The organism is Rhodococcus sp. 05-339-2 (assembly GCF_002258965.1).
Lineage (GTDB): Bacteria > Actinomycetota > Actinomycetes > Mycobacteriales > Mycobacteriaceae > Rhodococcoides.
The window spans coordinates 689206-745322 of the sequence record NZ_NOYW01000004.1 but is presented as its reverse complement, the minus strand read 5'-3'; the positions used below and the strand labels follow the sequence as shown (position 1 = coordinate 745322).

The window sequence follows — 56117 nt, the reverse complement described above, 5'->3', positions numbered from 1 at the left end:
AATGGTCCATTCACCGGCCCTGACGGGGGTGAATGGACCATTCACGCAGACGCGGGGGCCTACTACGAATACGTGTAGAAACCCTTACCGGTTTTGCGACCCAGCATTCCGGCGTCCACCATGCGCTGCAGCAGCGGCGGCGGAGCGTAGTGCGGCTCGCGGAATTCCGCGTAGAGCGACTCGGCGACCGCGAGGGTGACGTCGAGGCCGACGGTGTCCGTCAGGCGCAACGGGCCCATGGGGTGTGCACAACCGTTGACCATGCCCTCGTCGATATCCTCGGCACTGGCGAAGCCGGACTCGAGCATGCGGATGGCCGAGACCATGTACGGGATGAGCAATGCGTTGACGATGAATCCGGCGCGGTCGCCTGCGCGAATCGTCTTCTTGCCTAACGTGTTGCCCGCGTAATCCGTCACCGCGGACACTGTCTCTTCGCTGGTGAGCAGGCTGACGACGATCTCGACCAACGGCAGTACCGGCACCGGGTTGAAGAAGTGCACTCCGACGACCTTGTCGGGACGCTTGGTCGCGTTGGCCATCTTGATGACCGGGATCGACGAGGTGTTGGTCGCCAGGATTCCCTCGGGCTTGACGATGGAATCGAGCTTGCCGAACAGATCGAGCTTGAGCGATTCGATCTCCGGTGCCGCCTCCACCACGAGGTCGCGGTCGGCGAAGTCGTTTATGTCGAGCGTCAACGTGATTGCGGCCCGGGCCTTCTCGGCTGCGTCGGCTTCGATGCGACCGGATTTGACGGCGCGGGCGAAGGACTTGTCGAGGCGGGCTTCGGCGGCGTCGGCCGTCGCCTGGCTCGTCTCCAGAATCAGTACCGAACTGCCGGAGCGAGCGCACATCTCGGCGATGCCGGCTCCCATGGTGCCGCCGCCGATGACGCCTACGAGGTCGATGTCGCTCATTTGAGCAGCGCCCGCGACATGACGACACGCTGAATCTGGTTGGTGCCCTCGTAGATCTGGGTGATCTTGGCGTCGCGCATCATGCGCTCGACCGGGAAGTCGGTGGTGTAACCGGCGCCGCCGAAGAGCTGCACGGCGTCGGTGGTGACCTCCATGGCCACGTCCGAGGCGAAGCACTTCGCTGCCGCGGAGATGAACCCGAGGTTCTTCTCGCCGCGCTCGGCGCGGGCTGCGGAGCTGTAGACCATCAGTCGAGCCGCTTCGACCTTCATCGCCATGTCGGCGAGCATGAACTGCACTGCCTGGAAGCTCGAGATCGAGGTACCGAACTGCTTGCGGTCCTTTGTGTATGCGATGGCTGCGTCGAGGGCGCCCTGTGCCAGGCCGACGGCCTGCGCGCCGATGGTGGGGCGAGTGTGGTCGAGCGTTTCCAGCGCGGTCTTGAAGCCGGTACCTGGCTCGCCGATGATGCGATCGCCGGGAATCTTGCAGTTCTCGAAGTACAGCTCGGCGGTGGGTGAGCCCTTGATTCCGAGCTTCTTCTCCTTGGGTCCGACGACGAATCCCTCGTCGTCCTTGTGCACGATGAACGACGAGATGCCGTTGGCACCCTTGTCGGGATCGGTCACGGCCATCACGGTGTACCACTCGGACTTGCCGCCGTTGGTGATCCAACACTTGGAGCCGTTGAGGATCCAGTCGTCACCGTCGGCCTTGGCGCGGGTGCGCATGCTGGCCGCGTCGGATCCCGCTTCGCGCTCGGACAGGGCGTACGACGCCATCGCGCCGCCGGCCAGGGACGGCAGAACCTGCTTCTTGAGTTCCTCGGAGCCCTTGAGGATCAGCCCCATCGTGCCGAGCTTGTTGACCGCGGGGATCAGTGAGGACGAGCCGCAGACGCGGGCGACCTCTTCGATGACGATGCAGGCGGCGACGGAATCGGCACCCTGGCCGTCGTATTCCTCGGGAACGTGGATGGCGTTGAAGCCCGAGGCGTTCAGCGCTTTGAGTGCTTCCTCGGGGAAGCGGGAGTCCTCGTCGACCTCTTTGGCGTACGGAGCGATCTCCTTCTCCGAGAGGGCCCGAATGGCCGCGCGCAGTTCGTCGTGCTCTTCGGGCGATTGATACAGATCGAAGTCGGGATTTCCGGCCATGTCGGCCACGCTCCTCGGTGTGTCGGGGGTAGCACTGCCCTGAGGGGGCACTCAGTGCCAAGGATTGCACCAGTGTACGACCGAATACGGACCTGATCAAGGCCGGGTCTTCGGCATCCGGCACTCAGTGCCATTCGGTCCGGATCGATCAGGCGCTTGTGTGATCGGCCAACGCGTCGACGACTTTGGTGACGGACGTGCCTCGGGGGAACGACGCGACGACGATCTCACCCGAGAACTGCGCGCGTACCTGCGCGAGTGCCGAACGCAGATCCTCGACCGACGTCGGCAGGCCGTCGCGAATCATCCGACGAAGGATGTAGTTGTGCGTTGCGGTCACCGTGGCCGAGAACTGCAGGATCTCCAGGTGCGGGTGATCGGGCAGAACGCGCTGCAGATATTCGACGAAGAGTCTGTCGTAGCGAAACACGGTGACGATTTCTCGGTCACGCAGAGCGGGGATCTTGTGGACCACCTGGTAACGCAGGCGCGACATGTCCCGCCACTCGGAAAACCGCTCGTACACCAACTGCGCGGCATCGCACACGGCCCGCCACGGATCGCCCTCGTTCGATTCGAGAAACGCACCGGCCTGCTCCAGCAGAATTTCGTGGTCGGCGAAGACGACGTCTTCCTTGGCGCGGAACTGGCGAAAGAATGTCCGACGCGAGATTCCGGCGGCACCGGCTATGTCGTCCACCGTCGTCGACTCGTAGCCCTTGACGGAGAACAGGTCGAGGGCCGCGGTGGCCACGGTGAGCCTGAAGTCGGTGGATTCTTCGGGTTCTCCGCTCATGGGAGAGAAGGTAGCCGAGTTTCGGGACGAGCAGGGAGGACGTTCTCTTCCGTGCGTTGGTTGCTAGTGTTCGCAAGTAGCCTGCTGCGCGGCGGCGGGTGCCACGGGAGGACTTCATGGCCACGGAATCGAGCCGGCCGCTGTACAGAATGAAAGCCGACTTCTTCAAGACATTGGCGCATCCTGCGCGCATTCGGGTACTGGAGTTGCTGAGCGAGCGCGAGCATGCCGTCTCCGAGCTGCTTCCGGAAATCGGCATCGAGCCGGCCAATCTGTCTCAGCAGTTGTCCATCCTGCGGCGCGCCGGTCTCATCGAAGGCACTCGGGAAGGCCTGTCGGTGTCCTACACGCTGACGTCGCCCAAGGTGGCCGACCTGTTGCTCGTTGCGCGGGAGATACTCACGGGAGTGGTGGCCAATCAGGCCGAGTTGCTGGAGGGCGAGTCCGGAGCACGCACCTGACCCGACGGTCTCGGATGGTCTGGCTCACGTTGCTGTTCACCTGGTTCATTACTTGCTAAACTTAGCAATCAACTGGACCAGGATCGATGAGTTCTCAGAGAGCGTCACATGTCCGAACCGACGAAATCCGACCGTAAGACCGACGCCTCCAGGGCTCTGACGGCCCTCTTGCCCAGATGGAGTGAGTGGAAACCCGCCTTCCGCGCGCCCGGTGCGGATCTGCTGGCGGGTCTGATCGTGGCCCTGGTCGCGCTGCCTTTGGCGCTCGGCTTCGGCGTCAGTACCGGGCTGGGGGCCGCGGCCGGCCTGACCACGGCGATCATCGCGGGAGTCGTCGCCGCGGTGTTCGGCGGATCCCGGTTCCAGGTGTCCGGACCGACCGGTGCCATGACGGTGGTGCTCGTCCCGATCGTCGCCGAGTACGGTCCGACCGGCGTACTCGCCGTCGGGCTGATGGCCGGGGTCATCCTGCTCGTGCTCGCCGCGGCCGGCGTCGGTCGAGCCGTCCGGTACATGCCGGCACCCGTCATCGAAGGGTTCACCGCAGGCATCGCCGTCGTCATTGCGCTGCAACAGGTTCCGTCGGCCCTCGGTATCACCGACGCCGAGGGTGAGAAGGTGTGGCAATCCGCGTTCGACGCGGTGCGCTCGTTCGTCTCGCACGCGAGCGTCCTGACACCCGCCGTGGCCGTCACCGTCGCGATCGTCATGCTCGTCGGAGGCCGACTGGCTCCGAAGATACCGTTCTCTCTGGTCGCGGTCGCCGGAGCAACGGTCGTCACCCGATTGTTCGACCTCGACATCGCACGCATCGGCACCATCCCGTCGTCGCTGTCTGCTCCGAACCTGAGCTTCTTCCACCTCGGTGACGTGACGGCGTTGTTGGCTCCGGCGCTGGCCGTCGCAGCGCTGGCGGCCCTGGAATCGCTGCTGTCCGCGACCGCGGCGGACTCGATGGGCGTCGGTGCCCGGCACAACCCGGACCGTGAACTGTTCGGGCAAGGCCTGGCGAACATCGCCGCGCCGTTGTTCGGCGGGATCCCGGCCACCGGTGCCATCGCCCGCACCGCCGTCAACGTCCGATCCGGAGCGCGCACCAGGCTCGCCGCGCTCACTCACGCCGTGATTCTCGCCGCGATCATGTACTCCGCCGCGGGGTTGGTGGCCGACATTCCACTCGCGGCTCTGGCCGGGGTGCTCCTGGCGACGACGGTACGCATGGTCGAAACTGCCTCCATCCGAGCAATTTCCCGCGCCGGTCGTGGGGACACCGTGGTGATGGCGTCGACCTTTCTCGTCACGGTCGTCTTCGACCTGGTGACGGCCGTGGCGGTCGGCGTCGGGTTCGCTGCGGTGCTCGCATTGCGCGCGGTCGCGCGATCGGCCACGGTCGAGCAGGTGCCTCTGGATGCACTCGACGCGGTCTCGGAGGAAGAAGGCAATCTGCTTCGCGAACACATCGTCGCCTACCGAATCGACGGCGCGTTGTTCTTTGGAGCCGCGCACAGCTTTCTGCTCGAGCTCGCCGACGTGTCGGACGTGAAAGTGGTGATCCTGCGCATGTCACGAGTGACCACGATCGATGCCACCGGAGCCATCGTGCTCAAGGACACGATCACCGAACTCGAACACCGCCACATCACCGTCTTGATCTCCGCGGCCAAACCCGAACACCTGCGACCGCTGACTGCGCTGGGTGTGTTCACCACCAAGGACGACGAGGCGCGCCGTGTTTTCGAGACCACCCCGCAGGCCATCGCCTATGCACGCACCGTCGTGACCGAGGCAGCCGAACACCGCGGGTAGGGTCCAAGTCACACTTGCGTAGGAAAGGACCGCTCATCGTGGCTCTCGTTGCAGGAATCGACTCCTCCACCCAATCGTGCAAAGTATTCGTTCGTGATGCCGAATCGGGAGAGTTGGTGCGCCAGGGGCGAGCCTCCCATCCCGACGGCACCGAGATCGACCCGCAGCGCTGGAACGATGCGCTCGACGAGGCGGTGGCGGCAGCAGGCGGACTCGACGATGTGGACGCAGTATCGGTCGGTGCGCAACAACACGGCATGGTATGTCTCGACGAGACGGGAACTGTGGTCCGTAAAGCTCTGCTGTGGAACGACACTCGGTCGGCGCAGGCCGCAACCGACTTGGTGTCGGAGTTGGGGAAGGAGACCGGCGTCGACGGCGGGCAGGCGTGGGCCGACGCCGTCGGAGTGGTTCCGTTGGCCTCGATCACCGTCGCCAAGCTGCGTTGGCTCGCCGACCACGAGCCGGAGAACGCCGATCGCACTGCGGCTGTGTGTCTTCCGCACGATTGGCTCAGCTGGCAGCTCGGCGGCGCATCCGGGCTCGATTTCCTGGCCACGGATCGGGGCGACGCCAGCGGCACCGGGTACTTCTCCGCCGCCTCGAACGAGTATCGAACCGATCTGTTGCAGTTGGGTTTTCGTGGGCGCAACCCGCAGCTTCCGCGGGTCGCGGCACCGAACGAGACCATCGGCCGACTCCGCAGCGGTGCACTGATCGGGCCGGGTACCGGAGACAACGCCGCCGCGGCCCTCGCCCTCGATGCCCAGCCCGGTGACGTGGTGGTCTCGGTGGGTACTTCCGGTGTCGTATCGGCCGTGACATCGGTTGCGGCAGCCGATGGTTCGGGTCTGGTCGCGGGATTCGCCGACGCCACCGGCCGGCAGTTGCCGTTGGTGTGCACCCTCAACGCTGCCCGGGTGCTCGATGCGACGGCGCGTCTACTGGGCGTCGACCACGACGAACTGTCTCGGTTGGCGATGTCGACGACCAGCGATGGCCTGGTGTTGGTGCCGTACCTCGAGGGTGAGCGCACCCCCAACCGTCCCGATGCATCCGGCGCGATTCACGGCCTGCGACTGAACAATTCGACGCCCGGCCACCTGGCGCGCGCAGCAATCGAGGGACTGCTGTGCGGTTTGGCCGACGGTATCGACCACCTGCGTGCGCAGGGTGTGGAGACGAAACGGGTGCTACTCATCGGCGGCGGCGCGAAGTCCGCCGCGTTGCGGGCATTGGCTCCGGCGATCCTCGGAGTTCCGGTGACCGTGCCCGAGCCGGGTGAATACGTCGCCGATGGTGCCGCGCGTCAGGCCGCGTGGACGTTGGCCGGCACCACTGAGCCGCCGACCTGGGCACAGGCACCGTCGCAGACCTACGAGGCCGACCCGACCCCGGCGGTGCGGGAGCGCTACGCCGAGTATGCGGCGGAGCCGCAGTGGCGCGGTTGAGTGCCGCAGAGAGCACTTAACCGCACCACTGCCGCAGGCACTCAGGGAATCAGGCGCGCATCTCGGTAGCGCTGGATCACCGAGGCGATGGCATCCGGGGTGGATCGGAAGCCCAGGAACCCTGCCTTCTTGGACTTGTTCATGTCGGTCAGGCATTCCATGTCGCGGCCGAGGTCACCGTCGGTGTGCCACCACGACGCCAACCGGGAGACGTCGCTTTCGGCCAGATCGTGCTTGTCGGCGATGCGCTTCCACGCGGCGGCCGCGTCGGACATGCGGGGTTCGAGGGGGCGCGGCTCGGTGTCGAAGCCCTCGGGCTCGACGCCGAAGTGCGCGGCGAACTGCGGCCACAGCCAGCGCCAGCGGAAGACGTCACCGTTGGCGATGTTGAACGCCTCGTTGTGCGCGTTGTCATCGGTTGCGGCCCAGATCATCTGCTCGGCGAGCAGGTCGGCGTCGGTGAGGTCGGTCAGCCCGTTCCACTGTGTCTCGGAGCCGGGGAAGACGAACTTCTCGCCGAGTTCTTTGCAGATCGACGCGTACACGGACAGCGTGAGCATCATGTTCATCGCGTTGCCGACGGCGAAGCCGGAGATGGTGTGGGCGCGGTGCACACTCCAGCCGAATCCGAACTTCTCGGCACCGGCGAACAGTTCGTCCTCCTGCGCGTAGTAGAAGTTGGGGGTGTCGAGTCGATCCTCGGTCTCGTGGAACGGGGTCTCGGCCATCACGGACTCGCCGTAGGCGTCGAACGGTCCGAGGTAGTGCTTGAGTCCGGTCATCAACGCGACGTGCTTCACCGAGTCGAGGGGGCCGAGCACGTTCAGCACATTGCGCAGAGTTGCCGAGTTGACCTCGATGTTCTCCTGCTCCGAGTCCTTCTTCATCCAGGCGGTGAAGAACACGACCTCGGGGCGGACGTCCTTCAGTGCTTCCTCGAGCGAGGCCGGGTCGAGCAGATCGGCCGCCACGGGGACGACGCCGTCGATGGGGACACTGCCGCTGCGGCTCAGTCCGTAGGTGGTCCAGCCTGCATCGAGTGCGGCGCGGCACAGGGCCTGCCCGGAAATACCGGTGGCACCGACGATCAGCGCGCGCGTGTTGTTCGTAGTCATTCGGACCGACTACCCAATGGAGCCGATGCGACACGTGACGCGTCGAGTCTCACAACAGGGTGAGAACTTGCTGGGCGACGAGCACGAGCGCTCCGACGGCGGAGACGGTGATCGCGACGATCCGCAGGCGTCGGCGATCGAGAACTCGATTGACCACCCGTGACAGCAGAAAGCCGAGAATCGTCGCCGGGGCCAGGAACACGAACAGCGTCGCTGTGTGGGTGTCCACTGCCCCGGCCACTGCCAGCACCGCCAGCGAGATGAGTGAGCCGACGAGGAAGAAGCAGCTCATGGTGCTGCGCAGTTCGGCTCCGGTGTTGCGTTGCCACACCAGCGCCATCGGCGGCCCGCCGATGGAGGTGGCCGTTCCCAGAATTCCCGACGCGGCCCCGGCCACCATCAGATTTCGTCTGTGCGGCAGGGGGACCCAGCCGAACGACGTCAGTGCGACGCCGCCCAGCACCACCAGTGCCAGCAGAATCGCCAGTCCGCGTTCGGGCAGCAGGACGAGCAGCAAAGCACCCACCGCCGAACCGGGGAGGCGACCGGCGAGCGCCCACCCGGCACCCGAGAGGTCGAGGGCAGTGCGGTCGCGAACCAGAACGAGCACACTGACGACAACGGCGAGCATGATCAGCGTTGCCGGGATGAGGCCGGGGTCGACGATCGCCACGATCGGCGCGGCGAGCATGCCCATGCCGAATCCGATCGACGCCTGCATCGCCGATGCGAAGAAGATCGCCAGGGCGACGACGACGAAGCCGGTGATGCTCAGCTGCGTCGACATCACGTCCCGGCAGCGACGAGGCCGAGGTTGCCTGCTGCGAGCGGGTAATGGCATTCGGCGATGTGATCGGCCTCGTCGGCGTCGAGCGCCACCGGGGGTGCCTCACTGGCGCACAAGTCGGTCGCCTTCCAGCAGCGCGTGCGGAATCGGCATCCCGACGGCGGGTTCAGCGGCGACGGTACCTCGCCCTTCAGCAGGATCTTCGTCCCGCGCGTCGACGCGTCGAGTGTGGGTGCGGCCGACATCAATGCCGCTGTGTACGGGTGAGCCGGACGGTCGAACACTGCTTCGGTGGCCCCGGATTCGACGATGCGGCCGAGGTACATCACTGCGACGCGGTCGGCGACGTGTCGGACGACCGACAGGTCGTGCGAGATGAACACGTACGAGATGCCGAGTTGCTTCTGCAGGTCGTTGAGCAGGTTGAGCACCTGTGCCTGTACCGAGAGGTCGAGTGCGGAGACCGGCTCGTCGCAGATGATCACGTCGGGATTCAGTGCCAGAGCGCGCGCGATACCGAGGCGTTGGCGTTGACCGCCGGAGAATTCCTGCGGGAAGCGGTTCTCGTCGCTCGGCCGAAGACCCACCAGATGCAGCAGCTCACGTACGCGCGCGGAGCGGTCGCGTCGAGTCCTGTACAGGCTCTTGTGGGTTCGCCACGGCTCGCCGATGATGTCCCCGGCGGTCATTCGTGAGTTGAGCGAACCGTACGGGTCCTGGAAGACCATCTGTACCCGCCGACGCCACGCGAGCAGTTCCTTGCCGCGCAGCGCGAACGGATCCGTGCCGTCGAACGCGACGGTGCCCGAGTCGGGTCGTTCGAGCATCATCAGGGTGCGCGCGAGAGTGGACTTGCCGCAGCCGGATTCGCCGACGAGGCCGAGGGTTTCACCGCGGCGCAGGTCCAGGTCGATGGCGTCGAGGGCGCGGAGCTTGCCGCGGCCGACGTCGAAGGTCTTGTTCAGGCCGCGGACGGTCAACAGTTGCTCAGACATGGCTGGATACCTCGTTCGGGAAGTGGCATGCCGACATCCGGCCGCTGCCGACGGATTCGAGCGGGGGACGAGTACTGATGCAGATCTCGCGGGCCAACGGGCAGCGGGCCTGATAGACGCACCCGTCGGGAATGGAGTGCAGGTCCGGTGGGGTGCCGCCGATCGACTTCAGATCCTCACCGCGGACTGCGTGGACGGGTACCGAGTCCAGCAGGCCCTTGGTGTACGGGTGTCGCGGTGCGCCGAACACCTCGGACACCGGTCCGGTCTCGACGACGTTGCCCGCGTACATGATCGCGACTCGGTCGGCCTCCTCGGCCACCAGGGCGAGATCATGGGTGATGAGTACGACGGCCATGTCGTGTTCGGTGCGTAGTTCCTTGAGCAGCGCCATGATCTGTGCCTGCACCGTCACGTCGAGGGCGGTGGTCGGTTCGTCGGCGAGCAGTACCGACGGACTCAGGGCGACGGCCATCGCGATCAGTAGGCGTTGACGCATGCCGCCGGAGAACTGGTGGGGATAGGAGTCGGCACGGGATTCGGGCTCGGGGATACCCACGCGGGCCATCAGCGCGATGGCCTCTGCTCGTGCCTGCTTGCCGGACATGCCGCGATGGATCCGAAACGGTTCGGCCAGTTGGGTTCCCACGGTGTAGACCGGATTGAGGGCGGTCAGTGCGTCCTGGAAGACGATGGCCAGTTCGGTGGCCGCGACCGTGCGTCGCACCTTGGTCTTGGCCGTCACCAGGTCGATCTCGCCCATCTCGACCGAACCGCCGGTGATGTCTGCGATCGGTTCGAGCAACCCGACGATGGCCTGTGCCGTCATGGACTTGCCGCAGCCGGATTCACCCAGCAGGGCCAGGGTTTCGCCGCGGCGGGCGGTGAAGGTGACGTCGTCCACGGCGCGGATGACGCCGGACGGGGTCCGCAGATCGACGGTCAGTCCGCGCACGTCCAGGGCCACGCTGCCGGTATCGGCGCGTCGAGGTGCGGTTGCCGGTGCGCTCATGAGACGACCTTTCGTACGGGGAGCAGGCGAGATCGCTTGGAGCGGGGCACATTGAGTCGCCAGCGCTGCGCTGGATCGGTGGCGATGCGCGCCCACGCGGCGAGCACGGTGGCCGAGACGGTGGTCAGCACGATGGCCAGACCGGGGAAGAACGAGAGCCACCACGCGGTCTGCAGGTAGGTGCGGCCCTGCGAGACCATCAGGCCCCACGAGACGTCCGGCGGCTGAATGCCGATGCCGAGGAAGCTCAGTGACGACTCGGCGAGAATGACGAAGCAGAAGTCCAGGGTCGCGACGGTGAGCAGGGTCGGTAGCAGGATGGGGGCCACGTGGCGTCTGATCACCGATCCGCTCTTCGCGCCGAATGTTCGTGCGGCATCGACGAACAACCGACTCTGCAGCTCGGCCGACTCCGCGCGGGCGGTGCGCAGGTAGATCGGGATGCGGGTGACCGTCAGGACCAGAACGATGTTGGCGGCGCTGGGGGAGAACACGTAGAGCACGACGACCGCCATCAGCAGGGACGGGAAGCTCAGGATCACGTCGGCAACGCGCATCGCTGCGGTCTCGCGCCAGCCTCGATGGAAGCCGGCCCACATACCGATGAACGAGCCGATGATCGCCGAGAGGATGACGGCCGGAACGGCAACCGAGAGTGTGGTTCTACTGGCCACGATCAACCGGGCGAGCATGCTGCGGCCCAATGGATCGGTGCCGAGTATGTTCATCCACCCGGTGTCGAGGGTGAACGGTGGCAGGTTGGAGCGGTCGAGGTCCTGATCGGTCGCCGAGTCGCCGACCAGCATCGGGCCGAAGACCGCGGTGAGGAAGACCAGCACCAGGATCGCGGCGGCGACGGTGGCGACCCTGTCGCGTAGCAGCAGCTTCCACAGCGGGGCTGACGCCTTGCGGGCTTCCACCGGACTCTGGGGTGGAACATCCTCGGGCTCGGACGTTTTCGGTGCTTCGAAGTCGAGTGACATCAGTTTCTCCTAGACCTTCACCTTGTCGCGAACCCGGGCGTCGAGCAGTGCGTAGCAGGCGTCGATGACGATGTTGAGCACGAAGATGGACACCGCCGTCAACAGCACGGCCGCTTGGAGAACTGCGAAGTCGCGCTGCAGGATGGCGTCGATCATCAGTTTTCCGATGCCCGGCCAGCCGAAGATGGCCTCGACGACCACCGCTCCGTTGACGAGACCCACCATCAGGTCGCCTGCGACCGTGAGCGCCGGTGCGGCTGCGTTACGCAGGGCGTGGTGGGTGACGACCCGGAGATCGCCTGCCCCTTTGCTTCTCGCGAGTCGCACGTACGGTGCCGACAGTGCCGAGACCATTGCGCCGCGCACCACCTGGGTGAGGACTCCGAGGGGACGAATGAGCAGAGTCGCGATCGGCAGTATCCAGGAGAGCATTCCGTTGTCGACACCGGAGGTGGGCAGCCAGCCGAACAGGATCGCGAAGACGTAGACGCCCATGATGGCGAACCAGAAATCGGGAATGCTGGCTGCGGTCATCGACAGCAGGCTCGAGATGCGATCGGCAAGCGAGTTGGGCCGGTACGCGGCCCAGCAGCCGATGATCACGGCACCGAGGATCGCGAGGAACATCGTCGCGAACGCCAGCTGCAGTGTCGCCGGGAATGCGCGCAGTGCCATCGCCGACGCGTCCTCGCCGGTACGGAGCGACTGCCCGAAGTCGAGTTGCACGACGCCCTTGAAGTAGTCCAGCAGCTGCGTCAGCACCGGCTGATCGAATCCGTTGGTGGCGCGGAACGCCTCGCGCTGGGCCTGAGTTGCCGACTCGGGTAGGTACAGGCTGGTGGGGTCGCCGGTGAGCCGAGCGAGGAAGAACACGCCGAGCAGGACGACGAACAGCGGAACGAGGCTGGTGTAGATCCGTCTGCGGAGAAATCTGAACATGTCAGGGCCTCTCGGTATCGGCGCGAGTCATCGCGGCGAGATGCATTTCGTCGACCGTGGCCGAGTTGGGGGTGTAGTCGACCGACGACGCCTTGGCGAGCACACCGTTCATGTGCGCGATGTAGGCCATCTGCATGATGTCCTTCGGTTCGTCGGCGAACACCTGCGCGTACGCGTCCTGCCTGTCCTCTCCGGTCAATGCGCCCGCCGCGGCGATCTCTTTGTCGAATTCCGCTGTGCCGTAGGCGCTCTGGAATCCGTCGCTGGTGAAGTACTGGTCGACGGTGAAGGCCGAGTCGCCGGCCTGGTTACCGTGCTGAATGACCAGCAGGTAGGGTCCGACGTCCGGAAACGGGCGTTCCTGATATTCGGCAGTGCCGGCGGCGTCCATCATTTCGATCTTGACGTTCATGCCGATCTTGGACAGCGAGTTCTGGATCACCTCGACTGTTTCGTTGATCTTGGGGAACTGTCCGGTGCGCCCGATGAGTCGAATCTCGGTGTCCACGGGTACGCCGTCGGCGCGGGCCTCGTCGATCAGCGTGCGGGCCCGGTCCATGTCGTAGGGCCACGGCGTCAAGTCCTCGTTGAATCCCACGACACCCTCGGAGATGAGTTGCGCTGCAGGCGAGCCGAGTCCGCGGAACAGTGCTTTGACGATGCCGCCGCGGTTGATCGCGTAGTTGATCGCCTGCCGCACCCGCATGTCGTCCAGCGGCGGCTGCGCTGCCTGGATGCGGAGCGCCGTGGTCTCGTTGTTGGGGTAAGCGACTCCCAGGTCACCTGCCCCGTCCTCCGGGCCGACCGATGTTGCGATCTCGGCCTCGCCGTTGGTCACCATCGAGGCGCGGACGCTTCCCTCGCTGCGCCACTGGTATTCGGCCCTGGCGTACTCGGGCTTCGGACCCCAGTAGGTCTCGTTGCGTACGAGCGAGAGCTTCTGTCCGTAGTCCCAGCGTTCGATCGCGAACGGTCCCGTTCCGATCGGTTCACGCACGCGCTCGGTGTAGCTGGCTGTGCGTGGGACCATCTCGACGAACGACAGACGTAGCGGCAGGATGGGGTCGGGTTCCGGGGACTGCACAGTCAGTGTCATCGGATCGACCGCGTTCACCACCAGGTTCGCGTCACCGAACACATAACCTTCGACGTTGCAGCCCAGTTCCGAATTGACCGTGCGGTCGATGGAGAACGCGGCGTCCTCGGCTTCGAAGGGACTGCCGTCGCTGAAGGTCACGCCGGGGTGGATCGTGAACGTCCACTCCGTGTCGGAGGTCTGTTCCCACGAGTCGGCGAGCTTGGGCTCGAGATCGCCGGTGCTGGGGTTGCGTTCCATGAGGGGCTCGGTGATGTTCGAGCGGGTGACGACCCCGACCGACGTGAGCGAGACATCGCACGCCTCGAGGGTCGGTGGTTCCTGCGGCAGAACGATGCGCAGGGTGTCGGCGCGAGCGGCTCCACCGTTGTTGGAGTTGGCGACTGTGCAGCCGCTCACGATCAACGAAAGTGACAGTGCGCCAACGGCTGATGCGATGACGCGATGGTTCCGTCCCTGCTGCACGAAGAGTGCAGGGCTCATGGTGGCCTCCAGTGGGAAAAAGGATCCGCGTCTGCATGTCGCAGCCGAATCTGTGACGGTAGACACACGGTAGGAGCGTGCGATCTTCATCGTCAACCGGACGAGAACCGGTTTTCGAGCAGTTTCGTGGGTCACACCGGACGCTTCGATGGGGTTTGGGTAACAGGCATGGGGGACTGACCAGGCCCGATGCAGGTCGGGGTGGTCGAGGCGGCATCGGCAATGCGTCGTTCATGCCGTTTGGGTATCGGTCCATGTTATTTCCGTGTTGGACAGGTATTCGAGAAGCGGCATACCGTACAGGAAACGCGCACGTTCCACCATCTCGCGAGGAGAACAATGGTCACCGTCAGCTCAGAGAAAACCTCTGTGTCGCAGCAGGATTCGCATCAGGGCGGTCGAGTGCTCCGAGTGGGACCACTCAAACCGTCGTTGATGGACACCTTGGTTTCCGAGTACGACGCGCTGGTTCTTCCCGAGGGCGACGAGCGCGAGGACTTTCTGGCCGCACACGGCAGTTCGATCACCGCGGTCGTCACCTCCGGCCGGACCGGAGTCGATGCTGCGCTGATGGACCGGTTGCCCCAGCTCGGAGCCGTCGTCAACTTCGGTGTCGGCTACGACACCACCGACGTCGACGCCGCAGCCGAACGCGGAATCGCCGTGAGCAACACCCCCGACGTGCTGACCGATTGCGTGGCGGACCTGGCTGTCGGCTTGCTGATCGATACCGTGCGCGGGCTCTCGTCCGCCGAGCGATTCGTGCGTGCCGGCCGCTGGCCCGCCGAGGGCAACACGCCACTGACGCGTCAGGTCACCGGCACGCGCGTCGGAATCATCGGACTCGGCCGCATCGGTTCGGCAATTGCCGATCGGCTCAGAGGGTTTCGCTGCGAGATCTCGTACCACAATCGTAACGAGATCGACGGTTCGCCGTATGTCTACGCTGCCGGCCCGAGAGCGCTCGCAGAGAACGTCGACGTGCTGATCATCGCCGCGTCCGGCGGCTCGGGAACTGCGCATCTGGTCGACCGAGCTGTGCTCGAAGCGCTGGGGCCGCAGGGTTATTTGATCAACGTGGCGCGCGGAAGCGTCGTCGACGAGGAAGCGCTGATCGAGTTGCTTGCAGCGGGGCAGCTCGCCGGTGCCGGCCTGGACGTCTTTGCCCACGAACCGAACGTGCCCGACGCTCTGGTGGCGATGGACAACGTGGTGCTGCTGCCGCACGTGGGTAGCGCAACGGTGGAGACCCGCGCCGCGATGGAAGCGCTCACGCTCGAGAACCTCGATCGCTTCCTGGCCGACGGCACCCTCGTCACCCCGGTGACACGATGACCGTCGTCGTCGGCTACTCGCCGACCACCGAAGGAAAAGGCGCACTGCCCTTCGCGTTTCGTGAGGCACTCATGCGCGAAACGGACTTGCTCATCGTGGCCGAGAACGACAGCGCAGGGGAGGCGGACTTCGCTGCCACCGTCGAATCGGCTCGCGAGGAGGCGTCGGCGCTCGGTGTCACGACGAAGATTCACGACAACGAAGCAGGCCGCTCGCATGCCGACAATCTGATCGACCTCTCGTTCGACGAGCAGGCTCAGCTCGTCGTCATCGGCATCCGGCGTCGATCACCCGTCGGAAAATTGTTCATGGGCAGCATCTCTCAGCGCGTCCTCCTCGAGGCACACTGCCCGGTGACGGCCGTCAAGCCACCGGTGGGGTTGCCGCGCTGAGTGCGCGTCATCGGCGGGTCCTGCCGTGTCGAATCACATCGATCACGCAAACGGGGACCTCGCACCGCTTTTATCGACTGCGCGCCCCCGCTATGACCTGATCGGGGGCGCGCAGTCGGTGAAAAGGGCGCTCACTTGCGGTTTCGGGCACGCTCGGCAACTCGATCAGCGGCGCATCACGACCACTCACGCGTCGGCAGTACATCGGTCATGAAGCGGTGCAGTGCCGGGTTGTCGTTGTCCGGCCGCCAGGCTGCGTCGAGCTCGACAGGCCGTTCCTTGACGGTCCGAACCGGCCGAAACACAACACCTTTCGGACGCATGGTCGACGCGGACTCCGGCACCAGTGCCAATCCGATGCCCGAGCGGACGAGGACCAGCATGGTGTGGACCTGGGTCACGTACTGCACGTAGCGCGGGGTGACGCCGACGATGGTGAACGTGCTGATCAGCAGTTCGTGGAAGTACCGCGCATCGACGGGTGAGTACATGATGATCGGCTGCTCGTCGAAGTCCTCCACCGTCAGTTCGGCCTTCTCGGCAAGAGGGTGGTCGTGGGGCATGGCGGCGATCAACGACTCGTGCAGCACCGGCCGCGATGCGATACCCGGCCGCTTGAGTGGTGGCCGGGCCAATCCGAGATCCAGATCGCCGACGGCCAAGGATTCCATCTGCACCGACGAGACCATCTCGCGGAGAACCAGTTTCACGTCGGGGAGTTTGTCGCGTGCGGCGTCGAGCAACTGCGGCAGCACCGCGTGCGCCGATGCGCCGGTGAATCCGACGACGACGGTCCCCAGGTCTCCGGTGGGCACACGTCGCACCGTCAGCAATGCGCCCTCGGCGAGGTCGAGGATGCGTCGAGCCTCGGGAAGGAAGGCCAGGCCCGCGGCGGTCAGGGTGACCGACCGGCTCGTGCGGTCGATGAGCTGAACGCCGACTTCACTTTCGAGCTGTTGAATCTGTCTGCTCAGCGGCGGTTGTGTCATGTGCAGCCGCTCGGCAGCCCGGCCGAAATGCAACTCCTCGGCGACAGCGATGAAGCAGGACAGCCTGTTGAGCGAGAACATCCATTCATTCCTTGCATCGCGCTGGGGGGTTTCGGCGTGTTTCTCGTATGAATCTAGCGCACCTCGTCGAAACCTCGACGATTGACAACCTTCTCTCCGGTAAGAGTAGAGTTGCCGGCGGAGCGGACGCCGAACCTGTCGCAGTCCCTCGCACCCATCGAACGGAGTTGTCGTGTCTCGAGCTGCCCAGGTGCCTGCCACCGCCGTCGAAGACGTCTCGGTGCTGGGTGCGTTGCGCTCACCGAGGCGACTGAAAACCGAGGTTCTTGCTGGGCTGGTGGTGGCGCTGGCCTTGATCCCGGAAGCCATTTCGTTCTCGATCATCGCCGGTGTCGATCCGCGCGTCGGGCTGTTCGCGTCGTTCACGATGGCCGTCACCATCTCCATCGTCGGTGGCCGACCGGCGATGATCTCTGCGGCCACCGGAGCGATCGCCCTGGTTGTCGCCCCGTTGGCCCGTGAATACGGCCTCGACTACCTCATCGCCGCGGTGATCCTCGGCGGAGTCCTGCAGATCGTGTTGAGCGTCCTCGGTGTCGCCAAACTCATGCGGTTCATCCCACGCAGCGTCATGGTCGGATTCGTCAACGCGCTGGCGATCCTGATCTTCACCTCGCAGGTGCCGTACCTGATCGGGGTGCCGTGGTTGGTGTACCCGATGGTCGCGGCCGGACTGCTCGTCATGTTCTTCCTACCGAAGCTCACCACCGTCGTGCCTGCACCTCTGATCGCCATCGTGATACTCACCGCCGTCACTCTCGTCTTCGCGCTGGCCGTCCCGGACGTGGGCGACGAGGGCGAGCTACCGTCCTCGCTGCCGTCGTTCCTGATACCGGACGTGCCCTTCACGTTCGACACGCTGTCGATCATCGCGCCGTTCGCGCTCGCGATCGCTTTGGTCGGTCTGCTCGAATCACTGATGACGGCCAAGCTCGTCGACGACATCACCGATTCGCACTCCGACAAGACTCGTGAGGGATGGGGTCAGGGTGTGGCGAATCTGGTCACCGGGTTCACCGGCGGTATGGGCGGCTGCGCGATGATCGGCCAGACCATGATCAACGTCAAGGTCTCCGGTGCTCGAACCCGTATCTCGACGTTCCTCGCCGGCACCTTCCTGCTGATCCTGGTGGTCGGGCTCGGTGACATCGTCGCGCTCATTCCGATGGCCGCGTTGGTCGCCGTGATGATCATGGTGTCGGTCGGCACCTTCGACTGGCACAGCATTCATCCGAAGACGTTGCGGCGCATGCCCAAGAGCGAAACTCTCGTCATGGTTGTTACGGTCGCTGTCACCGTGGTCACCCACAACCTGGCCTACGGCGTCGTCGTCGGTGTCGTCACCGCGATGGTGCTGTTCGCCAGGAGGGTTGCGCACCTGACCGAGGTGGTCGATGTGGCTCATCCGGACGAGGACACGCGCGTCTACGCGGTGAAGGGTGAGCTGTTCTTCGCGTCGAGCAACGATCTGATCTATCAGTTCGACTACGTCGGAGATCCGAAGAACGTCGTCATCGACATGTCCGAGTCGCACATCTGGGACGCCTCGACCGTGGCGACTCTCGACGCCATCACCACCAAGTACGCGGCGAAGGGCAAGACGGTGAAGATCGTCGGTATGAACGCGCCGTCGGTCGAGCGGCACGATCGTCTCAGTGGAAACCTGGGCGGCGAGCACTGACTAGGGTGGACGCTCGGGCGAGGAGAGGCGGCACATGGCAGACGACGGCACACACATGCAGATCGGACAGGTGGCTCAACGCACCGAGCTGTCCATCCGCACGGTTCGTCATTACGACGACGTCGGCCTGGTCACCCCCTCTGCTCGCTCGGCCGGTGGTTTTCGGCTGTACACCGAGACCGACGTCGAGCGTCTGCTCGTCATCCGCCGGATGAAGCCGCTCGACTTCACCCTGGCCGAGATGAAACAGCTCCTGGAATCCCTCGACATCCTCGGAGACGAGAACGCGGCCGACGACGCGAGGTCGTCGGCCGCGGCCTTCGTTCGGGAATGTCATACCAAGGCCGAGGACAGCTGCCGCACGCTGCGGCGGCAGCTCGCCTACGCCGAGGAGCTGACCGAGGTGCTGTCGACTCGCGGAGCAGCAGTCCGGAGCGAGTAGGTTCGGCTCTAGCGGCCGAAGCTACTGCATCCGGGTCGAACCGGAATTCCCGCGAGGCGGTCGTCCAACCACGCGAACGCAGCGGGAGCTCCGGTGCCGGCCACGATGCTGTGTTCACCCAGGTATTCCTCGAGGCGGACGTCGGCTCCGCGTGAACACCACTTGTCGAACACGGTCTCCGGACCTTCCTTCGGAATCCAGAACTCCTGCTGTCCGTGATATATGAACACCGGTGCCGTCGGAGTTCCGCCGTCTCCCAACCGATTCCGATCGGCAACCGCGAGCGCCAGCGGTGAATTGAACGCATCGGGAGTGATGGACAGTGACTCGATACGGATCGGAGCAACAATCCCGAACGGAGCGATCCCGACGATGCACAGGTCCTTCGACGCCTGTGCGAGCCGCCACCCGTCGTCGTTGTAGAGCGAGAGCATCTCGGGGTACTCGCGCGCAACGCCCATCGCTGCCGCGAGGAACACCGCCGACGCGGCGTTGCCGTTCATGGACTGACGGAGCAGCGCGAAGTCGGTGGGCGTTCCGCCGAACGCTGCGCCGACGATGTTCAGTTCGGGGGCGTAGGCCGGAGCCTCCTGCACGGCCCAGCCCGATGCGATCGCCCCACCCGAATAGCCCGTGATGCCCAGGGGCGCAGTCGGATCGAGGCCGATCGCGGCGGTCGTGACCGCTCCGCGCAGACCGTCGAGTACGGCATGTGCCGCCATCGGTCCGACGGCGTACGCATGGCGCGGCCCCTGATGGTCGGTGACGACGACGGCGTAGCCCCGCGCCAGAAGCAGCTGCACGGGTGCCAATTCCGGAGCGATGCCGCGTTGCATGGTCCACGATGGCTCGCACGTGGCACCGAGCGAATCGATGGCCATGTTGTAGGCGACAACAGGGCGCGGACCGGGCGAGGTCCAGGGCGCGGTCGGGACGATGACGCTGGTGACGATGGCAGCGGGGCGGTCCTTCGCGTCGGTCGAGGCGACCAGCAGTTGGGTGGTGGTGACCGGGGTGACAAGTGGTCCGACGGTGACGCTGCGGGTCCGTAGAACTGTTCCGGGAGCAGTTGTTTCGTATCCGGGCGGCGGCACGACCCACGGATCGTCGAGTGGTGTCGCGGCGATCGATTCGGCGGTGCGCGGCGGATTCTGGAAATCGCCGAGTGGATCGGCAGCCGCCGACCATTGCCCGCCCGACACCACCAGTGACACCGCAGCGACCACCGCCGCATACCGACGGCCGAACTTCGCGTACTTCCCCATCGAGACCCCCCGGTCGACGTTCCGGATCGTTACCGGAGCTATTCACACGACTCTAGGGGCCGGAACCATCCACAGGGGCCGAACGCACAATTTGCTCGGATCGGGCGGGGGGACCGGCTACCCGGCACGACAGGCCGGCCTGGCGTACCGGGCAGCAGCCGTTCCACGCGCGACTTTGGTGCGGCTACGCCACCGCGTCACCGAGAAGACGCGCTCTAGCCGTCGACGACGACCGGAACGATGAGGGGCTGACGGCCCAGGGTCTGCTTGGCCCAGCGCGCCGACTCCTGCACGATGCGCTTTTCGATGTGCTCGCGGGAGGCCACGTTCACGTCGCTCTCGCGGGTGAGGGTCTTGCCGATCGCCTTGGCCAACGAGTCGAAAGCGTTGGCCTCGTGCGCGAATCCGCGTCCGATGAAGTCGACGTCGTCGACCAGCAGGCCGGTATCGGGATCGACGATGGCGATGACGGTCAGGACGCCCTCGTTGGCGAGCAGCCGGCGCTCGGCCAACGAATCCTCGGTCACCCCACCGACGGCACTGCCGTCGACGTAGATCAGTTCGATGGGGACACTTCCGGTGATCTGTGCGACGCCGTCGAACAGGTCGATGACGCTTCCGTTCTCGGCGATCAGCACACGATCACGCGGTACGCCGGTCCTGATCGCGAGATCGGCATTGGCGCGTAGGTGTCGCGCTTCACCGTGGACGGGAAGCACATTGGCGGGTTCGAGGATGTTGTAGCAGTAGACGAGCTCGCCTGCGCTGGCGTGGCCGGAGACGTGCACCTTGGCATTTCCCTTGTGCACCACGCGTGCACCCTTCTCGACGAGACCGTTGATGACCCGGTAGATCGCGTTCTCGTTACCGGGGATCAAGCTGCTGGCCATCAGTACGGTGTCGCCGTCGCCCACCTTGATCTGGTGTTCGCCCGACGCCATCCGCGAGAGGGCGGCAAGGGGCTCGCCCTGCGATCCGGTGCAGATCAGCGTGATCTTGTGCGCCGGAAGCCGGTTGAGCTTCGGCAGATCGACCACGAGCCCGTCGGGTACGTCGAGGTAGCTCAGATCGGTGGCGATCTTCATGTTGCGCACCATCGATCGCCCCACGAACGCAACCTTGCGGCCCTGCGCATGCGCGGCGTCGAGCACCTGCTGAATGCGGTGGACGTGACTGGCGAAGCTCGAGACGATCACGCGTCCCGACGTTTCGCGGAACACCTTCTCGATGGCCGGGACCAGATCGCGTTCGGAGACCATGAACCCGGGAACCTCGGCGTTGGTCGAGTCGACGAGGAGAAGATCGAGCCCTTCCTCGCCGAGGCGCGCGAAGCTACGCAGGTCGGTGATGCGACCGTCGAGCGGGAACTGATCCATCTTGAAATCGCCGGTGTGCAGCACCAGGCCTGCGTCGGTACGGATGGCGATGGCGAGGCCGTCGGGGATCGAATGGTTGACGGCGACGAACTCGAGCTCGAACGGGCCTTCCTGACGCGTCTGCCCCGCTTCGACCTCGATCAGCGTCGTCGAGACCTTGAACTCGTCGAACTTGGCGGCCAGGAAATGAAGCGTCAGCCGCGACGCGATGACGGGAATGTCACCGCGCTCGCGCAGCAGGTACGGGACGCCGCCGATGTGGTCCTCGTGCCCGTGCGTCAGGACGATCGCCACGACGTCGTCGAGGCGGTCCCGGATGCAACTCCAGTCGGGCAGGATGACGTCGACGCCGGGCTGGTGCTCCTCGGGGAACAACACACCACAGTCGACGATGAGCAGTTTTCCGTCGAACTCGAACACGGTCATGTTCCGACCGATCTCGCCCAGACCGCCGGTTGCGATCACGCGAAGGTGCCCGGCCTGGAGTGCGGAAGAGGCTCGCTTTCTCGGAGCGGCGGGGGATTTCCGGTTACGTGGTGATCGCGACATGCGTCCAACGCTACGGGTGGGTCTCGACCTGCGTCGACCCCGGTCCGCACACCAACGGTTGCGCACGCGCGGAGGCGCAGTCTTCGACCATTTTCGGGCGATCGTGATTCGGACGTGCGGTTGGGGTGGTAGACGTCGAGCATGCGCTCACTGGTGATCACACAGAACATCACTGTCGACGGAGTCATCGAGGCGACCGACGACTGGTTCGCTCGGGCAGGCGGGGACCCCGAGCTCGACGCGGCGCTGGCCGCGCAGAGAGACGAGTCGGATGGATTCTTGGTGGGGCGCTCGACCTTCGAGAGTATGCGCGACTACTGGGGTCCGAAAACCGATGACACAACCGGTGTGACCGATCACCTGAACCGCGTCGCGAAGTACGTCGTGTCCTCGACGCTGACAGACCCCGGGTGGGTGAACTCGACCGTGCTGTCCGGCCGACTGATCGACGAGGTCACGAGGATCAAGAATTCGAGCGGATCGGACATCGTCTGCACGGGGAGTATCACCCTGTGTCGGGAGTTGATCGCGTTGGACCTCGTGGACGAATACCGGTTGTTCCAGTTCCCTTACGTGCGCGGGCACGGCGAACGATTGTTCGACGGAACTCCGTCGCAGTGGTTGCGCCTCCTGGAGTGCAGAGCATTTCCGTCGGGGGCGTCCCTGGTGCGGTACGCGGCCCGTCGTTGACCTCTGGCGGGTCGACTCGATTCCATTGCGGAATCGCGCGTCATCACTTTAAAGTGATGACGCGCGTCATCGGATGCCGCGCCCGTGGGAGGGTCAGTCGATATGCAGATGCACAGTGTGGTCATCATCGGCAGCGGCTTCGGTGGCCAGTGCGCCGCCAAGGCCTTGCTCGATCGCGGGATCGACGACTTCGTCATTCTCGAGAGGCGTCCTTTCCTCGGCGGCACGTGGAAGCAGAACCGCTACCCGGGCGCGGCCGTCGACGTGCAGAGTCCGCTGTACTCGATCGCCTCCGAGCCGTTCGAGTGGTCGCGCATGTTCGCCGAACGCGAGGAACTGGAGCGATACACCGACCACGTGCTCGAATCGAACGGTCTGCCGGCTCGTACGCATGTCGACACCGACGTCCGGAAGATCGAATGGGCGGGAGACCACTGGACCATCACCACCTCGCGGGGTGACTACGCGGCGAAGTTCGTCGTCAACGCGTCGGGACCACTCAGTACACCCGTCGTACCGCCGTTCCCCGGGCGAGAGAAGTTCCAGGGCACCCAGTTCCACACCAACGACTGGCACACCGAGTGCGACCACGCCGGCAAGAGAGTGGCGATCGTAGGCAGCGGTGCCAGCGCCGCACAGGTGATCCCCGCGATCCAACCCGACGTGGAGCAGCTGCACGTCTTTCAGCGCACCCCGCATTGGGTGATGCCGCGCCACGATCGTGAATTCACGGCGATCCAGCGAAAGCTGTTGCGCATCGAACCGATTCGAAGGGCGGTTCGCGCCGGCATCTACTGGACGCTCGAGACCCGAATCATCGGGTTCAAGTACTCGCGGCGAATGCTCAAAGCCGTAGCCCAGCGAACTGCTCTGAAACACATCGAGTCTCAGGTTCCGGATACCGAACTTCGGGCCAAGGTCACCCCGGACTTCACCATCGGTTGCAAGCGAGTGCTGCTGTCCAACACGCTCTATCCGGCACTCGGGAAATCGAACGTCACTCTGCACGACAGGAACGACGGTATCGCCGAGATCACCGAAACCGGAATCGTCACCACCACCGGCGAACACGTCGACGTCGATCTGCTGGTGTGGTCCACCGGATACGACGCCACCGACGGCGTCATCTCGTACCCGGTGATCGGCCGCGACGGCCGGGCCCTGTCCGAGGTCTGGGATCCGTACCCGCGCGCCTACCTCGGCACCACGATTCCCGGCTTTCCCAATCTCTTCGTCGTCACCGGACCGAACACCGGTATCGGTCACACCTCCGCCATCTTCCTCATCGAGGCGCAGATGGAGTACATCGTGCGGGCGATCGACGCCGTCAGGCACAGTGGGGCACTGGCGATCGAGGTCACTGCAGATGCAGAACAGGCCTACACCGACAAGATTCACCGCGAGATGGAGGGCACCGTCTGGAAGGACGGCGGCTGCCACAGCTGGTATCAGTCCAAATCCGGGCACGTCGTGGCGATGTTCCCCGGCTTCAGCTTCACCTTCCGCCGGTGGGCCAAGCGATTTCGTCCGCAGGAACACCACATTCACTTCTCGCCCACCGAGGCGACTGCGAAAGACGAGGTGTCGGCATGAAGGATCACTCGGGCCAGGTAGCGCTGATCACGGGAGCGGCAGGCGGCATCGGTTCCGCCGTTGCGTCGGCGCTGCATCGACGCGGTGCGTCGATCGTCCTCGTCGACATGAAATCGACCGACCTCGAGTCCGTGGCGGCGAAACTGGGCAACCAGCGCGTGGCGATCGCCTACGCCGACGTCACCGTGCGGGAGCAGCTCGACGCGGCCGTCGCCACCGCGATCGAGACCTTCGGCACGCTCGACATCGTGATGGCCAACGCCGGAATCTCCAGCGGTGCACAGGCATCGACCATACGGTCCGTCGAAGACGGAGTTTTCGAGCGCGTCATCGGCGTCAACCTGATCGGCGTGTGGAACACGGTGCGTGCCGCCCTCCCACACATCGTCGAGTCCGGCGGCTACGTATTGATCACCTCGTCCACGTACGCGTACCTCAACGGCCTGGCGAATGCACCGTACGCGGCATCGAAGGCAGCGGTCGAACAGCTCGGGCGTGCTCTGCGCGCGGAACTTGCGGGCACGAAAGCGACAGCGGGAGTGCTGTATCCGGGATGGGTCGCGACGCCGATCGCCGAGGTCGCATTCGGCGGCGACGACGTCGCGACAGCCATGATCGACCGCGCCTTCCCCACGCCGCTGCTCCGCCCGATCACCCCGGACAAGCTCGCCCGGGTGGCCGTTCGAGGGATCGGACGAAGAGCTGCGCGCATCGCCGTACCCGGTCGCTGGATTCCGATCTCGATACTGCGCGGCATCGTGAACCCGATCATGGACGCCACGATGGAGCGGGACGCCGAATTGATCCGTCTGACTGCCGAACTGGATGCCCGACGGTCATGAGCTCGGTGTCCGAAGCGGCCGGTCGGGCCTACGGCGGTGAGAGTGCCGCCGACCGCGACGACCGACGGCGGCGGCAACTGCTGGACGCCGGACTGCGGGTGTTCGGCAGCGTCGGATACCGAGCGGCCACCGTGCGCGGACTGTGCCGCGAGGCCAAGATCGCCGACCGGCACTTCTATCAGTACTTCGACAAGACCGAGGATCTCCTGCTCGCCGTGTACGCGGAATGCATTGCACACCTGACCGACTCGGTGTCCGACACGATGGCGGATATCGATTCCGACGGCGACCTCAGAGCCGCCGCCGAACAGTTGCTCGATCCCTTCTTTCGGGTCGTCGAGGACCCACACCTGGCCCGGGTGGTGTGGATGGAGGTGCTCGGGGTCAGTCCTCGTGTGGAGCAGACGTATCTGACGGTGATGCAGCAATTCGGGACGCTGTTGCTCGGTTACCTCCGCACGTTCGCGGGCGACGTGGAGTCGGGGCCCGATGTGGATATCGACCTGCTCGCCACCGCCGCGATCGGCGGCATCAGCCACACCGCAATGACCTGGTACCAGAGCGGTTACGCCGCGGAACGACGCATCGTCGTCGCCACCATCGCGACCATGCTCGCCAATATCGTCGCCCCGTTGACGAACACCGACTCTGCCGAGCGGTAGCTCTACTGCACCGGCACAACTCTTTTCAGGAACGCGAGCTGCTCGTCGACGATGGTGGGGAACAACGGTTGCACATAGGGATCGAAGTGTCCGCCCTTGTGGATGTGCACGGTGGCGTCGGGAATTCTCGCTGCGACCTTCACGGTGACGTACGCCGGTGTGACCACGTCGTCGGACATGATCTGCAACAGCACCGGGCATCGGATGGACGACGCGGTGCGGCTGGGTGAGTACAGCCCGATGCGCAGGAGTATCCGTGCGGCAACGTTTTCCGGGTAGTCGCCCTCGCTCAGGCCTGATTCGAGGAGGAGTCGGTCGCGTCCGGGAACGGCGTCGGGTGAGGTCATGACAGCCAGGTCACCGGGATTGCCGACCGAGTCCACGTATCGGGGTGATCGTCCGCGCAGTGCGCGGATCCGGTCGATCACCGCTGACGGGGCCAGCTGGAGAGTGCGCCGAAGCCCGGTCGCGCGCACGGCCGCGATTCCGTCCACGTGTGGGATCTGGGCGATGACGGCCGCGAAGTTCTCGCCTGCGCCGGCCCGAGTGAGCACGTGTCCGCCTGCGAAGGAAGTACCCCAACCGACGATGCGATCCGAGTCGACGCCCTCGAGTGTTCGTGCGTAGGCGACGGCGTTGCGCCAGTCGACGAGTTGCTTGCCGATGTCGAGCAGCTGTCGCGGCTCCCCGTCGCTGTCACCGAAGTGCCGGTAGTCGAAGACGAGAACGGTGTAACCGGCGCGGGCGAAGACCTCTGCGTAGGCGAAGAGGCGAATGACGCGTGGGGTGCCGAAGCCGTGGGCCATGACGACGGCAGGGGTATCCCCGCTGGTTTCGGCGGGTCGGTACACCGCGACGGCGCAACGGACCCCTTCCGAGTCGAACCATTCGTCGGTTCGGGTGTATCGGCTCTGGTTGTCGGCACTCATGTCGGTCGTCCCTTTTTCGGATTCTTGATCGGCATTCAAGAAGCTAGCAGCCTCTTGAATGTCGATCAAGATAGGATCGTGGAATGCCGCGCAACCGTCGACCCGTCGATCGCGCCGAGAAGCGTTCCGAGATCGTGAACGCAGCTCGGTCGCTGTTCGTCGACGACGGTTACGAGCACACCCCGATGGGGCGGATCGCCACCGCTGCCGGAGTGACGACCAATACGATCTATTGGTACTTCGGTGACAAGGACGAGCTACTGGTCGGCGTGCTGGACGAGATCCATGCCGACGCACTGAGCCGGTTCGTTGCCCTCGCCGACAAGTCGGTGACCGAGCAGGTTCTCTGGGTCGTGGACGAGCTGGAGAAATATCACCGACTGGTCGACACGGTCCACTCGCGCACTTCGGTCTCGGCCTGTATAGAAAAGTGGCACAATGACTTCCATGCGCTGTGGGAGCAGTGGATAGCCGTCGAGCTGCGCAACGACGGGGTCGCCGACACCGACATCGAACCGGCGACCCGCATGATCGTCTTCGTCATCGAGGCCATGTTGACACACCCGCAGGACGAGGCATCGAAACGGACGATGATCGATCTGCTGTTCCGCAAGGTCGGTGCTTCGAGCTGACCTAGTCGTGGACGGTCGTGCGATTTCGGCCGAGGTTCTTCGATTCGTACAGCGCCCGATCGGCTCGGCCGAGAGTGGTGCGGGCGGACTCGGTGCCCTGCCTACCCGCCACTCCCACCGAGATCGTCAGATCCGACGGTAGCTCGGCCCGGACGCAGTCGACGGCGGCGCTCAACTCGGCGACCGAGCCCGACGTGCACAGCACCGTGAACTCGTCGCCGCCGGAGCGGCTGAGCAGGTACTGCCGAGGCAGGCACGTGCGGAGAGCGGACGAGACGAGCTCGAGTGCGTGATCGCCTGCCGCGTGCCCGAAGTCGTCGTTGATCACCTTGAACCGATCGATGTCCACGACAGCGATCGCATCGATTCTCGAACTGCCTCTGGTGCCGGGCCGCGCATCCAGTTCACGGCTGAGGCGTCGCTGATTCGAGAGCCCGGTGAGGTGGTCGATCTCGGAGTTCGACGCCACGCTCTGTACCCACGCCGCAGAAATGGCGATCGCGATCAACACGAGCTCGGCGTTGATCACCAGCGCAGGATCGATCTCTCCCACCACGATGCCCAGATACGCGATGTAGAGCGCATTGAGCACGGTCGTCCGACGTGCGACGCGATGAGGAAGCACGATGAAGGCGGGCGTCACCAGCAGCAGTTGCAGAAAGATTCCCGACAGTGCGACGGTGTGCCCGCCCGCTGCGGTGCAGAACAGCGCGATACTGGTCAGTCCCGACAGGTGCATCATCAGATACAGGCGACGGGAGAGCACCGGTGCCGCGGCGATCATGTACACGCCCAGTCCGCACCACGACACCGCAAGTGCGAGCAGGATCGGAGCGGCCCGAGGACCTTCTGTCGCGATCGAGGTGACACCGACAAGGCCGCTGACCAGACAGTTGACTCCGGACGTGCGAGCCACCGAGGCAGGGGAATACTGCCAGCCACTGTTCACAGGACTAACCTCTCGCACAGATCCCCACGACCTCGGGCGAGTTTAGCGCTGTGCGGGTGCAGGGACTCGCGTTACCAGCGCGGGCAGGTGTTCTGGAAGCTCGGATCGATGCTCTGCATGTATCCGGTGTCGTCGCGATCCCGGATTCCGCAATCGAGGTACTGCTGATGCAGCGCCGCCAGAGCATCCTCGTCGATCTCGACGCCCAGACCCGGGGCCGTGGGAACGGCCACTGCCCCGTCGACGAAGTTCAGGACACCCGGGACGATGACATCCTCGTCCTTCCACGGCCAGTGAGTGTCGCAGGCGTAGGTGAGGTTGGGCGTTGCCGCGGCGAGGTGCACCATCGCGGCCAGGCTGATGCCGAGGTGGCTGTTGGAGTGCATCGACAAGCCCATCTCGAAGGTCTCGCAGATTCCGGCGAGCAGCCTCGAACGCTGCAGACCTCCCCAGTAGTGGTGGTCGGACAGCACCACCTGAACCGAGTCCTTCTGTACGGCCGGCTTCAGGTGATCGAATGCGACGACGCACATGTTGGTCGCCAGTGGCATCTTCGCCTCCCGCGCGACTTCTGCCATACCCTCCAGCCCCGGAGTCGGGTCTTCCAGATATTGGACGATGCCGTCGAGTTCGGCCGCGACGCGGATGGACGTGTCGACCGTCCACGCCGCGTTGGGGTCGAGCCGAAGCGGCAGCTCGGGGAACGCTTCCCGTAGTGCCTTGATTCCGGCTATCTCTTCGTCGGGCGGAAAGACACCACCCTTGACCTTGATGGCCTCGAAGCCGTACTCGTCGATCATCTTTCGGGCCTGCCGTACCAGACCAGCAGGGTCGACGGCCTCACCCCACGAATCCGGTCGTCCACCGGGATGCGCTGCCCACTTGTAGAACAGATACGCACTGAACGGAACCGAATCGCGAACCTTCCCGCCGAGCAGATCCGACACCGGCCGACCGAGCACTTTCCCCTGCACGTCCAGGCAGGCGATCTCGAACGGTGAGAACACTCGGTCGGTGGTGCTGGCAGTGGTGATCATTCCTGCCACGCCGTCTCCGCCGGTGATCGACAGCGTCCCCAGCACGGTGTCGACAGCGTCTCGAACGGCGTTGAGTGCGAACACATCCAGGCCGGTGATGGCCTGCGCGGCCGCGTCGAGTCGGGCGAGATGCGCAGTGTCGGCGTAGGTCTCACCGAGGCCGACGACACCGGCATCGGTGTCGAGCTGAATGATCGCGCGCAGTGCGTAGGGCTGGTGCACGCCGACGGTGTTGAGCAACGGAGGATCGACGAAGGCGATCGGGGTGATCCGAGCGCCGGTGATCAGGACCGGATCCTGCATCAGTGCACCGCGAGCTCGTCGGCCAACACGGCCCGGCCGGCGGCGACGATCGCGGTCAGTTCCTCGAGGTGCGGGGCACTGATGTCCACCAGTGGCGGACGAACCGGTCCTGCCTCGATCCCTTCCATCGTCACGCCCGCCTTGATGAGAGAGACGGCGTAGCCGGGAACCTTGTCGCGCAGGCGAACCAGCGGGTGGAAGAACTCGCGAAGCAGTGCGGCAGTGAGCTCGTCGTTGCCGCTGTCGAGCGAACGATAGAACGCCAGGGCCAGTTCGGGTGCGAACGCGAACGTCGCGGACGAGTACAGCGTGACCCCGATCGCGCGGTACGCCTGCTGCGAGACCTCCGCGGTGGGCAGACCGTTGAAGAACTGGAAAGACTTGCCCGACGGTTCCAGGGCGTCCAACACCGCGCGGACGATGCGGCCGACCTGGTCGAGATCTCCTGTGCCGTCCTTGAATCCGACGACGGTGGGCAACTGCGCCACCTCGACTGCCGAGTCCTCGGTGAAGCGGGCGTTGCCGCGGTTGTAGACGATCAACGGCAGATCCGACGCGGCGGCAACGGCCTTGGTGTAGTTGACCAGGCCGGCCTGCGGCATCGTCACCAGGTAGGGCGGGAGCAGCAGGATGCCGTCAGCACCGTTCGACTTCGCGCTCGCCGCGAATGCTTTTGCCTGGGCGACGGATCCGCCTGCACCGGCGTAGACCGGCACGCGACCCGCGACGACGTCGACTGCGGTGCGCACGATCTTGCCGAACTCCTCGGTTTCGAGGGCGTGGAATTCGCCGGTGCCGCAGGCGATGAACACTCCACCGGGTCCGGCGTCGACACCCTTCGCGATATGAGCGGCCAGCAGGTCGTAATCGACCTCGCCGGAGGCGGTGAACGGGGTGACGGGGAAGAACAGGACTCCGTCGAGCATGGTGGTCTCCTCGAGAATTGGGTGGGGTGTGTCAGTCTTGGGTGAGCCGGCCGTCGATGCGGCGGAAGATCCCGTCGGGATTGCCGTCGGCAATTGCGCTGGGCAGCAGGGAAGTCGGTACGTCCTGGTAGGAGACAGGACGCAGGAAGCGTTCGATGGCGAGCGATCCGACCGATGTCGTGCGGGAGTTGGACGTGGCGGGGAAGGGGCCGCCGTGCACCATCGCGTGGCCGACCTCGACGCCGGTGGGCCATCCGTCGAACAGGATGCGCCCGGCCTTGAGTTCGAGAACCGAGAGGAGCTTGCCTGCCTCGGCATGATCGGACTCGTCGGCGTGCACGGTCGCGGTCAGCTGGCCTTCGAGCAGCGCGGCGACATCCCGGACCTGCTGTGCATCGGTGCAGCGAACGATGAGGCTCGACGCGCCGAAGACCTCGGCCTGCGCGGCCTCGGAGGTGAGGAACGTGTCGGCGTCGGTGTCGAACAGTGCTGCGCGGCAGGCATTCGGAGCGTCCGTTTCGGTACCACGGGCGATCTCGGTGACCGAACCGGACAGCGTGGCGACACCGTCCGCGTAACTCGACGCGATGTTCGGGGTCAACATCGTGGTGGGGGTCGATTCCTGCACCGCTGTGGTGGCCGCGTCGGTGAAGGACTGCAGGCCTGGGCCGTCGACGGCGATCACGAGGCCGGGGTTGGTGCAGAACTGCCCCGAGCCCATCGTGAGCGATGCGACGAAGGCGCGGCCGAGTTCGGCCCCGCGGGAGGCGAGTGCGCCGTCCATGACGAACACCGGGTTGATGGAACTCATCTCCGCGTACACCGGGATGGGCTCGCGACGACCGGCCGCTGCGGCCACGAGGGCCGTTCCACCCGAACGGGATCCGGTGAATCCGACGGCCTTGATGCGCGGATCGGTCACCAGAGCGGTACCGAGTCCGCGGCCGGAGCCGAACAGGAGTGAGAATGTGCCCGAGGGCATTCCGGTGGAGGCCACAGCGTCGGCGATTGCTCGACCGACCAGCTCGGACGTTCCGGGATGGGCATCGTGTGCCTTGACCACCACGGGGCATCCGGCCGCGAGGGCAGAAGCGGTGTCGCCGCCGGCGACGGAGAAGGCGAGCGGGAAGTTGCTGGCCCCGAACACTGCAACCGGGCCCAACGGAATCTGCCGCTGGCGGATGTCGGGGCGGGGCAGTGGCGTGCGCTCGGGCAGTGCCGGATCGATGCGGGCACCGTTCCAACTGCCCTCGCGCAGAACCGAAGCGAACAGGCGCAGCTGTCCGGTGGTGCGGCCGACCTCGCCGGTGATGCGCGCCAGCGGGAGTCCTGACTCGGCAACGGTGCGCTCGATCAGAGTGTCGCCGAGGGCGGCGATGTTGTCGGCGATGGTCTCGAGGAACTGAGCGCGGGTCTCCGAGGACGTGGCGCGGTAGTCGGCGAACGCCTCGGCGGCTGCGGCACAGGCCTTCTCGACGTCGGTGTCGTTGCCGTGACCGTAGGCGGGTTCGAGATCCTCGCCGGTGCTTGGGTCGACTCCGTGAATCTGCGTGCCGGCACCGAAGACCGGGACGCCGGCGATGAGCATCCGGCCGGTGAGGTTGGTGGACTGTGTCGTCGACGCTGTCATGGGGTGACTCCTAGGGCTGTGGTGCGGTACGTGCGCTGACACCAGGGCGTGACCTGGCTCATAGATCACCACGCTAGAAGGCCGATCGATACATGTCCAAGTCGAAAAAAGTCGCATTTGATTCAGTCTCGGTATCAATGTTGCTGCCAGGCCCGATGAGCACCGGCTGGAGTTGCCGATACCTCTACTGCATCGGTCGATGCGTAGATGGTCTTGGACATGCATCGATCCGCGGCCCTAGTGTTTCCTGTGAGCAGAGTCACCGGAAGTATGTGAGGAAAGGTCGGACATGAGCGTCCACACCAGCACCCCCGTCGTCAGCGAGATGCGCGTCATACCCATCGCGGGCCACGACGACATGCTGCTCAATCTCAGCGGTGCGCATGCACCGTACTTCACTCGCAATCTGGTGGTGCTCACCGACTCGGACGGGCGCACCGGCGTCGGCGAAGTGCCGGGAGGAGAGGCGATTCGGCAGACTCTCGAGGATGCGCGCGTGCTGGTCGAGGGCAAGGGCGTCGGCCACTACAACGCGATTCTCGCCGAGATGCGTCGCGCGTTCGCCGATCGGGATTCCGGTGGCCGCGGGGCGCAGACGTTCGATCTGCGGATTGCGATCCATGCGGTGACCGCAGTGGAATCGGCGCTGTTGGATCTGCTCGGACAGCACCTCGGTGTCAGTGTCGCAGCACTGTTGGGGGACGGGCAGCAGCGCGAGAAGGTGCAGGCTCTGGGCTACCTGTTCTTCGTCGCCGACCGGAACAAGACCGACCTCGCCTACCGCGGTGCGGACGACGAGGCCGCCGGAGCCGACGACTGGATGCGCATCCGGCACGAGGAGGCCATGGATCCCGAGTCGATCGTGCGCCTTGCCGAGGCCGCGCAGGCGCGGTACGGATTCCAGGACTTCAAGCTCAAGGGTGGAGCGCTGCCGGCGGCCGAGGAAGCCGCTGCGGTACGTGCCCTTGCCGAACGGTTCCCGGAGGCGCGAATCACGTTGGATCCCAACGGCGGGTGGTTGCTGAAGGATGCGATCGAGACCTGCCGCGGACTGCGCGATGTGCTCGCCTACGCCGAGGATCCCGTGGGACCCGAGGGCGGCTTCTCCGGACGCGAGGTGATGACGGAGTTCAAGCGCGCCACCGGGCTACAGACAGCGACCAACATGATCGCCACCGACTGGCGCGAGATGGGCCACACCATCCGGTCCGGTGCAGTGGACATTCCGTTGGCCGACCCGCACTTCTGGACGATGGCCGGTTCGGTGCGCGTAGCGCAGCTGTGCGACGCCTGGGGCCTGACGTGGGGTTCGCACTCCAACAATCACTTCGACGTCTCACTGGCCATGTTCACCCATGTCGCCGCAGCCGCTCCTGGCACGATCACCGCCATCGACACTCACTGGATCTGGCAGGACGGGCAACGAGTCACCAAGGAGCCGTTCACCATCGAGGACGGCTACCTCACCGTCCCCGACAAGCCCGGCCTCGGAGTGGAACTCGACTTCGAACGGATCGACGCGGCACACGAGCTGTACCAGAAGGAGGGGCTCGGTGCCCGCGACGACGCCATCGGCATGCAGTACCTGATCGAGGGATGGACGTTCGACAGCAAGCGACCGGCTCTGGTGCGATGAAGATCGTCGTCGGCGATCGAAATGTGCTGCCGCACCGCGAGCAGTTCGAGGCCGGGCTACCCGTCGGCACCGAGGTCGTCTGGTGTGTTCCGTTCGACGAGAGTCGCGTCGTCGAGGAGCTTGCCGATGCGGACGTGTACGTCGGCGGCAAGTTCAGTGCGGCCATGGGTGCCGCTGCGCCGAGGCTGCGGATGGTGCACGTTGCCGGCGCGGGAACGGACAATGTCGACCGCTCCGGATTGAGGCGCGATGCGCAGGTGTGCAACACCTTTCACCACGAGCAGTCGATCGCCGAGTACGTCGTGTCGGCGACGGTGATGCTGCGGCGACAGTTCCTGCAGCAGGACCGCGCACTCCGCTCGGGAGTGTTCGCCACCTCGGTCTACGACCCGAGAATCGCGCAACCACTCTCGCTGAGCGGTGCTCGTATCGGATTCGTCGGTTTCGGGCACATCGGTAGGCGGACGTGGCAGTTGTTCCGGACCTACGGGGCGGTGGGGGCAGCGGTCACCGGTAGTGGACACGCACCGGACGAGGGTCTCGAATGGCACTCCACGACAGATGATCTGGGGAAGCTGGCCGACTTCGCCGATGTCCTTGTGGTCTCTGCACCGCTGAACGAGCACACCCGCGGCATGATCGGTGCCGACGAACTGGGAAGGCTCGGCACCGACGGGGTACTCGTCAATGTCGGGCGCGGTCCCCTGGTGCAGGAACAGCCGCTGTTCGACGCGTTGTCACGCAAACGGATTGCCGCGGCCGCGATCGACGTCTGGTACCGCTACCCGGGTCCCGACGGGGTGGGAGAGCCGAGCTCGTTGCCCTTCCGCGATCTCGACAACGTGCTGATGACACCCCACTCGTCGGGCGTCACGCATCACACGTTCGTCGGCCGGGTTGCCGACATCGCGTCGAACATCGATGCACTGGCGGCATCGATCCGCCGGTAAACGGTGTTGGACGCGTATTGCGGGTCGAAATATGCTGTGAAGCAACGTAATCGACGATTTCAGGAGTTGCAGATGACCGTAGACGTCGACAAGCCCACCAGCGGACTCTCTGCCCCGAATGCAGCGATCACGGCGCTGGCCCCCGGGGCCGCGAGCATCGACCGCATCGCCGAGGTGACGCTGTCCTCGATCGTGCTACCACTGAAGAATCCGATCAGCGACGCCAAGGTGCTCACCGGTCGGCAGAAGGCGATGACCGAGGTGGTCTTCCTGTTCGCCGAGATTCGTACCGAACAGGGCCATGAGGGAATCGGTTTCGGATACTCCAAGCGCGCCGGCGGACCCGCCCAGTTCGCACATGCCCAGGAGATCGCCCCGGTTCTCATCGGAGAAGATCCGAACGACATCGGCAAGATCTGGACCAAGTTGGTGTGGGCCGGTGCCTCGGTGGGCCGCAGTGGCGTTGCCACGCAGGCGATTGCCGCGATCGACATCGCGCTGTGGGATCTCAAGGCCAAGCGCGCCGGGTTGCCGCTGGCCAAGCTGATCGGCTCGGCGCGTGATTCGGTGCAGACGTACAACACTTCCGGCGGATTTCTGCACACTCCGATCGAGGAGGTCATGGAGAACGCCGCTATCTCCCTCGCAAACGGAATCGGGGGTATCAAACTGAAGGTGGGACAGCCGGATTGGCGTACCGACATCGCCCGCGTCACTGCGGTGCGTGAGTTTCTCGGCGACGATGTTCCGCTGATGGTCGACGCCAACCAGCAGTGGGATCGGCCGACAGCGCAACGTATGGGGCGAATCCTGGAGCAGTTCGACCTCGTCTGGATCGAGGAGCCCCTCGATGCCTACGACGCCGAGGGGCATGCGCAGCTCGCCCGCAGCCTCGACACCTCGATCGCGACGGGCGAGATGCTGGCCAGCGTCGGCGAGCACGTCCGCCTCATCGAGGCCGGTTCGGTGGACATCCTGCAGCCCGACGCACCCCGCATCGGCGGAATCACTCAGTTCCTGAAATTGGCCTCGCTGGCCGAGCACCACAACCTGCAACTGGCGCCGCACTTCGCGATGGAGATCCACCTGCACCTCGCGGCGGTGTACCCCCTGCAGACCTGGGTGGAGCACTTCGACTGGCTCGATCCACTGTTCGACGAGCACCTCGAGACCCGGGACGGACGCATGCATCTGTCCGCACGCCCGGGTCTGGGCTTCACGCTCAGCGAGCAGGGTCGTGCGTGGACCGTCGCGAAGGCAGTGGTGCGCTGACGCGTCGAGCGCTGACGCGCAGGTGAGCGGAACCTCGTAGCCCACCACGAGTTTCCGCGCACGTGCCGCGAAGCGGCTCTACCGCACTCCCTCGGCACGCAGTTCTCGGGCCCAGGCGGCGGCGTGGTCGGTGAGCACCCCGGCGATACGTTCCAGTTCGCCCGGGTACGAGGCGACTTCCGCGGGCATCGAGACGCTGAGCGCATCGGTGGCCGGGATCCGATAGGGCACGACGGTCGCTATGCAGACCACGCCGGCGGTGCCCTGCTCCTGCTCCAACGACCACCCTCGTCTGCGAACCTGGCCGAGTTCGGCGATGAGGGCATCACGATCGACGATGGTGTTCTCGGTGTACCGCTCGAGTTTCTTCGGCAGCAGCTGTGTCACCTCGTCGGTCGTGAGTTCGGCAAGCAGTGCCTGACCGAGGGCGGTGACGTGGCACGGCAGCTTGCGTCCGACGCGGTGCATGCGTCGCACCTCGAGCTTGGAACCGCGGCTGGCAAGATAGATGACGCAATCCTCGTCACGTCGGGCGAAGTGGACAGTGTGCCGGACGTCCGAGCGCAGCGTTTCCAGCACTGCCGCCGCTCGACCGACGACGGAGTCCTTGTCGAGGTAGGACGTGCCGGTGAGCAGGGCGTGTGTGCCGATGCCGTACCGCGAGCCGGACTCGTCGGCCTCGATCCAGCGCAGGTCCTTGAGCGTCCTCAGCAAGGCGTGCAGACTCGATCGGGGATACCCGCACGCCTCCTGCAATTCGCCGAGGCTCATGCGCGTGGGGGATGCGGCCAGCGTCTCGAGAATGTGGATCGTGCGTTCCGCAGACTTGACCGGCTGGCTCTCCGGCACCACTGCGGCCGTGACATCGTTCACCATGGAGACAGTGTCCCTCATGATGAACGATGCTTCATACGCGGACACGGATGTTGTCGACGGACACTAGTACTCGGCGATCAGATTGTTCGAGATGTACTCCAGGTCGATGTCCTCGCCCAGGCCCGGACGGGTTGGCATCTGCACCATCCCGTTCGCGTCTATCGGGTCGACGATGGACTTCAGATGGGGCGGCACCCAGTCGTAATCCACCAGCGGATGCAGGAGGCCGCGCTCGTACCACTGGATGTTCGGGGCACCGCCGACGAGCGCGAGATTGGGAGCGCCGTTGCCGTGGATCTCGCACTCGAGCCCGAACCCGTCGGCCATGTGCACCGTCTTGAGTGCAGGCGTGATGCCGCCGCCGTTCATCGCGCCGACACGAAGGATGTCGCACGCCTCGTCGGCGATCCAATCCGCCCGCGATCGATGCCGACCGGGGGTGGTCTCCGGGCCGATCACGGGAGTATCGAGCTGATCGGCCAGCCATTTGTACGAGCGCATCGAGAATTCGTCCATGGGCTCCTCGAACCAGTCGAACTTCAGTGCGTCGAGTTCCCGGCCCAGCTTGAGGGCGTCGGTACGCGAGTACCAGTGATAGCCGTCGAGCATCAACGAGAACCCCGGTCCGACGGCATCTCTCACCGCCGCGCAGGCATCGATGTCCCGCGTGAGGCTCGGGGCACCTTCGAGAGGAGGCATCCACGTGTGCAGCTTGATTCCCTGGTAGCCCTGAATCTTCAGCGCTAGAGCGAAATCCGCGTATTCCTGTGGACTCGACAATCCGCCCTCGATGCTGTCTCCACACATGGTGCTCGCGTAGGCCTTGACCTCGCTGCGAGCCCCGCCGAGCAGTTTCCACACCGGGGTGTCGAACCGGTTGCCCGCCAGATCCCACAGTGCCTGGTCGAGGTAGCTGCAGGTGTGCTCGGGGAGTTCGACGGCTCTGGTGCGCTGCCGGATCGCGAACTTGCGGTCCATCTCCTCGCGATGCAACGGGTCGGTGCCGATCAGGACCGGCCGGAAGTGTTGCTCCACTTGGTCTTCGCGCAGGTAGTTCGTCTTGCCGAGGACGTAGCCGCTGACGCCGTCGGAATCGGTGATGCGCAACAGTGCCTGGGTGGTCGGGACGGACGGCCCCGGGTGTCGATGCCCGTAGGAATCGACGGCGGTGCGAGCCTCGGTCTTGAAGACCTGGACGGCAACCTCGGTGATGACGCTTGACATGGCGATGAATCCCCTATTTACCCTGTCGGGCATCGTATTTGGCCTTGGAGCGGTCGAGCTTCTCGGCGAAGTCGTCGGCGAAGTCCTGAGCACTGAGCTGCCCGATGAGGACCTTCTGCCACTGGCCCAGCATCTGAACCTGGACGATCTTGCCGAAATCGGGCAGGTAGTCCGGCGGGGTGACCAGCACCGTCTGCGGATCGTCGAGGGCGGCCTGAGCGGCTTGCACCGACGGCATCGCCTGGAATGCGGGAGCGGAGCGAGCGGCGGCGTTGACCGGAATCTGACCCACGTTCTCGTTCCAATAGGCCTGCGATTCCGACGAGGTCATGAACTCGAGGAACTTCCAGGCCGCAGCCTGATGCTTGCTGCTCTTGAACACCGTGTACGACGGGAACGGGTCCGTCATCACCGTACGGACGCCGTTGTCCGCGCGGGGCAGTGCGACGGCACCGACGTTGTCGCCGAGCGCCTTACGGTGATTGCTCAACGATCCGAGGTTGTGCTGCATCATCGCCACCGAGCCGCCGCCGAAGCTGGCGACCATCTGCGGGAAGCCGTTGTTGACGTCGGCGGTGGGCGTGTCCACGTCGTACAGGGCCGCGAAACGTTCTATGGCCTGCACCATCTCGGGCCGGTTGACGGTGGATTCGCTGCCGTCGAAGAAGTTGTCGATGCCGGTGGTGGCGAACATGTGCTGCAGCAACGGGTAGATCGAACCGGCCCCGCCTCGGATGGTGAACCCGTATCTTCCGGTGGACTTGTCGGTCAGTTCGTCTGCAGCGTCGTAGAACTCGTCCCAGGTTTCCGGCGGTTCGATACCGGCCTCGTCGAACCAGTCGGCCCGGTACCACAGCGTGGCGTTGTTGCTCGTGTACGGCAGTCCGTACAGGTTCTCTCCGCCACCGGACTCGATTGCCGACTCGATGATCTTCGGGTCGTACTCGTCCTTCTGTGGCGAGGACGCCACGAAATCGTCGAGCGGAATGACGGCATCCTGCGCGACGAGGGGCGCCAGATATGCGGTGGACACGATCCCCAGATCGGGAGCCGACCCACCGGCGAGAGCCGTCTGATACTTCTGCTGGGCACTGTCCGAGGGAAGCCCGACGTACTGGATGTCGATGCCGGGATTGATCTCCTCGAAACGTCGAATCAGTTCCTCGTACAACGGGGTTCGGTCCGGTCCGGCATTGTTGTCCCAGAAAGTGAGGGTGCCGCTGTTCGGATCTCCGAGTTCACCGTCGGGCAATGAGGTCTCGGAACTGCAGGATGCCAGTACGAGCGTCGCGACCGCGCCGACGAGGGTGGTGCGCAGCAGGGTGCGTCGATTCATGTCGATTCTCTTTCCGTACGTCATGATCAGCCCTTGACCGCGCCGGCGCTGAGGCCCTGGACGAGGTACTTCTGGATGACGGCGAACACAGCGACCACCGGTACCGCGGCGATCAGGCCGCCGGCCGCGAGGACGCCGAAGTCGACGTTGTAGGAACCGATCGTGTAGCTCAATCCGACTGGGAGGGTGAACTTGTCCTGGCTGCTGATGAACATCAGGCCGAACAGGAAGTTGTTCCAACTGCCGATGAACGCGAAGGAACCGACGGCGATCAGGCCGGGTCGCAGCAGCGGCAGCATGATGATGCGGAAGGCCTTCAGGCGTGAGCAGCCGTCGACCATCGCGGCTTCCTCCAGCTCCACCGGAATCTGAGAGATGAAGCCGGCCATCAACATTGCCGCCAGCGGCAGTTGGAAAACAGTGTCGGCGACGATGAGGCCGAACAGGTTGTTCACCAGTCCCATCTCGCGGAACACCTGGAACAGCGGGATGAGCAGCATTGCGCCGGGCACGAACTGGCTGCACAGCAGGGCCATCACCAAGGGGATCTTGGCGCGGAATTTGAAGCGTGCCAACGCATAGCCGGTCGCCAGTGCGACGAAGGTGGTCAGTACGAGAGACAGGCCTGCCACGATGAGGCTGTTCTTGAAGAAGAAGCTGAAACCGAGGGTGTTCCAGACGGTGTCGAAATGGTCGAGCGTGATGGGCCAGGGGAGCATCGAATTGGAACCGGCGGGTCGGAATGCGAAGACGATCATCCAGTAGAACGGGACGAGGGTGAAGAGCAAGTAGACGGCCAACGGGAGTCCGACGCTGAACACGCGGGGCTTGGTGCGATGCACGCGCACCTTGTCGGAGTGGTCCTGCGGCGGAGTGGTCACGACGGGACGGTCTGCAGTAGTGGTCATGTGCGTCAGGCCTTATCGCTGTTGAATTTGCTGAGGCGCAAGTAGAGGATCGAGCAGAAGAGCAGGATGACGAACGCGACGGTGGTCAGAGCCGATCCGTATCCGAAGTCCTGTGCAGTGGTCGCGAGCTGAGAGACGTAGAGCGGCAACGTCGTCGTGACGTCGGCCGGTCCGCCCGCGGTGAGGGTGTACAGAAGATCGACGTTGTTGAATTCCCACACGCCGCGCAGCAGAGTCGACAGGATGATCACGGCCTTCAGATGCGGCAGTGTCACGAAGCGGAAGCGCTGCCAGCGGTTCGCACCGTCCACGTTGGCTGCCTCGTACAGGTCCTTGGGTGCACTCTGCAGTTCGGCGAGGATGAGAATGGCGAAGAACGGAACGCCGCGCCACAATTCGGCAACGCTGGTGGCCCAGAACGCAGTGTCCGGATCGGCGATCGGAGCGGCGGTGCCGTCGCCGATGCCCATGTTGCCGAGCAGTTTGAACAATCCGGTCGACGGGTTGTAGATCAGCAGCCAGATGCCGGTGGTGAGGACACCCGAGACGGCCCACGGAGAGAACACCAGAGCTCGGGCCAGGCCGCGTCCACGGAAGACCTCGTTGACCAGCAGGGCCAGCCCGAGGCCGAGGATCAGCTGGAAGACGACCTGTACCCCGACCCACTTGGCGGTGACGAGCAGGCTGTTCCAGAACAGGTCGTCGGCGAACATCAGCTTGAAGTTCTCCAGGCCGGCGAAGCCGTTGTCCCACGGCGTCGTCGGGTTGTAGAACTGCAGGCTGTAGTAGAAGACACTGCCGACCGGGTAGAAGATGAACACGGCGAGCAGGATGACGACCGGTGCGATCAGGATGTACGGGGCCGAGATGCGGCGCTTGCGTTTCGGCCGAACGGGAGGTGCGGATGCGCTGGGCGCGCGGGTGCCTCCCGACCGGGGTGGTGTGGTGGTGACCATGGGGGACGCTCCGAAGCGTTCGGGGCCGGATGGGAACCGGCGGGCGAGTCTGGCGGGGTTCTTCCGGCCCTGGTTTGCCGGGCGGTGGAAGGTCTGGTCTGTTCACATATCTGAACTAACGTCTTCTATGTGAATTCTGGACCAACTATGACGGCAGTCACAAGCGCTGTCAAGCATGACCGGTCACACGTGCAGACTCAGCCAGCTCGCGGCAGCATCCTGCATCGCCCGGGTGAAGCGGTGTGGCTCCGAAAACCACTGAGTGGACAGTGTTTTCGAAGTTCCGTAGTCGCGACGCAACGATGCCTCGGCGTCGCGCATTCCGGCTGAGCCGAAATGCGAGTCCTGCTGGGCGAACTGGATCAGTAGTGGGGTCGGAGCGGCGGAGCCGGCAATCTCCGGCCAGTCGCAGACTGCGGGCAGGCCGGGGGTGATCATCAGCCAGCTGGTGTCGTCCGCATGCCCGTCGGCGATGTCGGCGTACGTACTCATCGAGGCGGTGATCACCCCGGCGCGGAGTCGGTCGCTGCAGGCCAACAGGTGCGCCACGCGGGCTCCGCCTCCGGAGAATCCTGCCGTGGCGATGCGATCGGCGTCCACCTCGGCGCAGTCGCGCAGTACGTGCAGCGCCGTCAGATCCTCGGTCAGTATCCGTCCCGCCAGCGAAGTACCGCGCAGCGCAGCCGCTTTCGCCAGACCGTGCTCGTGCTCGCGGGCGGCGGCCTCGTATCGTTGCAGCCCCTCCAGGTGCGTAGCGGCCCGGCGGGCCCGCTCGGGAAGCTGCTCCCACGGCACCCGTCGGGAGCCCCACGGGAACACGTCGTGGACCAGTACTGCGAAACCTGCTGCCACCAGGCCTGCTGCGGGCGACCTGTCGTCGTACCCGTGCTCGCGCAGCGCGGCGATGCCGGGCGCGATGCCGTCGGGACCGTCGGCCACCTTTTCTTTGCCATAAAACTTCATCCCGTCGTGGCCGTGCATGAGCAGGATCGCGGGCAGTGGAGTCTCGGCAGCCGGGGGCGTCAGCAGCCATGCGGATGTGTTGTCCCAGTTCAGCTCGACTCCGCGGACGCCGTCACGTATCCACGTGCGACCGCGTGTCACCTGCCGGGGCGGTGGGGTGTCGACGACTCCGAGGGCCTTCCCGATTGCCGCACGGCGGTCGAATCGTGGACAGCCGGGCTCGAATTGTGTTCCCATGTGTGAACTCAGTTCTCTCTATCGAACAAATCAGCCATCGAAGGATGATTCCTATGACCGTCGACCGCATCGTCGCGCACGCCTACCCCTGGGACGTCCTCGGCGATCCGCACTTCGTCGAACGTGCCCGCACGCTCGGGGTGCGCGAGATCTCGCTCGCCGCGACGTATCACTCCACGAGGGCGGCAACTCCGCTGCACCCGCTGCACAAGGTGGTCGACGCTCACCATGCCGCGCTGTATCGCCCGGTGCGTTCCGAGGCCTGGGCCGGGCACGCGATCACCGCGCGCACGGCCGACTGGGGCGGGGCCGAGGACGCGTTCGGCGAGGCGGCGGCAATCCTGATCGACGCCGGATTCCTGGTGAACGCCTGGATCGTACTGACGCACAGCACAATTCTCGGCCACACCCATCCCGACGCGACCGTCGTCGACTGTTTCGGAGACGCCTATCGCTATGCGCTCGCTCCAGGACATCCAGACATCGTTCGTTACTGCGCCACGCTCACCGCCGAGGCGATACGCGGCGTCGAGGTACACGGCGTGTCCGTGGAGGCCTGCGGGCAGCTCGGTTTCGCACACGTCGGACCACACGAGAAGACGGACGGCGCGTTCCCGGGCATCGGCGAGACGCTGATGTCCATCAGCTGCACTCAGCGCGAGCTCGACGCGTGGGGCGAGCGAGGCGTCGACTCGGCGAAGGTGACGCAGAAGCTGCGCGACGGTGTCGACGCCCTGTCGGCCGGAACCATGCCTGCAGGCGCGGCGATCACGGACGTGTTGGACGCCGACGAGATCGATGCTGTGGTGGCGGTCCGGCACGCCGACGCCGATCACCTTCGTGCGGAAGTGCTTGCCGCCGTGCGTGAACAGGCTCCGTCGGCACGCGTGACGCTGCACGGTCACCCCGATCCGTGGAAGACCGGGCCTTCGCCTGCACTGACCGCTGCCGCACCTGCCGATGTCGACGCGGTACTCGTGTCGGCCTGGCCTGCGACGGCCGAGGCCGTGTCGGTGGTCGAGGCCACCCGCGCTGCCGTCGGCGACGGGGTGGATGTGGGTGCCTATGTATCGGTACTGCCGCCGAAGAAGCTCGACGAGGTGGCCGCGCATGTGGCCGCGACGGTCGACGCCGGGGCGAACGAGCTGCACCTCTACCACCTCGGTCTCGTCAATCGACCCCAGCTCGATGCGTTGGGGTCGATCGTCACAACGTATTCGTAGGAGTCTGCAACGGGTGCTCCACTCGACCGGACTCGGCGCTGAATCCTGCAGTCGGGGTGGTCGAGTGGAACAGAACGTGCATCACCGCATCCGTTGACCGAGCGGGTGATCACAGAATGCGCCGCCGACTCGCTGCAGGATCGGATCGTCGAACGTCCACTCGTGTTCGGCCAGGAACTGCTCGGCGAACTGTTCCGCGTCGTCGCGAGGCAGGTATCCGATCTCCGCTCCTTCAGTGCCGGACCACCACGCGCGCGAGTTCTTCGAGATGCCCCACACCGTGTGAAATCCCTTGGCGCTGTCCGACAGTGATGCCTCGATCAGGCGGGCTGTGTCGGCAGGAGACATCCAGGTGGCAAGGCCACGGTAGTTCGGCGGCGCATCGAAGCTCGAGCCGATTCGCAGGTTGACGACGTCGATGCCGAATCGGTCGTGGTACATCCGGCCCAGGGCTTCGACCGCTGCCTTGCTCCAGCCGTAGAAGCCGTCGGGTCGAGGAGCGGCGTCTCCCGGAAGCGGTTCGCCGCCTGCCTCGTCGTGGGTCCAGAAGCCGACCGCGTGATTGCTCGACGCCACCACCACGCGGGTGACTCCGTGCGTCACCGCGGCCTCGAACACGGCCTGGGTGCCGTCGACGTTGACCGACAGGATGTTTGCCCACGAGTCCTCGGTGCTCAATCCGCCGAGGTGCACAATTGCGTCGACACCGTCCACTGCAGCGGCCACGGCGGCGCGATCGGTGACCGATCCCTGCACGAATTCCTCGCTGGCAGAATCGATGTCGCCGATCTCGGCGATGTCGAGTAGGCGCAGCATGCGGCCGGGAGCGGCCAGTAGAGGCCGGAGCATCGCGCCCATGTTGCCTGCGGCTCCGGTGATGAGCACTCGTGAAACGGTGTCGGTCATTCTTCTCGAACTCCTTCGGTGGAAACCTTGTAATGGGCATCACAGTAATACATACTTCTAAACGAAGTCAGCATTCTGGCATTCATTCACATATGTGAACCTCACTCGGATCGTCCGGCACGTTCCTGCCGGTGAAGGGACCGCCATCATGGCCACCGTTGCATTCCAGGGCGTCACCAAACTTTTTCCCGGCGGCGACAAAGCTGCCGTCGACCAGCTCGATCTCGACATCGAGGACGGTGAATTCCTCGTCCTCGTCGGCCCGTCCGGTTGTGGAAAGTCGACGTCGCTGCGAATGCTCGCCGGTCTCGAAGAAGTCGACAAGGGGGCCATCACCATCGGCGGCAAGGACGTCACCGACCACCAGCCCAAGGATCGCGACATTGCGATGGTCTTCCAGAACTACGCCCTGTACCCGCACATGACAGTCGGCGAGAACATGGGATTCGGGCTGCGAATCGCGGGTGAGGACAAGGCCGAGATCAAGCGGCGCGTCGAGGATGCTGCCAAGATCCTCGATCTCACCAAGTTCCTCGACCGCAAGCCCAAGGCGCTCTCCGGCGGTCAGCGTCAGCGAGTTGCCATGGGCCGCGCCATCGTTCGCAAACCCCAGGTGTTCCTGATGGACGAGCCGCTGTCCAACCTCGACGCCAAACTCCGGGTGCAGACCCGCGCGCAGATCTCCGCGCTGCAGCGTCGACTCGCCACGACGACCGTGTACGTCACCCACGATCAGGTCGAGGCCATGACCATGGGCGATCGCGTGGCCGTCCTCAAAGACGGTGTGCTGCAGCAGTGCGACTCGCCCAGACGCATGTACGAACACCCGAACAACGTGTTCGTCGCCGGCTTCATCGGATCGCCTGCCATGAATCTGCTCGAGCTTCCCCTCGTCGACGGCGGCGTCCGGTTCGGGGGCGAGGTGGTTCCGGTGCCGCGCTCGGCGGTCGCGGGCATCGGTGAGAGCACGGTGACACTCGGCGTTCGGCCAGAGGACCTGCAGATCACCACCGGGGCGGGACTCGAAGTGACCATCGACGTCGTCGAAGAACTCGGAGCCGACGCGTACGTCTACGGCCAGGCAGATATCAACGGCACGCGTCAGGCCATCGTCGTCCGCGCCGACGGCAGGATCCCACCGCAGCGCGGATCGAAAATCACGCTCTCCTACGCCGCCGAGCGCACCCATCTGTTCTCCACGGTGACCGGCGAGCGTTTGGTCGACTAGCGGCCGATCGGCAGTGGAGCGCTGACGCGCACGTGAGCGGAAACTCGACCCCTGCTACGAAGTTTCGTGCACGTGCCGCGAAGCGGCTCGTCCCACCGGTACTGTCTCCTGGGTGACAGACGCTCACCAGGCATCGCGTTGGTCCGCGATCTTCCGGCCCACCCCGGTCCGGGTCATGGCCACGGGATTCGCGCTCGCCATCGCGTTGGGTGCGGGTGTGCTGATGCTGCCGGCGGCCACCGTCCCCGGCAGCGAGACCGGTTTTCTGCAGGCGTTGTTCACGTCCACCTCGGCTGTCAGTCTGACGGGTCTGATCGTGGTGGACACCCCGGTGTACTGGTCGGGTTTCGGGCAGGGCGTGATCCTCGGTCTGATCCAGATCGGCGGCTTCGGAATCATGACGATCGCGTCCCTGGTCGGTCTGGTTCTGGCCGACCGAATAGGACTTCGCGGCAGGCTCAATGCAGCCGCAGAGGTTCGTACATCAGGGCTGGGCGACGTTCGTAGCGTCGTCGTCGGGGTGTTCCGTACCAGTCTGATCATCGAGAGTGTCGTCGCGATCGCCCTGGCGGCGCGCTTCTTTCTCGGATACGACGAGCCTCTCGGGCGCGCACTCTGGCTGGGGACCTTTCATGCGGTCTCCGCGTTCAACAACGCCGGCTTCGCCCTGTTCAGCGACAACATGATCGGGTTCGCCACCGATCCGTGGATCTGCGTCCCGTTGTTGATCGCGGTCGTGTTGGGCGGCATCGGATTTCCGGTTCTCTTCGAGATCGCCCGCCACCTCCGCGCACGTGCCGGCGGCGTTCGGGCACGTAAGAGATGGTCGCTGCACACTCGCATGACGCTGACCGTCACCGGGATTCTGTTGATTCTCGGACCGGCAGTCGTGCTGCTCTTCGAGTGGTCCAGAACCCTGGGCGAATTCGGGCTCTGGGACAAGATGCTGGTCGCGACGTTCCAGGGCGTCATGCCCCGCACCGCAGGGTTCAACAGTGTCGACTACGCCGACGTCGACAACGCGACCTTGCTCGTCACCGACGTACTGATGTTCATCGGCGGTGGCAGCGGCGGCACAGCGGGCGGCATCAAGGTCACCACGTTCGCCCTCCTGCTGTTCGTCATCCTCGCCGAGATTCGCGGTGATCGTGAGGTGACGGTGTTCGATCGTCGGATCGACGCGCGAGTGCAGCGACAGGCACTGACCGTCGCGCTGATCGGGGTCGCATTGGTCATGCTGCCGGTCGTCGCATTGCTCGCCGGCACGAACTTCGACCTCGACGTCCTGCTGTTCGAGGTCGTGTCGGCGTTCGCGACGGTAGGCCTGTCCACCGGAATCACCGCACAATTGCCCGGCTGGGGTCAGGTGATTCTGATCGCCTTGATGTATCTGGGTCGCATCGGTTCCATCACCCTGGTCAGCGCTCTGGCCGCCCGCGACCGCGGCCGGCGCTACACGCTCCCCACGGAAAGGCCGTTCATTGGCTAGGAAACCATCCTCCGACGTCGTTGTCGTTCTCGGTCTCGGCCGCTTCGGTAAGTCGCTCGCCCTGGAACTGATGGACCAGGGGGTCGAGGTGCTCGGCGTCGACAGTGACGACGCCGTTGTACAACGCGTGGCAGACCGTTTGACTCACGCTGTGGTGGCCGATACCACCGACGAGGAGTCTCTTCGACAGTTGTCGGTGCACGAGTACGACCGTGCCGTCGTGGGCATCGGGTCCAATCTCGAGGCCAGCCTGCTCACCGCATCGGCACTGGTGAATCTGTCGCTGCCGACCATCTGGGCCAAAGCGCTCAGCAACGCGCACGCCAAGATTCTCACCCAGATCGGCGTGCACCATGTGGTCAGGCCCGAGCACGACATGGGCAAGCGCGTCGCCCACCTGGTCCGCGGCCGAATGATGGACTACATCGAATTCGACGACGGTTTCGCCATGATCAAGACCTCTCCGCCCGCTTCCATCATCGGAAAGAAATTGGGCGAGAGCGGGATACGCACCAAGCACCGTGTCACCGTCGTCGCGGTCAAGCGTCAGGGCGAAGGATTCACCTACGCCACGGCAGACACGGTGATCGGCGCAGGCGATACCGTCATCGTCTCCGGTCAGGTTCGAGACGCCGAGCGATTCAGTGAGTCGACCTGAGTGATTCCAGTGTCGCTCGCGCGCCCTGCTCCTGCAGAGACGACAGTTGTTTCATGTACTCGGCGACGAAGCGCTCGTTGTCGATCAGATCCCCGAACACTGCGCGGTTCGCGATGAAGGCCGTGGGGTTCTCGCGCTGACTCTGCGCGATCGGCACCAGTGAATCCTTCAACTGGTCGACGATCTCGATGGGCTCGCCGGACTCGTCGACGGCCTCGGCGTAGCGAGCCCAACTGGCCACCACCGCGGTGGAGCGGGCGATCTCACCGCCGGTCTCGAGATTCTTGCGGATGACAGGCAAGAGCCACTTGGGAATTCGGTCCGAGGACTCGGCACAGAGGCGCGCCACGGTATCGCGGATCTCGGGATTGGAGAACCGCTCGATCAGCGTCCTCTTGTAGTCGGTCAGATCGATGCCGGGGACCGGCTGCAGCGTCGGGGTTGCCTCCTCGTCCATGTAGGCGAGCAGGAACTCCGAGAACAGCGAATCCTGGCACACGTCGTGGACGAGGCGATAGCCACTGAGGTAACCGAAGTACGCGAGCGCCTGATGACTGGCATTGAGCAACCGCAGCTTCATCAGCTCGTAGGGGGTGACGTCCTCGACCACCTGCACGCCCACGTCTTCCAGCGGCGGACGGCCGAGGGTGAAGTTGTCCTCGAGCACCCACTGCGTGAACGGCTCGCCCGCGACGGGCCACTGGTCGTCGATGGCGTACCGCAGCGAAAGCTGTTCGGTCACTTCCGGTGTCGTGACCGGTGTGATGCGATCTACCATCGAATTGGGGAACGCGCCTTCTGCCCGGATCCAGTCGGCCAACGCCGGATCCTTCAGTCGCGCGAACGTCGTGAACGTCGACTGCGCCATATGGCCGTTGCCCTCGATGTTGTCGCAGGACATGATGGTGAAGGGCGTCATGCCGCGTTCCTTGCGTCGAGCCAACGCCTCGGTGACGAGCCCGAATGTCGTTGCGGGTACAGCGCCCTCGGCAAGATCGGCGACGATCGCCGGATTCTCCGCGTCGAACTCGCCCGTCGTTGCGGAGAAGTTGTAGCCACCCTCGGTGATGGTGAGCGAAACGATCTTGGTCGTTTCGGCGGCCATCTTCTCGATCACGGCCTCGGCGTCGTCCGGCGCGAACAGGTACTCGACGATGGAACCGATGACTCGGGTGTCCCACGTGCCGTCGGAATGCTTGAGCGCCAACGTGTACAGGCAGTCCTGAGCGTGCATGACGTCGTTCATTCGCCGGTCGCCGGGCAGTACCCCGACGCCGCAGATTCCCCAGTCCATCGCCTGCCCCTGCTGGAGCAGACGATCGACGTACATCGCCTGGTGCGCTCGATGGAAGCCGCCGACGCCGAAATGCACGATGCCCACCGTCACCTCGGACCGGTCGTACGTCGGGACGGCGACGTCCTCGATGAAGTCGGCGAGGTTCTGCGAGTTCAACTTCATGCGTTGGTCTCCTTCGAAAGTCCTGGAATCACTACGGCTTTGATGCTTCCGGGTTGCCGGTCGGCGTTCAGTGCATCCTCGACGCCGTCGAGTCCGAACCGCGCCGTCACCATCGCGTCGAGATCCACCATGCCCGACGCCACCAGCGCGCGTGCGATCGGCCATGTGTTGGCGTAGCGAAAGACGCCGGTGAGCAGCAGTTCTCGGTTCTGGATCCGCGAGATCGGCAGCGGATAATCCGACCCGCCCATGCCGACGAGGACGACCGTGCCTGCGGGTCGGACGGCGTGGATGCCGTCGATCACGGCTCGGGCCGCACCGGAGGCGTCGACGAAGGCGTCGACCGTCAGTGCGCGCACGTCCTCGGCGGCTGGGTCGAGTACGCGCGTCGCGCCGAATCTCTCGGCGTTGGCGCGGCGGGAAGCGTCGATATCGGTGACGATCACCTCGGTGGCACCGAACGCGCGCGCGACCTGCGCGGTGACGAGCCCGACGGGACCCGCGCCCGCGATGAGCACGCTCGAGCCTGCGGAGATGCGTGCCTTCTGGGCCGATGCGATGCCGACCGACAGTGGCTCGAAGAGGGCTGCGGCCTCGTCGGAGATGTCGTCGGGGACGTCGTGGGCGAAGGTCGACTGGATCAGCACGTACTCCGCGAGCGCGCCGTCGATGGGCGGCGTCGCGAAGAACTCCATGGCCGGGCACAGGTTGTAGCGGCCTGCCCGGGACGGTGCGCTGGTGGGATCGGGGCGCTGCGGCTCGATGGACACGCGCTGCCCGACGCGGGTGTCGGAGACCTCGGAGCCCACGGCCACGATGACGCCCGCTGCTTCGTGCCCGAGTACGAGCGGACCGTCGACGACGTAGTCGCCGATGTGCCCTTCGCGGTAGTAGTGCGCGTCGGAACCGCACACTCCGACTGCCGTGACCTGCACGAGGACCTCGTCGTGCGCGGGCGTGGGGACGGGCCGTTCTTCGAGTCGTATCTCCTGCACTCCGGTCAGGACGCTGGCCTGCATGGATTGTGGCACGGGTCGCTGGTGGCGAGGGGGTGTTGTGTAGATCACACCTTAATGTTAGCTTAGTGAGCAGATGAACACGAGTTGAGCATCTGCTCACATTTCAGGGAGGCGGACATGGACGGATCGACGTCCGGCACCGGGGGAGCGAAGCCTTCGCGGTCCGGAGAGGATCTACGCCTGGCTCTGCGCGCCGCAACCATGTACCACCTCGAAGGCGCGACTCAGGCCGAGATCGCCGTCAAGCTCGGCGTCTCGCGCCCGACGGCAGGCCGGCTCGTTGCACGGGCTCGCACCCAGGGTCTGGTGACGATCGAGATCAACGTTCCCGACGATCTCCAGGGCACCGTCCACGCCGAACTCGAACGGGAACTCGAGGCGCAGTTCGGATTGACCGAGGTGCTCGTAGTATCGGACGTCATCGACGGCACCGATGCCGGCTACGGGTCCCTGGGTCGCGCGGCGGCGACGTTGCTCTCGCGTCGCCTCAAGGATCAGGACGTTCTCGGCTTCACCTGGGGACCCGAGACGGTGTCGGTCGCGAGCTCGTTGAAGACGCGATCCACCAAATGTGCTGCGGTGGTGCAACTCGACGGTTCCATCACCTCGGCCGACTACCAGACCGGCGTCGAATACACGCTCGGGCGGTGTGCTGCGTACCTGCAGGCGACACCCATCAGGCTCAATGCGCCGCTGTACGCAGATCAGGCGACAGTTGTTGCGTTGGAGCAGGATTCGGTGATCTCACGCGCCCTCAAGGCCGGGACCGATGCCGATGTGATGATGTACGGCATCGGTCCCGTTTCCACGTCCACCACGTTGTTCGAGGGCAGCTTCATCGACCTCGAGGTGCTCGACGAACTGCGTCGACTCGGTGCGGTCGGTGAGATCGGCGGCCGGTTCTACGACGCCGAAGGCAACGACACCGGAGGATCGCTTCCCGGCCGAACCGTCTCGGTGGGACTCGACGCCATCAGGGCCTGCGATCGGGCTGTGCTCGTCACCGGCGGACAGCGCAAACACGAAGCGTTGCTCGGTGCTCTGCGGGGTGGCCTGGCCTCGATCCTGGTCACCGATATCGAAAGTGCACGTTGGCTCGTTGCGCAAGCTCCAGCAACGGCGACCTCCAATGGAAAGGTATTTCAGTGAGGGTATTACCGAAAGTGGTTGTCGCGGGCTCGCTCGCGACGACCTTGGTTCTGTCCGGATGTGCCGGTGCCGGCTCGTTCGGTGGTGACGGTGACGGTACGACGATCACCGTTGCGATCGTCTCGAATTCGCAGATGTCCGACGCCATCTCGCTTGCTCCGGAGTTCGAGGCGGAAAACCCTGGCATCAACCTGAAGTTCGTGTCGCTGTCGGAGAACGAGGCCCGTGCCAAGATCACGGCCTCGGTCGCGACCGGTGGCGGCGAGTTCGACGTGGTGATGATCAGCAACTTCGAAACCCCGCAGTGGGCCGAGAACGGTTGGCTGACCAACCTTTCGGAGTACGCGGACGCCACGCCGGGGTACGACGAGGACGACTTTATCCCGACGTTGAAGGAGTCGCTGTCGTACGAGGGCAGCATGTACTCCGTGCCGTTCTACGGTGAGTCGTCGTTCCTGATGTACCGCAAGGATCTCATGGAGGCCGCAGGCATCACGATGCCGGAGGAGCCGACGTGGCAGCAGGTGGCCGATGCCGCCGCGGCACTCGACAGCCCCGGCCTCTCCGGAATCTGCCTGCGCGGCAAGCCCGGTTGGGGTGAGGTGCTCGCGCCGCTCAACACCGTCATCAACGCGTTCGGCGGCCGCTGGTACGACGAGAACTGGAACGCTCAGTTGAACAGTCCCGAGGTACGAGAAGCCGTGCAGTTCTACGTCGACACCGTGCGTGAGCACGGTCAGGCCGGCGCGGCCACCAGTGGCTTCAGTGAGTGCGGAACGCAACTCTCGCAGGGCAACACCGCAATGTGGTACGACGCCACCTCGGCCGTCTCGGTACTCGAGGACCCGTCGTCGAGCAATGTCGTCGGGCAGATCGGTTACGCCAAGGCCCCGTCGGCGGCCAAGGGCGACAACGGTTGGTTGTACTCCTGGGCCCTTGGAATCCCCAAGACCAGCGAGGCTCCCGACGACGCGTGGAAGTTCGTCTCGTGGATGACCAGCAAGGAGTACCTGAACAAGGTCGGTAACGAACTCGGTTGGGAGCGGGTGCCTCCCGGTAGTCGCCTGTCGACCTACGAGATTCCCGAGTACGCGGAGGCGTCGGCGGCCTACGGTCAGCTGACCCTCGACTCCATCGACAGTGCCGACCCGAACAACCCCACCGTGGATCCGGTTCCGTACACCGGAGTCCAATTCCTGACCATTCCGGAGTTCCAGGACCTCGGTACCCGGGTCAGTCAACAGATCAGTGCCGCAGTCGCCGGGCAGATCAGTGTCGACGACGCTCTCGATCAAGCGCAGCAATACGCCGAAGTGGTCGGCAGGACCTACCAGGAGGACCAGGGATGACCACCACCGAAGAACGGACGGCTCCGGCCGGACCGGAGAAGTTCGTACCGAGACCGAGGACGATCTCCAAGGCCGAGGGGTGGCGTCGGCGCGGACCGCTGTTGCCCGCCTTGGTGTTCGCCATCATCGTCACCCAGATTCCGTTCCTGTTCACTCTGTACTACTCGACGCAGTCCTGGAACCTCGTTCGTCCCGGTTCGCGTGAGTTCAACGGTCTGAACAACTACATCGACGTCTTCCGCGACAGTCAGTTCCGCGAGGTCGCGATGAACACCGTGATCATGATCGTCGGAACGGTGATCATCTCGGTGGTGCTCGGTCTGGCCCTGGCGTTGCTGCTCGATCGAAAGTTTATCGGGCGCAGCCTCATTCGCACGCTGCTGATCACCCCGTTCCTCGTCACCCCGGTCGCCGGTGCGCTGATCTGGAAGACGACGATGTTCGATCCCGTCTTCGGTCTGATCAATTTCGCGCTGAGCCCGTTCGGGGTCGGCGAGATCGACTGGGTCTCGCGGTTCCCGCTGGCCGCGGTCATGACGAACCTGGTGTGGCAGTGGACGCCGTTCATGATGCTGCTCATCCTCGCCGGGCTGCAGTCCATGCCCAAGGACATCGCCGAGGCCGCACGCGTCGACGGGGCGGGCCCGTTCAAACTCTTCCGCGAGTTGACGTTGCCGCACGTGCGCCGGTTCATCGAACTGGGCACGGTTCTCGGTGCCATCTACCTCGTCAACACCTTCGACGCCGTCTACATGATGACCTCCGGTGGACCGGGAGTCGCGTCGGCCAACCTGCCGTTCTACATCTACCAACGGGCCTTCCTCGGATTCGACATCGGTCAGGCCGCGGCCATGGGTGTCGTCACCGTGGTGGCGACCATCATCCTCAGCACTCTGGCGCTGAGACTGATCTTCAAGAGCTTCAGCGCAAACGAGGAGGCGGCGTGATGAGCACGGCAACCACGAGCAAGAACAAGGCCGTCGCACAGACCTCCGACGGCCAGGAGATCCGCAAGAAGAGCAAGTGGGGCCCGGGCACGGTCTGGTCGTTCGTCGCCTGGGTGGCCGGCATCGCCTTCTTCTTCCCGGTGCTCTGGATGGTCATCACCGGCTTCAAGCAGGAGGCCGACGCCTACTCCAACCCGCCGAAGCTGATCTTCACCCCCACCCTCGATCAGTACCGAGGTGTCCTCGAGAGCGGCATCGGCACCACCCTGCTGAACTCGGCGTTCGCGACGATCGTGTCGACGATTCTGGTTCTGCTGCTGGGTGTTCCAGCGGCGTTCGCGCTGTCGCTGCGGCCGGTCAAGAAGACCCAGGACGTGCTGTTCTTCTTCATCTCCACCAAGATGCTGCCCGTCGTGGCCGTCATCGTTCCGCTGTACGTCATCGTCGGTGACATCGGCATGCTCGACAACATCTGGGCCCTGGTGGTCCTCTACACCGCGATGAATCTTCCGATCGCCGTATGGATGATGCGTTCGTTCTTCATGGAGGTGCCGGCCGAACTGCTCGAGGCCGCCAGCATGGACGGTGCGTCGCTGTGGACCTCGGTACGCGAGGTGATCCTGCCGCTCGTCTCTCCCGGTATCGCGGCGACGTCGTTGATCTGCGTGATCTTCTCGTGGAACGAGTTCTTCTTCGCCGTCAACCTCACTGCCGTTCAGGCCCAGACGATTCCGGTGTACCTCGTCGGATTCATCACCGGCCAGGGCCTGTACTGGGCCCAGCTGTCCGCCGCTGCGACGTTCGCAGCACTCCCCGTCGTCCTTGCCGGATGGTTCGCGCAGAACAAGCTCGTGCGCGGTCTGTCCTTCGGCGCCATCAAATAGGAGAAAGTCTCATGGCTGCAATCAAGTACAAGAAGGCATCCTGCGTCTACGAAGGTGCCGATTCGCTCGCCGTCGATTCCCTCGACCTCGAGATCGAGGACGGCGAGTTCGTCGTCCTGGTCGGACCGTCCGGCTCCGGCAAGTCCACCGCCCTGCGCATGCTCGCCGGTCTTGAGGAGATCGACGGTGGCGCAATCGAAATCGGCGGCAAGAACATGGTGGGCGTTCCGTCCAAGGACCGCGACATCGCCATGGTCTTCCAGAACTACGCGCTCTACCCCAACAAGACCGTCGGGGAGAACATGGGCTTCGCGCTCAAGATGCGCGGAGTGAGCCTCGAGAAGCGTCAGGCACGCGTCGCGGAAGCGGCCCGTCTGCTCGATCTCACCGAGTACCTCGACCGCAAGCCCGGCAAGCTCTCGGGCGGCCAGCGTCAGCGAGTTGCCATGGGCCGCGCCATCGTTCGCGAACCGCAGGTGTTCTGCATGGACGAGCCGCTGTCCAACCTCGACGCCAAGCTACGGGTGCAGACGCGTACGCAGATCGCGGCGCTGCAGCGCAGACTCGGCACCACGACGGTCTACGTCACCCACGATCAGGTCGAGGCCATGACGATGGGCGATCGCGTCGCCGTCCTGCGCGGCGGCAAACTGCAGCAGTTCGCCTCTCCCACAGACCTGTACGACAACCCCGTCAATGCGTTCGTCGCAGGATTCATCGGCTCCCCGGCGATGAACCTGATGACGGTACCCATCGGCTCGGGCGGCGTGCAGATCGGCAAGTTCCTCCTCCCGCTCGAGCGCGACGAACTGACCAAGCTCGCGAGCCTGGGAATCGACGAGGTCACCATCGGAATGCGGCCCGAGAATCTCGGCATCGTGCACGGTGGCGGTGAAGGATTCGAAGGAAAGGTCGATCTCATCGAGGAGTTGGGCAGCGAGTCCTACGTCTACGCACACCTCGACGACCCGAAGGTCAAGGGGCTCGACGGGGGACCGGTGTCGTTGGTGGCGCGTTCGGCAGTGCGTGCCCCGGCAAGGATCGGCGAGAGCATCGGCCTGACACGCCTCGACGGTGCGATCCACCTCTTCCACCCCGAGACGGGGGAGCGCATCTAACGCGGCTGGTACGCGGTCTTTCGCGCGAG

At 64.8% G+C, this 56117-nt stretch carries 52 protein-coding genes (1 of these 52 running past the window's edge); 24 read left to right on the top strand and 28 right to left on the bottom strand.

Translation table 11 applies throughout. The features are described 5' to 3' along the window. Positions 1-62: 62 nt before the first annotated feature. From CH273_RS04545 to CH273_RS04535, 3 genes are all read right to left on the bottom strand, one after another. A complete protein-coding gene (locus tag CH273_RS04545) occupies positions 63-911 on the bottom strand; it encodes a 3-hydroxybutyryl-CoA dehydrogenase (RefSeq protein ID WP_306436605.1) in 849 nt (282 codons plus the stop codon). Between the two features lie 5 nt (positions 912-916). Then, a complete protein-coding gene (locus CH273_RS04540) occupies positions 917-2074 on the bottom strand; it encodes an acyl-CoA dehydrogenase (protein ID WP_032396722.1) in 1158 nt (385 codons plus the stop codon). A gap of 148 nt (positions 2075-2222) precedes the next feature. Next, entirely contained in the window at positions 2223-2870 is a 648-nt protein-coding gene (locus tag CH273_RS04535) for a TetR family transcriptional regulator (protein ID WP_032396721.1), read from the bottom strand. 116 nt (positions 2871-2986) lie between these two features. On the opposite strand from CH273_RS04535, the gene CH273_RS04530 reads away from it, so the two are divergent. The 3 genes from CH273_RS04530 (at position 2987) to CH273_RS04520 (ending at position 6588) form a co-directional block, all read left to right on the top strand. After that, the gene (locus CH273_RS04530; protein ID WP_032397267.1) at positions 2987-3331 is read left to right on the top strand and encodes an ArsR/SmtB family transcription factor; all 345 of its coding nucleotides are present in this window, start codon (positions 2987-2989) and stop codon (positions 3329-3331) included. Between the two features lie 108 nt (positions 3332-3439). Next, positions 3440-5137: a SulP family inorganic anion transporter gene (locus CH273_RS04525; RefSeq protein WP_032396720.1), complete on the top strand. Its 1698-nt coding sequence runs from the start codon at positions 3440-3442 to the stop codon at positions 5135-5137. Between the two features lie 38 nt (positions 5138-5175). After that, complete coding sequence (locus tag CH273_RS04520; protein WP_032396719.1) at positions 5176-6588, top strand: xylulokinase; 1413 nt, start codon at positions 5176-5178, stop codon at positions 6586-6588. Positions 6589-6629: 41 nt separating this feature from the next. On the opposite strand, the gene CH273_RS04515 is transcribed toward CH273_RS04520, so the two are convergent. Genes CH273_RS04515 through CH273_RS04485 form a run of 7 tightly spaced genes read right to left on the bottom strand, consistent with a single transcriptional unit; the run spans position 6630 to position 13998 of the window. Continuing rightward, positions 6630-7703 carry an SDR family oxidoreductase gene (locus CH273_RS04515; RefSeq protein WP_032396718.1) on the bottom strand — a complete coding sequence of 358 codons (1074 nt, stop codon included), beginning with the start codon at positions 7701-7703 and terminating at the stop codon, positions 6630-6632. Between the two features lie 49 nt (positions 7704-7752). Next, entirely contained in the window at positions 7753-8490 is a 738-nt protein-coding gene (locus tag CH273_RS04510) for a sulfite exporter TauE/SafE family protein (protein ID WP_082322579.1), read from the bottom strand. Beyond that, on the bottom strand, positions 8490-9485 hold the full coding sequence (locus tag CH273_RS04505; RefSeq protein WP_032396717.1) for an ABC transporter ATP-binding protein: 996 nt from the start codon (positions 9483-9485) through the stop codon (positions 8490-8492). The genes CH273_RS04510 and CH273_RS04505 overlap by 1 nt, the downstream gene beginning before the upstream one ends. Next, positions 9478-10497: an ABC transporter ATP-binding protein gene (locus CH273_RS04500; protein ID WP_032396716.1), complete on the bottom strand. Its 1020-nt coding sequence runs from the start codon at positions 10495-10497 to the stop codon at positions 9478-9480. The genes CH273_RS04505 and CH273_RS04500 overlap by 8 nt, the downstream gene beginning before the upstream one ends. Next, entirely contained in the window at positions 10494-11480 is a 987-nt protein-coding gene (locus CH273_RS04495; RefSeq protein WP_032396715.1) for an ABC transporter permease, read from the bottom strand. Before CH273_RS04495 ends, CH273_RS04500 begins: the two co-directional genes overlap by 4 nt. A 9-nt stretch (positions 11481-11489) precedes the next feature. Then, the gene (locus CH273_RS04490; RefSeq protein ID WP_032396714.1) at positions 11490-12419 is read right to left on the bottom strand and encodes an ABC transporter permease; all 930 of its coding nucleotides are present in this window, start codon (positions 12417-12419) and stop codon (positions 11490-11492) included. 1 nt (position 12420) lies between these two features. Next, the gene (locus tag CH273_RS04485) at positions 12421-13998 is read right to left on the bottom strand and encodes an ABC transporter substrate-binding protein (protein ID WP_032397265.1); all 1578 of its coding nucleotides are present in this window, start codon (positions 13996-13998) and stop codon (positions 12421-12423) included. A 339-nt stretch (positions 13999-14337) separates the two neighbouring features. Between CH273_RS04485 and CH273_RS04480 the strand changes: the two genes are divergently transcribed. Both CH273_RS04480 and CH273_RS04475 read left to right on the top strand, forming a co-directional pair. Continuing rightward, a complete protein-coding gene (locus CH273_RS04480; protein ID WP_082322578.1) occupies positions 14338-15333 on the top strand; it encodes a 2-hydroxyacid dehydrogenase in 996 nt (331 codons plus the stop codon). Next, positions 15330-15725 carry a universal stress protein gene (locus CH273_RS04475; RefSeq protein WP_032396713.1) on the top strand — a complete coding sequence of 132 codons (396 nt, stop codon included), beginning with the start codon at positions 15330-15332 and terminating at the stop codon, positions 15723-15725. Before CH273_RS04480 ends, CH273_RS04475 begins: the two co-directional genes overlap by 4 nt. A 176-nt stretch (positions 15726-15901) precedes the next feature. On the opposite strand, the gene CH273_RS04470 is transcribed toward CH273_RS04475, so the two are convergent. Then, positions 15902-16795, bottom strand: coding sequence for a LysR family transcriptional regulator (locus CH273_RS04470; protein WP_032396712.1), 894 nt, complete (start codon positions 16793-16795; stop codon positions 15902-15904). 172 nt (positions 16796-16967) lie between these two features. Here CH273_RS04470 and CH273_RS04465 point away from each other — a divergent pair, with 172 nt between their 5' ends. Both CH273_RS04465 and CH273_RS04460 read left to right on the top strand, forming a co-directional pair. Further along, entirely contained in the window at positions 16968-18476 is a 1509-nt protein-coding gene (locus CH273_RS04465) for a SulP family inorganic anion transporter (protein WP_032396711.1), read from the top strand. Between the two features lie 34 nt (positions 18477-18510). After that, positions 18511-18918 (top strand): MerR family transcriptional regulator, encoded by a 408-nt coding sequence (locus CH273_RS04460; protein ID WP_032396710.1) that lies wholly within the window; start codon positions 18511-18513, stop codon positions 18916-18918. An 8-nt stretch (positions 18919-18926) separates the two neighbouring features. Here the strand turns inward: CH273_RS04460 and CH273_RS04455 are convergent, their stop codons facing one another. Together CH273_RS04455 and CH273_RS04450 are read right to left on the bottom strand one after the other, a co-directional pair. Beyond that, positions 18927-20183, bottom strand: coding sequence for a lipase family protein (locus CH273_RS04455; protein ID WP_032396709.1), 1257 nt, complete (start codon positions 20181-20183; stop codon positions 18927-18929). Positions 20184-20398: 215 nt separating this feature from the next. Beyond that, positions 20399-22024: a ribonuclease J gene (locus CH273_RS04450; RefSeq protein ID WP_032396708.1), complete on the bottom strand. Its 1626-nt coding sequence runs from the start codon at positions 22022-22024 to the stop codon at positions 20399-20401. Positions 22025-22249: 225 nt separating this feature from the next. Here CH273_RS04450 and CH273_RS04445 point away from each other — a divergent pair, with 225 nt between their 5' ends. The 4 genes from CH273_RS04445 to CH273_RS04430 all read left to right on the top strand — a co-directional run bounded on the left by CH273_RS04445 (position 22250) and on the right by CH273_RS04430 (position 25895). Then, complete coding sequence (locus CH273_RS04445) at positions 22250-22798, top strand: dihydrofolate reductase family protein (RefSeq protein ID WP_032396707.1); 549 nt, start codon at positions 22250-22252, stop codon at positions 22796-22798. 102 nt (positions 22799-22900) lie between these two features. Beyond that, positions 22901-24391 carry a flavin-containing monooxygenase gene (locus CH273_RS04440; protein WP_032396706.1) on the top strand — a complete coding sequence of 497 codons (1491 nt, stop codon included), beginning with the start codon at positions 22901-22903 and terminating at the stop codon, positions 24389-24391. Beyond that, the gene (locus tag CH273_RS04435; protein ID WP_032396705.1) at positions 24388-25233 is read left to right on the top strand and encodes an SDR family NAD(P)-dependent oxidoreductase; all 846 of its coding nucleotides are present in this window, start codon (positions 24388-24390) and stop codon (positions 25231-25233) included. Before CH273_RS04440 ends, CH273_RS04435 begins: the two co-directional genes overlap by 4 nt. Then, on the top strand, positions 25230-25895 hold the full coding sequence (locus CH273_RS04430; RefSeq protein ID WP_052049890.1) for a TetR/AcrR family transcriptional regulator: 666 nt from the start codon (positions 25230-25232) through the stop codon (positions 25893-25895). The genes CH273_RS04435 and CH273_RS04430 overlap by 4 nt, the downstream gene beginning before the upstream one ends. A gap of 2 nt (positions 25896-25897) precedes the next feature. Here CH273_RS04430 and CH273_RS04425 read toward each other — a convergent pair whose 3' ends face one another. Further along, entirely contained in the window at positions 25898-26824 is a 927-nt protein-coding gene (locus tag CH273_RS04425) for an alpha/beta hydrolase (RefSeq protein ID WP_032396704.1), read from the bottom strand. A gap of 83 nt (positions 26825-26907) precedes the next feature. Here CH273_RS04425 and CH273_RS04420 point away from each other — a divergent pair, with 83 nt between their 5' ends. Next, on the top strand, positions 26908-27456 hold the full coding sequence (locus CH273_RS04420; protein WP_032396703.1) for a TetR/AcrR family transcriptional regulator: 549 nt from the start codon (positions 26908-26910) through the stop codon (positions 27454-27456). A 1-nt stretch (position 27457) separates the two neighbouring features. On the opposite strand, the gene CH273_RS04415 is transcribed toward CH273_RS04420, so the two are convergent. From CH273_RS04415 to CH273_RS04400, 4 genes are all read right to left on the bottom strand, one after another. Further along, positions 27458-28372, bottom strand: coding sequence for a GGDEF domain-containing protein (locus tag CH273_RS04415; RefSeq protein WP_143546175.1), 915 nt, complete (start codon positions 28370-28372; stop codon positions 27458-27460). 104 nt (positions 28373-28476) lie between these two features. Then, positions 28477-29745, bottom strand: coding sequence for a glucarate dehydratase family protein (locus tag CH273_RS04410; protein ID WP_032396702.1), 1269 nt, complete (start codon positions 29743-29745; stop codon positions 28477-28479). Then, the gene (locus CH273_RS04405; RefSeq protein ID WP_032396701.1) at positions 29745-30671 is read right to left on the bottom strand and encodes a 5-dehydro-4-deoxyglucarate dehydratase; all 927 of its coding nucleotides are present in this window, start codon (positions 30669-30671) and stop codon (positions 29745-29747) included. The genes CH273_RS04410 and CH273_RS04405 overlap by 1 nt, the downstream gene beginning before the upstream one ends. A gap of 31 nt (positions 30672-30702) precedes the next feature. After that, on the bottom strand, positions 30703-32301 hold the full coding sequence (locus CH273_RS04400; protein ID WP_032396700.1) for an aldehyde dehydrogenase (NADP(+)): 1599 nt from the start codon (positions 32299-32301) through the stop codon (positions 30703-30705). Between the two features lie 289 nt (positions 32302-32590). Here CH273_RS04400 and CH273_RS04395 point away from each other — a divergent pair, with 289 nt between their 5' ends. The 3 genes from CH273_RS04395 to CH273_RS04385 all read left to right on the top strand — a co-directional run bounded on the left by CH273_RS04395 (position 32591) and on the right by CH273_RS04385 (position 36159). Then, positions 32591-33937 carry an enolase C-terminal domain-like protein gene (locus CH273_RS04395; protein WP_032396699.1) on the top strand — a complete coding sequence of 449 codons (1347 nt, stop codon included), beginning with the start codon at positions 32591-32593 and terminating at the stop codon, positions 33935-33937. Then, positions 33934-34887 (top strand): 2-hydroxyacid dehydrogenase, encoded by a 954-nt coding sequence (locus CH273_RS04390; protein WP_032396698.1) that lies wholly within the window; start codon positions 33934-33936, stop codon positions 34885-34887. Before CH273_RS04395 ends, CH273_RS04390 begins: the two co-directional genes overlap by 4 nt. A 72-nt stretch (positions 34888-34959) precedes the next feature. Then, complete coding sequence (locus CH273_RS04385) at positions 34960-36159, top strand: L-talarate/galactarate dehydratase (protein ID WP_032396697.1); 1200 nt, start codon at positions 34960-34962, stop codon at positions 36157-36159. A gap of 78 nt (positions 36160-36237) precedes the next feature. Here the strand turns inward: CH273_RS04385 and CH273_RS04380 are convergent, their stop codons facing one another. The 6 genes from CH273_RS04380 to CH273_RS04355 form a co-directional block, all read right to left on the bottom strand. Then, positions 36238-37035, bottom strand: a complete 798-nt coding sequence (locus CH273_RS04380; protein ID WP_179275421.1) for an IclR family transcriptional regulator — start codon at positions 37033-37035, stop codon at positions 36238-36240. A 63-nt stretch (positions 37036-37098) separates the two neighbouring features. Next, positions 37099-38259, bottom strand: coding sequence for an enolase C-terminal domain-like protein (locus CH273_RS04375; RefSeq protein ID WP_032396695.1), 1161 nt, complete (start codon positions 38257-38259; stop codon positions 37099-37101). A 13-nt stretch (positions 38260-38272) separates the two neighbouring features. Beyond that, positions 38273-39595, bottom strand: a complete 1323-nt coding sequence (locus tag CH273_RS04370; RefSeq protein WP_032397261.1) for an ABC transporter substrate-binding protein — start codon at positions 39593-39595, stop codon at positions 38273-38275. Positions 39596-39621: 26 nt separating this feature from the next. Beyond that, positions 39622-40503, bottom strand: coding sequence for a carbohydrate ABC transporter permease (locus tag CH273_RS04365; RefSeq protein ID WP_032396694.1), 882 nt, complete (start codon positions 40501-40503; stop codon positions 39622-39624). 5 nt (positions 40504-40508) lie between these two features. Continuing rightward, positions 40509-41459, bottom strand: a complete 951-nt coding sequence (locus CH273_RS04360) for a carbohydrate ABC transporter permease (RefSeq protein ID WP_032396693.1) — start codon at positions 41457-41459, stop codon at positions 40509-40511. Positions 41460-41642: 183 nt separating this feature from the next. Next, the gene (locus tag CH273_RS04355; RefSeq protein WP_032396692.1) at positions 41643-42659 is read right to left on the bottom strand and encodes a dienelactone hydrolase family protein; all 1017 of its coding nucleotides are present in this window, start codon (positions 42657-42659) and stop codon (positions 41643-41645) included. 53 nt (positions 42660-42712) lie between these two features. Here CH273_RS04355 and CH273_RS04350 point away from each other — a divergent pair, with 53 nt between their 5' ends. Further along, positions 42713-43882, top strand: coding sequence for a hypothetical protein (locus CH273_RS04350; RefSeq protein ID WP_230596928.1), 1170 nt, complete (start codon positions 42713-42715; stop codon positions 43880-43882). An 81-nt stretch (positions 43883-43963) separates the two neighbouring features. On the opposite strand, the gene CH273_RS04345 is transcribed toward CH273_RS04350, so the two are convergent. Next, positions 43964-44788 carry an NAD-dependent epimerase/dehydratase family protein gene (locus tag CH273_RS04345; protein WP_032396690.1) on the bottom strand — a complete coding sequence of 275 codons (825 nt, stop codon included), beginning with the start codon at positions 44786-44788 and terminating at the stop codon, positions 43964-43966. Positions 44789-44936: 148 nt separating this feature from the next. On the opposite strand from CH273_RS04345, the gene CH273_RS04340 reads away from it, so the two are divergent. The 3 genes from CH273_RS04340 (at position 44937) to CH273_RS04330 (ending at position 48163) form a co-directional block, all read left to right on the top strand. Further along, complete coding sequence (locus tag CH273_RS04340; RefSeq protein WP_032397260.1) at positions 44937-46016, top strand: ABC transporter ATP-binding protein; 1080 nt, start codon at positions 44937-44939, stop codon at positions 46014-46016. A gap of 175 nt (positions 46017-46191) precedes the next feature. Beyond that, positions 46192-47505, top strand: a complete 1314-nt coding sequence (locus tag CH273_RS04335; RefSeq protein ID WP_052049881.1) for a TrkH family potassium uptake protein — start codon at positions 46192-46194, stop codon at positions 47503-47505. After that, the gene (locus tag CH273_RS04330) at positions 47498-48163 is read left to right on the top strand and encodes a potassium channel family protein (protein WP_032396689.1); all 666 of its coding nucleotides are present in this window, start codon (positions 47498-47500) and stop codon (positions 48161-48163) included. Before CH273_RS04335 ends, CH273_RS04330 begins: the two co-directional genes overlap by 8 nt. Here the strand turns inward: CH273_RS04330 and CH273_RS04325 are convergent. Both CH273_RS04325 and CH273_RS04320 read right to left on the bottom strand, forming a co-directional pair. Then, entirely contained in the window at positions 48147-49622 is a 1476-nt protein-coding gene (locus tag CH273_RS04325; RefSeq protein ID WP_032396688.1) for a mannitol dehydrogenase family protein, read from the bottom strand. The two genes, CH273_RS04330 and CH273_RS04325, sit on opposite strands and share 17 nt — an antisense overlap. Further along, on the bottom strand, positions 49619-50641 hold the full coding sequence (locus CH273_RS04320) for an NAD(P)-dependent alcohol dehydrogenase (RefSeq protein WP_032396687.1): 1023 nt from the start codon (positions 50639-50641) through the stop codon (positions 49619-49621). Before CH273_RS04320 ends, CH273_RS04325 begins: the two co-directional genes overlap by 4 nt. Positions 50642-50758: 117 nt before the next feature. Here CH273_RS04320 and CH273_RS04315 point away from each other — a divergent pair, with 117 nt between their 5' ends. Genes CH273_RS04315 through CH273_RS04295 form a run of 5 tightly spaced genes read left to right on the top strand, consistent with a single transcriptional unit; the run spans position 50759 to position 56088 of the window. Then, positions 50759-51790 carry a sugar-binding transcriptional regulator gene (locus CH273_RS04315; protein WP_032396686.1) on the top strand — a complete coding sequence of 344 codons (1032 nt, stop codon included), beginning with the start codon at positions 50759-50761 and terminating at the stop codon, positions 51788-51790. After that, on the top strand, positions 51787-53139 hold the full coding sequence (locus CH273_RS04310) for an ABC transporter substrate-binding protein (RefSeq protein WP_441344292.1): 1353 nt from the start codon (positions 51787-51789) through the stop codon (positions 53137-53139). The genes CH273_RS04315 and CH273_RS04310 overlap by 4 nt, the downstream gene beginning before the upstream one ends. Next, positions 53136-54086, top strand: coding sequence for a carbohydrate ABC transporter permease (locus CH273_RS04305; protein WP_032396684.1), 951 nt, complete (start codon positions 53136-53138; stop codon positions 54084-54086). Before CH273_RS04310 ends, CH273_RS04305 begins: the two co-directional genes overlap by 4 nt. After that, positions 54086-54970 carry a carbohydrate ABC transporter permease gene (locus CH273_RS04300; protein ID WP_032396683.1) on the top strand — a complete coding sequence of 295 codons (885 nt, stop codon included), beginning with the start codon at positions 54086-54088 and terminating at the stop codon, positions 54968-54970. The genes CH273_RS04305 and CH273_RS04300 overlap by 1 nt, the downstream gene beginning before the upstream one ends. 11 nt (positions 54971-54981) lie before the next feature. Continuing rightward, on the top strand, positions 54982-56088 hold the full coding sequence (locus CH273_RS04295) for an ABC transporter ATP-binding protein (RefSeq protein WP_032396682.1): 1107 nt from the start codon (positions 54982-54984) through the stop codon (positions 56086-56088). On the opposite strand, the gene CH273_RS04290 is transcribed toward CH273_RS04295, so the two are convergent. Next, positions 56085-56117 carry the 3' portion of a DUF3995 domain-containing protein gene (locus tag CH273_RS04290; protein ID WP_032396681.1) on the bottom strand. Its footprint extends 441 nt past the window's final position, so only the last 33 of its 474 coding nucleotides appear in the window; its start codon lies beyond the right edge, outside the window; its stop codon occupies positions 56085-56087. The two genes, CH273_RS04295 and CH273_RS04290, sit on opposite strands and share 4 nt — an antisense overlap.

What these genes read in the sequence shown, in the direction of transcription:
- CH273_RS04540 (WP_032396722.1), bottom strand. Translation starts at nt 2,074, where the DNA reads ATGGCCGGAAATCCCGACTTCGATCTGTATCAATCGCCCGAAGAGCAC.
- CH273_RS04535 (WP_032396721.1), bottom strand. Translation starts at nt 2,870, where the DNA reads ATGAGCGGAGAACCCGAAGAATCCACCGACTTCAGGCTCACCGTGGCC.
- CH273_RS04530 (WP_032397267.1), top strand. Translation starts at nt 2,987, where the DNA reads ATGGCCACGGAATCGAGCCGGCCGCTGTACAGAATGAAAGCCGACTTC.
- CH273_RS04525 (WP_032396720.1), top strand. Translation starts at nt 3,440, where the DNA reads ATGTCCGAACCGACGAAATCCGACCGTAAGACCGACGCCTCCAGGGCT.
- CH273_RS04515 (WP_032396718.1), bottom strand. Translation starts at nt 7,703, where the DNA reads ATGACTACGAACAACACGCGCGCGCTGATCGTCGGTGCCACCGGTATT.
- CH273_RS04510 (WP_082322579.1), bottom strand. Translation starts at nt 8,490, where the DNA reads ATGTCGACGCAGCTGAGCATCACCGGCTTCGTCGTCGTCGCCCTGGCG.
- CH273_RS04505 (WP_032396717.1), bottom strand. Translation starts at nt 9,485, where the DNA reads ATGTCTGAGCAACTGTTGACCGTCCGCGGCCTGAACAAGACCTTCGAC.
- CH273_RS04500 (WP_032396716.1), bottom strand. Translation starts at nt 10,497, where the DNA reads ATGAGCGCACCGGCAACCGCACCTCGACGCGCCGATACCGGCAGCGTG.
- CH273_RS04495 (WP_032396715.1), bottom strand. Translation starts at nt 11,480, where the DNA reads ATGTCACTCGACTTCGAAGCACCGAAAACGTCCGAGCCCGAGGATGTT.
- CH273_RS04490 (WP_032396714.1), bottom strand. Translation starts at nt 12,419, where the DNA reads ATGTTCAGATTTCTCCGCAGACGGATCTACACCAGCCTCGTTCCGCTG.
- CH273_RS04485 (WP_032397265.1), bottom strand. Translation starts at nt 13,998, where the DNA reads ATGAGCCCTGCACTCTTCGTGCAGCAGGGACGGAACCATCGCGTCATC.
- CH273_RS04480 (WP_082322578.1), top strand. Translation starts at nt 14,338, where the DNA reads ATGGTCACCGTCAGCTCAGAGAAAACCTCTGTGTCGCAGCAGGATTCG.
- CH273_RS04475 (WP_032396713.1), top strand. Translation starts at nt 15,330, where the DNA reads ATGACCGTCGTCGTCGGCTACTCGCCGACCACCGAAGGAAAAGGCGCA.
- CH273_RS04470 (WP_032396712.1), bottom strand. Translation starts at nt 16,795, where the DNA reads ATGTTCTCGCTCAACAGGCTGTCCTGCTTCATCGCTGTCGCCGAGGAG.
- CH273_RS04460 (WP_032396710.1), top strand. Translation starts at nt 18,511, where the DNA reads ATGGCAGACGACGGCACACACATGCAGATCGGACAGGTGGCTCAACGC.
- CH273_RS04455 (WP_032396709.1), bottom strand. Translation starts at nt 20,183, where the DNA reads ATGGGGAAGTACGCGAAGTTCGGCCGTCGGTATGCGGCGGTGGTCGCT.
- CH273_RS04445 (WP_032396707.1), top strand. Translation starts at nt 22,250, where the DNA reads ATGCGCTCACTGGTGATCACACAGAACATCACTGTCGACGGAGTCATC.
- CH273_RS04440 (WP_032396706.1), top strand. Translation starts at nt 22,901, where the DNA reads ATGCAGATGCACAGTGTGGTCATCATCGGCAGCGGCTTCGGTGGCCAG.
- CH273_RS04435 (WP_032396705.1), top strand. Translation starts at nt 24,388, where the DNA reads ATGAAGGATCACTCGGGCCAGGTAGCGCTGATCACGGGAGCGGCAGGC.
- CH273_RS04430 (WP_052049890.1), top strand. Translation starts at nt 25,230, where the DNA reads ATGAGCTCGGTGTCCGAAGCGGCCGGTCGGGCCTACGGCGGTGAGAGT.
- CH273_RS04425 (WP_032396704.1), bottom strand. Translation starts at nt 26,824, where the DNA reads ATGAGTGCCGACAACCAGAGCCGATACACCCGAACCGACGAATGGTTC.
- CH273_RS04420 (WP_032396703.1), top strand. Translation starts at nt 26,908, where the DNA reads ATGCCGCGCAACCGTCGACCCGTCGATCGCGCCGAGAAGCGTTCCGAG.
- CH273_RS04410 (WP_032396702.1), bottom strand. Translation starts at nt 29,745, where the DNA reads ATGCAGGATCCGGTCCTGATCACCGGCGCTCGGATCACCCCGATCGCC.
- CH273_RS04405 (WP_032396701.1), bottom strand. Translation starts at nt 30,671, where the DNA reads ATGCTCGACGGAGTCCTGTTCTTCCCCGTCACCCCGTTCACCGCCTCC.
- CH273_RS04400 (WP_032396700.1), bottom strand. Translation starts at nt 32,301, where the DNA reads ATGACAGCGTCGACGACACAGTCCACCAACCTCACCGGCCGGATGCTC.
- CH273_RS04395 (WP_032396699.1), top strand. Translation starts at nt 32,591, where the DNA reads ATGAGCGTCCACACCAGCACCCCCGTCGTCAGCGAGATGCGCGTCATA.
- CH273_RS04390 (WP_032396698.1), top strand. Translation starts at nt 33,934, where the DNA reads ATGAAGATCGTCGTCGGCGATCGAAATGTGCTGCCGCACCGCGAGCAG.
- CH273_RS04385 (WP_032396697.1), top strand. Translation starts at nt 34,960, where the DNA reads ATGACCGTAGACGTCGACAAGCCCACCAGCGGACTCTCTGCCCCGAAT.
- CH273_RS04380 (WP_179275421.1), bottom strand. Translation starts at nt 37,035, where the DNA reads ATGGTGAACGATGTCACGGCCGCAGTGGTGCCGGAGAGCCAGCCGGTC.
- CH273_RS04375 (WP_032396695.1), bottom strand. Translation starts at nt 38,259, where the DNA reads ATGTCAAGCGTCATCACCGAGGTTGCCGTCCAGGTCTTCAAGACCGAG.
- CH273_RS04370 (WP_032397261.1), bottom strand. Translation starts at nt 39,595, where the DNA reads ATGAATCGACGCACCCTGCTGCGCACCACCCTCGTCGGCGCGGTCGCG.
- CH273_RS04365 (WP_032396694.1), bottom strand. Translation starts at nt 40,503, where the DNA reads ATGACCACTACTGCAGACCGTCCCGTCGTGACCACTCCGCCGCAGGAC.
- CH273_RS04360 (WP_032396693.1), bottom strand. Translation starts at nt 41,459, where the DNA reads ATGGTCACCACCACACCACCCCGGTCGGGAGGCACCCGCGCGCCCAGC.
- CH273_RS04355 (WP_032396692.1), bottom strand. Translation starts at nt 42,659, where the DNA reads ATGGGAACACAATTCGAGCCCGGCTGTCCACGATTCGACCGCCGTGCG.
- CH273_RS04350 (WP_230596928.1), top strand. Translation starts at nt 42,713, where the DNA reads ATGACCGTCGACCGCATCGTCGCGCACGCCTACCCCTGGGACGTCCTC.
- CH273_RS04345 (WP_032396690.1), bottom strand. Translation starts at nt 44,788, where the DNA reads ATGACCGACACCGTTTCACGAGTGCTCATCACCGGAGCCGCAGGCAAC.
- CH273_RS04340 (WP_032397260.1), top strand. Translation starts at nt 44,937, where the DNA reads ATGGCCACCGTTGCATTCCAGGGCGTCACCAAACTTTTTCCCGGCGGC.
- CH273_RS04335 (WP_052049881.1), top strand. Translation starts at nt 46,192, where the DNA reads ATGGCCACGGGATTCGCGCTCGCCATCGCGTTGGGTGCGGGTGTGCTG.
- CH273_RS04325 (WP_032396688.1), bottom strand. Translation starts at nt 49,622, where the DNA reads ATGAAGTTGAACTCGCAGAACCTCGCCGACTTCATCGAGGACGTCGCC.
- CH273_RS04320 (WP_032396687.1), bottom strand. Translation starts at nt 50,641, where the DNA reads ATGCAGGCCAGCGTCCTGACCGGAGTGCAGGAGATACGACTCGAAGAA.
- CH273_RS04315 (WP_032396686.1), top strand. Translation starts at nt 50,759, where the DNA reads ATGGACGGATCGACGTCCGGCACCGGGGGAGCGAAGCCTTCGCGGTCC.
- CH273_RS04305 (WP_032396684.1), top strand. Translation starts at nt 53,136, where the DNA reads ATGACCACCACCGAAGAACGGACGGCTCCGGCCGGACCGGAGAAGTTC.
- CH273_RS04300 (WP_032396683.1), top strand. Translation starts at nt 54,086, where the DNA reads ATGAGCACGGCAACCACGAGCAAGAACAAGGCCGTCGCACAGACCTCC.
- CH273_RS04295 (WP_032396682.1), top strand. Translation starts at nt 54,982, where the DNA reads ATGGCTGCAATCAAGTACAAGAAGGCATCCTGCGTCTACGAAGGTGCC.